At 64.2% G+C, this 54,392-nt stretch carries 57 protein-coding genes and 1 riboswitch (1 of these 58 running past the window's edge); of the genes, 24 read left to right on the top strand and 33 right to left on the bottom strand.

Features of this window, described 5'->3' with window-relative positions:
* The 7 genes from WA904_RS01545 to WA904_RS01515 form a co-directional block, all read right to left on the bottom strand.
* Positions 1–802, bottom strand: the 5' portion of a protein-coding gene (locus WA904_RS01545) for an ABC transporter permease (protein WP_425195363.1). It extends 248 nt beyond the left edge of the window; the window shows 802 of its 1,050 coding nt (coding positions 1–802); the start codon lies at positions 800–802; its stop codon lies beyond the left edge, outside the window.
* Entirely contained in the window at positions 795–2,321 is a 1,527-nt protein-coding gene (locus WA904_RS01540; protein WP_425195362.1) for a sugar ABC transporter ATP-binding protein, read from the bottom strand. Before WA904_RS01540 ends, WA904_RS01545 begins: the two co-directional genes overlap by 8 nt.
* Before the next feature lie 55 nt (positions 2,322–2,376).
* On the bottom strand, positions 2,377–3,594 hold the full coding sequence (mmsB, locus tag WA904_RS01535; RefSeq protein WP_425195361.1) for a multiple monosaccharide ABC transporter permease: 1,218 nt from the start codon (positions 3,592–3,594) through the stop codon (positions 2,377–2,379).
* A 4-nt stretch (positions 3,595–3,598) separates the two neighbouring features.
* Entirely contained in the window at positions 3,599–5,104 is a 1,506-nt protein-coding gene (mmsA, locus tag WA904_RS01530; RefSeq protein WP_425195375.1) for a multiple monosaccharide ABC transporter ATP-binding protein, read from the bottom strand.
* 105 nt (positions 5,105–5,209) lie between these two features.
* Positions 5,210–6,280, bottom strand: coding sequence for a multiple monosaccharide ABC transporter substrate-binding protein (gene chvE, locus WA904_RS01525; protein ID WP_425195360.1), 1,071 nt, complete (start codon positions 6,278–6,280; stop codon positions 5,210–5,212).
* 65 nt (positions 6,281–6,345) lie between these two features.
* Entirely contained in the window at positions 6,346–7,311 is a 966-nt protein-coding gene (locus WA904_RS01520) for an ABC transporter substrate-binding protein (protein ID WP_425195359.1), read from the bottom strand.
* Positions 7,312–7,365: 54 nt separating this feature from the next.
* On the bottom strand, positions 7,366–8,817 hold the full coding sequence (locus WA904_RS01515; protein ID WP_425195358.1) for an aldehyde dehydrogenase family protein: 1,452 nt from the start codon (positions 8,815–8,817) through the stop codon (positions 7,366–7,368).
* A 106-nt stretch (positions 8,818–8,923) separates the two neighbouring features.
* Here WA904_RS01515 and WA904_RS01510 point away from each other — a divergent pair, with 106 nt between their 5' ends.
* Entirely contained in the window at positions 8,924–9,883 is a 960-nt protein-coding gene (locus WA904_RS01510) for a LysR family transcriptional regulator (RefSeq protein WP_425195357.1), read from the top strand.
* Positions 9,884–9,885: 2 nt separating this feature from the next.
* Here the strand turns inward: WA904_RS01510 and WA904_RS01505 are convergent, their stop codons facing one another.
* Positions 9,886–10,698 (bottom strand): SDR family NAD(P)-dependent oxidoreductase, encoded by an 813-nt coding sequence (locus WA904_RS01505; protein ID WP_425195356.1) that lies wholly within the window; start codon positions 10,696–10,698, stop codon positions 9,886–9,888.
* 133 nt (positions 10,699–10,831) lie between these two features.
* Between WA904_RS01505 and WA904_RS01500 the strand changes: the two genes are divergently transcribed.
* On the top strand, positions 10,832–11,773 hold the full coding sequence (locus WA904_RS01500; RefSeq protein ID WP_425195355.1) for an SMP-30/gluconolactonase/LRE family protein: 942 nt from the start codon (positions 10,832–10,834) through the stop codon (positions 11,771–11,773).
* Positions 11,774–11,825: 52 nt separating this feature from the next.
* Positions 11,826–12,752 carry an aldose 1-epimerase gene (locus WA904_RS01495; protein ID WP_425195354.1) on the top strand — a complete coding sequence of 309 codons (927 nt, stop codon included), beginning with the start codon at positions 11,826–11,828 and terminating at the stop codon, positions 12,750–12,752.
* A 37-nt stretch (positions 12,753–12,789) separates the two neighbouring features.
* Here WA904_RS01495 and WA904_RS01490 read toward each other — a convergent pair whose 3' ends face one another.
* Positions 12,790–13,518, bottom strand: a complete 729-nt coding sequence (locus tag WA904_RS01490) for an IclR family transcriptional regulator (protein ID WP_425195353.1) — start codon at positions 13,516–13,518, stop codon at positions 12,790–12,792.
* Between the two features lie 100 nt (positions 13,519–13,618).
* On the opposite strand from WA904_RS01490, the gene WA904_RS01485 reads away from it, so the two are divergent.
* From WA904_RS01485 to WA904_RS01470, 4 genes are all read left to right on the top strand, one after another.
* Positions 13,619–14,560, top strand: a complete 942-nt coding sequence (locus WA904_RS01485) for a hydroxymethylglutaryl-CoA lyase (RefSeq protein ID WP_425195352.1) — start codon at positions 13,619–13,621, stop codon at positions 14,558–14,560.
* A 67-nt stretch (positions 14,561–14,627) separates the two neighbouring features.
* Complete coding sequence (locus WA904_RS01480; RefSeq protein WP_425195374.1) at positions 14,628–15,764, top strand: CaiB/BaiF CoA transferase family protein; 1,137 nt, start codon at positions 14,628–14,630, stop codon at positions 15,762–15,764.
* Positions 15,765–15,813: 49 nt separating this feature from the next.
* A complete protein-coding gene (locus tag WA904_RS01475; protein WP_425195351.1) occupies positions 15,814–16,851 on the top strand; it encodes a LysR family transcriptional regulator in 1,038 nt (345 codons plus the stop codon).
* A 13-nt stretch (positions 16,852–16,864) separates the two neighbouring features.
* Positions 16,865–17,314, top strand: coding sequence for a DUF2214 family protein (locus tag WA904_RS01470; protein ID WP_425195350.1), 450 nt, complete (start codon positions 16,865–16,867; stop codon positions 17,312–17,314).
* A 25-nt stretch (positions 17,315–17,339) separates the two neighbouring features.
* On the opposite strand, the gene WA904_RS01465 is transcribed toward WA904_RS01470, so the two are convergent.
* Positions 17,340–17,975, bottom strand: a complete 636-nt coding sequence (locus WA904_RS01465; protein ID WP_425195349.1) for a LysE/ArgO family amino acid transporter — start codon at positions 17,973–17,975, stop codon at positions 17,340–17,342.
* A 115-nt stretch (positions 17,976–18,090) separates the two neighbouring features.
* Between WA904_RS01465 and WA904_RS01460 the strand changes: the two genes are divergently transcribed.
* On the top strand, positions 18,091–19,017 hold the full coding sequence (locus WA904_RS01460) for an HTH-type transcriptional regulator ArgP (RefSeq protein ID WP_425195348.1): 927 nt from the start codon (positions 18,091–18,093) through the stop codon (positions 19,015–19,017).
* On the opposite strand, the gene WA904_RS01455 is transcribed toward WA904_RS01460, so the two are convergent.
* On the bottom strand, positions 19,008–20,315 hold the full coding sequence (locus WA904_RS01455) for a D-amino acid dehydrogenase (RefSeq protein WP_425195347.1): 1,308 nt from the start codon (positions 20,313–20,315) through the stop codon (positions 19,008–19,010). The two genes, WA904_RS01460 and WA904_RS01455, sit on opposite strands and share 10 nt — an antisense overlap.
* Before the next feature lie 216 nt (positions 20,316–20,531).
* Positions 20,532–20,624: riboswitch (glycine riboswitch) on the bottom strand.
* Between the two features lie 93 nt (positions 20,625–20,717).
* A complete protein-coding gene (locus tag WA904_RS01450) occupies positions 20,718–21,014 on the bottom strand; it encodes a PsiF family protein (protein ID WP_425195346.1) in 297 nt (98 codons plus the stop codon).
* Positions 21,015–21,129: 115 nt separating this feature from the next.
* On the opposite strand from WA904_RS01450, the gene argS reads away from it, so the two are divergent.
* The 9 genes from argS (at position 21,130) to WA904_RS01405 (ending at position 30,322) form a co-directional block, all read left to right on the top strand.
* Positions 21,130–22,806, top strand: coding sequence for an arginine--tRNA ligase (gene argS, locus WA904_RS01445; protein ID WP_425195345.1), 1,677 nt, complete (start codon positions 21,130–21,132; stop codon positions 22,804–22,806).
* Positions 22,807–22,853: 47 nt separating this feature from the next.
* Positions 22,854–23,486: an SPOR domain-containing protein gene (locus WA904_RS01440; RefSeq protein ID WP_425195344.1), complete on the top strand. Its 633-nt coding sequence runs from the start codon at positions 22,854–22,856 to the stop codon at positions 23,484–23,486.
* Positions 23,487–23,563: 77 nt separating this feature from the next.
* Positions 23,564–24,217: a thiol:disulfide interchange protein DsbA/DsbL gene (locus WA904_RS01435; protein WP_425195343.1), complete on the top strand. Its 654-nt coding sequence runs from the start codon at positions 23,564–23,566 to the stop codon at positions 24,215–24,217.
* 304 nt (positions 24,218–24,521) lie between these two features.
* Positions 24,522–25,148 (top strand): lipopolysaccharide transport periplasmic protein LptA, encoded by a 627-nt coding sequence (gene lptA, locus WA904_RS01430; RefSeq protein WP_425195342.1) that lies wholly within the window; start codon positions 24,522–24,524, stop codon positions 25,146–25,148.
* 10 nt (positions 25,149–25,158) lie between these two features.
* Positions 25,159–25,926, top strand: coding sequence for an LPS export ABC transporter ATP-binding protein (gene lptB / locus WA904_RS01425; protein ID WP_425195341.1), 768 nt, complete (start codon positions 25,159–25,161; stop codon positions 25,924–25,926).
* 141 nt (positions 25,927–26,067) lie between these two features.
* Positions 26,068–27,603, top strand: a complete 1,536-nt coding sequence (locus WA904_RS01420) for an RNA polymerase factor sigma-54 (protein WP_425195340.1) — start codon at positions 26,068–26,070, stop codon at positions 27,601–27,603.
* The gene (locus WA904_RS01415) at positions 27,600–29,000 is read left to right on the top strand and encodes a THUMP domain-containing class I SAM-dependent RNA methyltransferase (protein WP_425195339.1); all 1,401 of its coding nucleotides are present in this window, start codon (positions 27,600–27,602) and stop codon (positions 28,998–29,000) included. Before WA904_RS01420 ends, WA904_RS01415 begins: the two co-directional genes overlap by 4 nt.
* A 5-nt stretch (positions 29,001–29,005) precedes the next feature.
* On the top strand, positions 29,006–29,446 hold the full coding sequence (locus WA904_RS01410; RefSeq protein WP_425195338.1) for a putative toxin-antitoxin system toxin component, PIN family: 441 nt from the start codon (positions 29,006–29,008) through the stop codon (positions 29,444–29,446).
* A 48-nt stretch (positions 29,447–29,494) separates the two neighbouring features.
* Positions 29,495–30,322 (top strand): UPF0149 family protein, encoded by an 828-nt coding sequence (locus tag WA904_RS01405; protein WP_425195337.1) that lies wholly within the window; start codon positions 29,495–29,497, stop codon positions 30,320–30,322.
* Positions 30,323–30,358: 36 nt separating this feature from the next.
* Here WA904_RS01405 and WA904_RS01400 read toward each other — a convergent pair whose 3' ends face one another.
* The 9 genes from WA904_RS01400 to WA904_RS01360 form a co-directional block, all read right to left on the bottom strand.
* The gene (locus WA904_RS01400) at positions 30,359–30,748 is read right to left on the bottom strand and encodes a hypothetical protein (protein ID WP_425195336.1); all 390 of its coding nucleotides are present in this window, start codon (positions 30,746–30,748) and stop codon (positions 30,359–30,361) included.
* A 221-nt stretch (positions 30,749–30,969) separates the two neighbouring features.
* Complete coding sequence (locus WA904_RS01395) at positions 30,970–31,440, bottom strand: hypothetical protein (protein ID WP_425195335.1); 471 nt, start codon at positions 31,438–31,440, stop codon at positions 30,970–30,972.
* A gap of 308 nt (positions 31,441–31,748) precedes the next feature.
* The gene (locus WA904_RS01390) at positions 31,749–32,153 is read right to left on the bottom strand and encodes a GFA family protein (RefSeq protein ID WP_425195334.1); all 405 of its coding nucleotides are present in this window, start codon (positions 32,151–32,153) and stop codon (positions 31,749–31,751) included.
* Between the two features lie 229 nt (positions 32,154–32,382).
* The gene (locus WA904_RS01385) at positions 32,383–32,844 is read right to left on the bottom strand and encodes an N-acetyltransferase family protein (RefSeq protein ID WP_425195333.1); all 462 of its coding nucleotides are present in this window, start codon (positions 32,842–32,844) and stop codon (positions 32,383–32,385) included.
* Positions 32,841–33,863: an esterase/lipase family protein gene (locus WA904_RS01380; RefSeq protein ID WP_425195332.1), complete on the bottom strand. Its 1,023-nt coding sequence runs from the start codon at positions 33,861–33,863 to the stop codon at positions 32,841–32,843. Before WA904_RS01380 ends, WA904_RS01385 begins: the two co-directional genes overlap by 4 nt.
* A gap of 70 nt (positions 33,864–33,933) precedes the next feature.
* Entirely contained in the window at positions 33,934–34,653 is a 720-nt protein-coding gene (locus WA904_RS01375; protein ID WP_425195331.1) for a penicillin-insensitive murein endopeptidase, read from the bottom strand.
* Positions 34,650–35,126, bottom strand: a complete 477-nt coding sequence (locus WA904_RS01370; RefSeq protein ID WP_425195330.1) for an OsmC family protein — start codon at positions 35,124–35,126, stop codon at positions 34,650–34,652. The genes WA904_RS01375 and WA904_RS01370 overlap by 4 nt, the downstream gene beginning before the upstream one ends.
* On the bottom strand, positions 35,123–36,040 hold the full coding sequence (locus WA904_RS01365) for an alpha/beta fold hydrolase (RefSeq protein ID WP_425195329.1): 918 nt from the start codon (positions 36,038–36,040) through the stop codon (positions 35,123–35,125). Before WA904_RS01365 ends, WA904_RS01370 begins: the two co-directional genes overlap by 4 nt.
* A gap of 2 nt (positions 36,041–36,042) precedes the next feature.
* The gene (locus tag WA904_RS01360; protein ID WP_425195328.1) at positions 36,043–36,543 is read right to left on the bottom strand and encodes a nuclear transport factor 2 family protein; all 501 of its coding nucleotides are present in this window, start codon (positions 36,541–36,543) and stop codon (positions 36,043–36,045) included.
* 204 nt (positions 36,544–36,747) lie between these two features.
* Between WA904_RS01360 and WA904_RS01355 the strand changes: the two genes are divergently transcribed.
* Positions 36,748–37,731 (top strand): LLM class flavin-dependent oxidoreductase, encoded by a 984-nt coding sequence (locus tag WA904_RS01355; protein WP_425195327.1) that lies wholly within the window; start codon positions 36,748–36,750, stop codon positions 37,729–37,731.
* A gap of 134 nt (positions 37,732–37,865) precedes the next feature.
* Here WA904_RS01355 and WA904_RS01350 read toward each other — a convergent pair whose 3' ends face one another.
* Positions 37,866–38,300 carry an FKBP-type peptidyl-prolyl cis-trans isomerase gene (locus WA904_RS01350; RefSeq protein ID WP_425195326.1) on the bottom strand — a complete coding sequence of 145 codons (435 nt, stop codon included), beginning with the start codon at positions 38,298–38,300 and terminating at the stop codon, positions 37,866–37,868.
* A gap of 289 nt (positions 38,301–38,589) precedes the next feature.
* The gene (locus WA904_RS01345) at positions 38,590–39,408 is read right to left on the bottom strand and encodes a hypothetical protein (protein WP_425195325.1); all 819 of its coding nucleotides are present in this window, start codon (positions 39,406–39,408) and stop codon (positions 38,590–38,592) included.
* A 208-nt stretch (positions 39,409–39,616) separates the two neighbouring features.
* On the opposite strand from WA904_RS01345, the gene arsA reads away from it, so the two are divergent.
* A complete protein-coding gene (arsA, locus tag WA904_RS01340) occupies positions 39,617–41,428 on the top strand; it encodes an arsenical pump-driving ATPase (RefSeq protein WP_425195324.1) in 1,812 nt (603 codons plus the stop codon).
* Here the strand turns inward: arsA and sugE are convergent.
* From sugE to WA904_RS01325, 3 genes are all read right to left on the bottom strand, one after another.
* Positions 41,412–41,732 carry a quaternary ammonium compound efflux SMR transporter SugE gene (sugE, locus tag WA904_RS01335; protein WP_425195323.1) on the bottom strand — a complete coding sequence of 107 codons (321 nt, stop codon included), beginning with the start codon at positions 41,730–41,732 and terminating at the stop codon, positions 41,412–41,414. The two genes, arsA and sugE, sit on opposite strands and share 17 nt — an antisense overlap.
* Before the next feature lie 179 nt (positions 41,733–41,911).
* Positions 41,912–42,478, bottom strand: a complete 567-nt coding sequence (locus WA904_RS01330; RefSeq protein WP_425195322.1) for a hypothetical protein — start codon at positions 42,476–42,478, stop codon at positions 41,912–41,914.
* Positions 42,479–42,579: 101 nt separating this feature from the next.
* Positions 42,580–43,464 (bottom strand): LysR family transcriptional regulator, encoded by an 885-nt coding sequence (locus tag WA904_RS01325; protein ID WP_425195321.1) that lies wholly within the window; start codon positions 43,462–43,464, stop codon positions 42,580–42,582.
* A 94-nt stretch (positions 43,465–43,558) separates the two neighbouring features.
* Here WA904_RS01325 and WA904_RS01320 point away from each other — a divergent pair, with 94 nt between their 5' ends.
* Together WA904_RS01320 and WA904_RS01315 are read left to right on the top strand one after the other, a co-directional pair.
* On the top strand, positions 43,559–44,599 hold the full coding sequence (locus tag WA904_RS01320) for an epimerase (RefSeq protein ID WP_425195320.1): 1,041 nt from the start codon (positions 43,559–43,561) through the stop codon (positions 44,597–44,599).
* Positions 44,596–45,768, top strand: coding sequence for an Acg family FMN-binding oxidoreductase (locus WA904_RS01315; RefSeq protein ID WP_425195319.1), 1,173 nt, complete (start codon positions 44,596–44,598; stop codon positions 45,766–45,768). The genes WA904_RS01320 and WA904_RS01315 overlap by 4 nt, the downstream gene beginning before the upstream one ends.
* 9 nt (positions 45,769–45,777) lie before the next feature.
* Here the strand turns inward: WA904_RS01315 and WA904_RS01310 are convergent, their stop codons facing one another.
* The 4 genes from WA904_RS01310 to WA904_RS01295 form a co-directional block, all read right to left on the bottom strand.
* Complete coding sequence (locus tag WA904_RS01310) at positions 45,778–46,293, bottom strand: CinA family protein (protein ID WP_425195318.1); 516 nt, start codon at positions 46,291–46,293, stop codon at positions 45,778–45,780.
* The gene (locus tag WA904_RS01305; protein ID WP_425195317.1) at positions 46,290–46,835 is read right to left on the bottom strand and encodes a phosphatidylglycerophosphatase A family protein; all 546 of its coding nucleotides are present in this window, start codon (positions 46,833–46,835) and stop codon (positions 46,290–46,292) included. Before WA904_RS01305 ends, WA904_RS01310 begins: the two co-directional genes overlap by 4 nt.
* A 73-nt stretch (positions 46,836–46,908) precedes the next feature.
* The gene (locus WA904_RS01300) at positions 46,909–47,787 is read right to left on the bottom strand and encodes an alpha/beta fold hydrolase (protein ID WP_425195316.1); all 879 of its coding nucleotides are present in this window, start codon (positions 47,785–47,787) and stop codon (positions 46,909–46,911) included.
* Between the two features lie 8 nt (positions 47,788–47,795).
* The gene (locus tag WA904_RS01295; RefSeq protein WP_425195315.1) at positions 47,796–48,725 is read right to left on the bottom strand and encodes a LysR substrate-binding domain-containing protein; all 930 of its coding nucleotides are present in this window, start codon (positions 48,723–48,725) and stop codon (positions 47,796–47,798) included.
* Positions 48,726–48,856: 131 nt separating this feature from the next.
* Here WA904_RS01295 and WA904_RS01290 point away from each other — a divergent pair, with 131 nt between their 5' ends.
* On the top strand, positions 48,857–49,036 hold the full coding sequence (locus tag WA904_RS01290) for a hypothetical protein (protein WP_425195314.1): 180 nt from the start codon (positions 48,857–48,859) through the stop codon (positions 49,034–49,036).
* A 1-nt stretch (position 49,037) separates the two neighbouring features.
* The gene (locus WA904_RS01285; RefSeq protein WP_425195313.1) at positions 49,038–49,445 is read left to right on the top strand and encodes a 4-oxalocrotonate tautomerase; all 408 of its coding nucleotides are present in this window, start codon (positions 49,038–49,040) and stop codon (positions 49,443–49,445) included.
* A gap of 40 nt (positions 49,446–49,485) precedes the next feature.
* On the opposite strand, the gene WA904_RS01280 is transcribed toward WA904_RS01285, so the two are convergent.
* Positions 49,486–51,162 (bottom strand): FAD-dependent oxidoreductase, encoded by a 1,677-nt coding sequence (locus WA904_RS01280; protein ID WP_425195312.1) that lies wholly within the window; start codon positions 51,160–51,162, stop codon positions 49,486–49,488.
* 2 nt (positions 51,163–51,164) lie between these two features.
* The gene (locus WA904_RS01275; protein ID WP_425195311.1) at positions 51,165–52,145 is read right to left on the bottom strand and encodes a Bug family tripartite tricarboxylate transporter substrate binding protein; all 981 of its coding nucleotides are present in this window, start codon (positions 52,143–52,145) and stop codon (positions 51,165–51,167) included.
* 119 nt (positions 52,146–52,264) lie between these two features.
* Between WA904_RS01275 and WA904_RS01270 the strand changes: the two genes are divergently transcribed.
* Positions 52,265–53,194 (top strand): LysR family transcriptional regulator, encoded by a 930-nt coding sequence (locus WA904_RS01270; protein ID WP_425195310.1) that lies wholly within the window; start codon positions 52,265–52,267, stop codon positions 53,192–53,194.
* On the opposite strand, the gene thiL is transcribed toward WA904_RS01270, so the two are convergent.
* Positions 53,182–54,156 carry a thiamine-phosphate kinase gene (thiL, locus tag WA904_RS01265; RefSeq protein WP_425195309.1) on the bottom strand — a complete coding sequence of 325 codons (975 nt, stop codon included), beginning with the start codon at positions 54,154–54,156 and terminating at the stop codon, positions 53,182–53,184. The genes WA904_RS01270 and thiL overlap by 13 nt on opposite strands.
* Positions 54,157–54,392: the final 236 nt, after the last annotated feature.

The following is a 54,392-nucleotide window of genomic DNA, read 5'->3' as shown; positions in this document are numbered from 1 at the left end:
TGGCGTCGAGCTCGAGCAGCTGGCCGGCATTGTTGCCGTCGGCGCTTTTGACGTTGGAGCTGATCAACAAACCAGCAATGCCGGCACACAGGCCGCAGAAGGCATAGGCGGCAATGATCAGTCGCCGGGCCTGTACGCCGGCCACGCGGGCCGCTGTCGGGTTGATGCCGACTGCCTGGACGAACAGACCCAGGGCCGTACGCGTCACAGCCAGATAAAGCGCAGCGAACACCGTTGCGGCAATGAACAGCGAGAACGGCAAGCCCAGGAGGTAGCCGCCGCCCAGGAAGAAGAAGGGGGCGTAGTAGATGGTAATGATCTGCCCATCGGTGATCAGCTGTGCGATACCGCGGCCCGCCACCATGAGGATCAGCGTGGCAATGATCGGTTGCATGCCAACCCTGGCGACCAGCAGGCCATTCCACAGTCCGCAAAGGAATGCGATACCCAGCGCCGCCAGAATCGCCAGAGGCATCGGGAAACGGCTCACGCTTCCCGACACCGAACCGCCTATCATCCAGGCGGCCACTGCGGCCGCAATGGCTACCACGGCGCCCACGGAAATATCGATGCCGCGCGTGGCAATCACCATCGTCATACCCAGCGACACCAGCACCAGCGGCGCTGCGCGGTTGAGAATGTCGATCAGGCTGCCGTAGAGGTGGCCGTTGCGCCACTCGATGTGCAAAAAGCTGGCGTTAAAAGCCGTGTTCACCACCAGCAACAGCACCAGTGTGAGCAGGGGCCAGGCCAGGCGGTGCCGCAGCAACGCAGCAAGGGGGGAGTGGGAAGCTTCAGACATGTTCAGAGGCAATCAGTTCATAGACGGTGTCTTCGCTGCTGCCCGCGGGCAGTTCGCCAACCTTGCGCCGGTCGCGCAGCACGACGATGCGGTGCGCCACCCGCACCACCTCGTTCATTTCGGAAGAGATGAAGACCACGGCCATGCCGGCCTGCGCCAATCGCAGGATCTGTTCCATGATTTCCTGCTTGGCAGCAACGTCGATGCCGCGCGTCGGTTCGTCGAGGATCAGCAGACGCGGTTCGGTTGCGAGCCAGCGCGCGATCATGGCTTTTTGCTGGTTGCCGCCCGACAGCAGGCCGATGGGCGTGTCCACACTCGCGGTCTTGATGCCCATCGCCTGGACAAAACGTTCAGCCAGTGCGGTCTGCTCGGCCCGTGAAAGAAAGCGTCGCATGCCCATGCGGGCCTGCAGGGCCAGCGCGATGTTTTCGCGCAGCGACAGCTCGGCCACGATGCCATCGGTCTTGCGCTCTTCCGGGCACAGTGCCAGGCCGTGGCGGATCGCATCGGCGGGGCTGGAAAAAGTGACCACCTGGCCGTCGATCCTGAGCGCGCCGCGATCGGGCGTCTCCAGGCCGAACAACAGTCGGGCCAGTTCCGTGCGCCCTGCACCCAGCAACCCGGCCAGGCCCACCACCTCGCCGGCACGTACACGCAGGTCCAGCGGCTGCAACTGGCCGGCCTGCCCCAGGCCTTCGGCTTGCAGCAGTGCCGGCAACGCGTCATCAAACGGCGGAGGTGCCGCGGCAGCTGCGGATTGCGCGGCCAGTTCCCGGCCGAGCATGGCCGCGATCAGTGCCTGGGGTCCCAGTTCGCTGGCCCGCCATTCGCCAACCCAGGTGCCGTTGCGCAGGACGGTGATGCGGTCCGACACGGCATAGACCTGGTTGAGAAAGTGGGTCACAAAAACGATGGCGAGTCCGCCGTCGCGCAAGCGGCGCAGCACCTCAAAGAGTTTCTGCACCTCGTCGTCGTCCAGGCTGGAGGTCGGCTCGTCGAGAATCAGCACTTTCGATTCGATGCTGATGGCGCGCGCTATCGCCACCAGTTGCTGCACGGCAACCGGGTAGCTGGACAGCAGGCGCGTGACGTCGATGTCCAGGCCGATGCGGCTGACCAGCTCGTGCGCGCGGCGGTTCAATGTGGCCCAGTCGATGCGGTAGCCCTGCGCCATGCCGTGCCGTGGATAGCGGCCTGCAAAAATGTTTTCTGCCACTGACAGGTTGGGGCAGAGATTGACTTCCTGGTAGACCGTGCTGATACCCAGCTTCTGCGCGGCCAGAGGCGAGCTGGGCCACACTGGCTGGCCGGCGAGCAGCATGTGTCCGCCGCTGGCTTCCAGCACGCCGGTGAGCACCTTGATCAGCGTGGATTTGCCCGCACCGTTTTGCCCCATCAACGCATGTATTTCACCAGGGTACAGGCGCAAGCGCACGTCGTGCAGTGCCGGGATGCCGGCAAACTGCTTGTGGATACCCGTGAGTTCGAGCACGGGCTGGGGACCGGCCTGGGTCATGGGGCAAGCTCCGCGCCATGCGCTGCGGTATTTGCCTTCGGAGTGGCCGGGCAGCTCATGCCTTGTTCTTGTTGTAGACGTCGACAAACACCGCGGCCAGCAGCACCACGCCCTTGATGACCTGCTGGTAATCGATGCCGACGCCGAGGATGGACATGCCGTTGTTCATCACACCCATCACGAAGGCGCCTATCACTGCCCCCATGACCTTGCCCACACCGCCCGAGGCTGAAGCCCCGCCGATGAAGCAGGCGGCGATCACGTCCAGCTCGAAACCCAGGCCGGCTTTGGGTGTGGCCGTGTTCAGGCGTGCGGCGAACACCAGGCCCGCCAGCGCTGCCAGCACGCCCATGTTGACGAAGGTGTAAAAGGCCAGACGCTCGGTTTTGATGCCCGACAGCTTGGCGGCCTTTTCGTTGCCGCCCAGGGCATAGACCCGCCGGCCTATGGTCGTGCGGCTGGTGACGAAGTCGAACAGGAAGATCAGCAGCGCCATCACGATCAGCACGTTGGGCAGGCCTTTGTACGAAGCCAGCAGGTAACTGAAATAAACCAGCAATGCGGCAAACACAGCTGTCTTCGTGAAGAAGATGACCGCAGGTTCGGCCTGGATGCCGTGCTTGAGCTGGTTCGCCCGACCGCGCAGGCCTGCCACTGCCAGCAGGCCCGCCACAGCCACGCCCAGCAGCAGGGAAGTCATGCGCAGGCCTTCCGCGTTCAGCAGGTCGGGCATGAAGCCGGAGCTGAGCATCTGGAAGGAGTCGGGGAAGGGGCCCACCGACTGTCCCTGCAGCAGCGCCAGCGCCAGCCCCTTGAACACCAGCATGCCCGCGAGGGTGACAATGAAGGAGGGAATGCGGAAGAAGGCGATGAACCAGCCCTGGGTGGCGCCTATCAGTGCGCCGCAGGCAAGGCACAACAGCGAGGCGGGCACAAAATGCCACTCGTACTGCACCATCAGAACGGCTGCCAGGGCGCCTATGAAGCCGCACACCGATCCCACCGACAGGTCGATGTGCCCCGCCACAATGACCATCAGCATGCCCAGCGCCATGATGACGATGTAGCTGTTCTGCAGCACGAGATTGGTGAGGTTGAGGGGCTGCATCAGCGTGCCCTCGGTCATGTACTGGAAAAAGGCCATGATGGCCACCAGCGTGATCAGCATGCCGTACTCGCGGAAGTTGTGCTTCAGGTAGTCGAGCGGCGATTTGTCGCCGTTTGAAACTGCCTCGGCAGGCTGGGTGGTGGCGTCGGGGTGTTTGTTGTTCATCTTCTCAGCTCGCTTTCACGATCGCTCGCATGATCTTTTCCTGGGAGGCTTCCGCAGTCGGCATTTCGGCGATGAACCGGCCCTCGTTCATCACGTAGATGCGATCCGACATGCCCAGCAACTCGGGCATTTCCGAGGAAATGAAGACCACACATTTCCCCTCGGCCGCGAGCTGGGCGATAAGGGTGTAGATCTCGTACTTGGCTCCCACGTCGATGCCGCGCGTGGGTTCATCGAGGATGAGAACCTCGGGGTTGGTGAAAAGCCATTTGCTGAGCACCACTTTCTGCTGGTTACCGCCCGAGAGGTTGACGGCTTTTTGCCCGACGCCCGAGCAGCGGATGCGAAGTTTGTCCCGGTAACGCTGCGCGACCTGGTATTCACGGCCACTGTTGATCACGGCCGCGGTTGAAACACCGTCGAGATTGGCCAGCGACACATTGAACTGGATGTCTTCCCCGAGTACTAGGCCATTGCCCTTGCGATCCTCGGTGACATAGGCCAGGCCATGGCGAACGGCTTTCTCCACTGTGCTCACGTCGATGGCTTTGCCATACAGCAGCACCTGGCCGTTGATCCGGTGTCCCCATGAGCGGCCAAAAATACTCATCGCCAGCTCGGTGCGCCCGGCGCCCATCAACCCGGCGATGCCGACGATCTCGCCGCGGCGCACCTGGAGGTTGACGCCCTTGATGAACTGCCTGTCGGTGTGCAGCGGGTGGTGGACATTCCAGTCGCGCACTTCAAACACGGTCTCGCCGATTTGCGGCTGGCGTGGGGGGTAGCGATCAGCCATTTCCCTGCCCACCATGCCGCGAATCACGCGGTCTTCGCTGACGGTGTCGGCGCGGCAGTCGAGTGTTTCCACCGTGCTGCCGTCGCGCAGGATGGTGATGGCGTCCGCCACGCGCGAAATCTCGTTGAGCTTGTGCGAAATCAGGATGCAGGTGATGCCCTGGCCCTTGAGCTCGAGCAGCAGGTCCAGCAGCGCCTGGCTGTCGGTTTCGTTGAGGCTGGCCGTGGGTTCGTCGAGGATGAGCAGCTTCACCTGCCGGGACAGCGCCTTGGCGATTTCCACCAGCTGCTGCTTGCCCACGCCGATGTCGGTGATCAACGTGGCTGGCGACTCCTTGAGGCCCACTTTTTTCAGCAGGGCCTGCGTCTTGCTGTGGGCGGCCATCCAGTCGATCACGCCGTGTTTTGCGGTTTCCTTGCCCAGAAAGATGTTTTCCGCAATCGACAGCAAAGGCACCAGTGCCAGCTCCTGGTGGATGATGATGACGCCCAGCTGCTCGCTGTCATGGATGCCCATGAAGCGGCGCTCCTGTCCGTCGTAGACAATCTCGCCACTGTAGGAGCCGTGCGGATGGACGCCCGAAAGCACTTTCATCAAGGTCGATTTGCCGGCGCCGTTTTCGCCGACGAGGGCGTGGATTTCACCGGCGCGAACGCGCAGGTTGACTTTGTCCAGCGCGACCACCCCCGGAAAGGTTTTGCGGATGTCGCGCATCTCGAGAATCGTTTCCAATGCCTGTCCTTTGGTGCAAAAGTGGTTCGCACCTTTGAGCGCAGACGGTCCCGTGCCTCGCGGCGCGGGACCGTCTGCTTCAACGGGTTACTTGATCTGCGACTCTTTGTAGTAACCGCTGCCTATCAGTACCTTGTTCCAGTTGGAAGCATCCACTGCCACCGGCTTGAGCAGGTAGGAGGGCACCACCTTCACGCCGTTGTTGTAGGTCTTGGTGTCATTGATCTCGGGTTGCTTGCCGGAGAGCGTGGCGTCCACCATGTTGGCCGTCACCTTGGCCAGCTCGCGCGTGTCCTTGAACACGGTGGAGTACTGCTCGCCCTTCAGGATGGATTTGACCGAGGGGATTTCCGCGTCCTGGCCGCTGACCACCGGGCAGGGTTGCTGCGCCGTGCAGTAACCCACACCTTTGAGGGAGGACAGGATGCCGATGGACAGGCCGTCGTACGGTGACAGCACTGCGTGGATCTTGTCTTTACCGTAATAGGCCGACAGCAGGTTGTCCATGCGCGCCTGCGCCACCGAACCGTCCCAGCGCAAGGTGCCCACCTTGTTCATGCCCATCTGCTTGCTGCGCACCACCAGTTTTCCGCTGTCGATGTAGGGCTTGAGCACACTCATGGCGCCGTCGTAGAAGAAAAAGGCGTTGTTGTCGTCGGGCGATCCGCCGAAGAGCTCGATGTTGAAGGGCCCCTTGCCCTGCTTCAGCCCCAGCTTGTCGACAATGGACGTGGCCTGCAGCACGCCGACCTGGAAGTTGTCGAAAGTGGCGTAGTAGTCCACGTTTTTCGAACCCTTGATCAGCCGGTCGTAAGCGATGACCTTGACGCCCTTGTCGGCCGCGTTCTGCAACGCCTTGGACAGCGTGGTGCCGTCGATGGAGGCGATCACCAGCACTTTCACGCCCTTGGTGATCATGTTCTCTATCTGGGCCAGCTGGTTCGGGATGTCGTCGTCAGCGTACTGCAGATCGGTCTTGTAGCCGCGTTCCTTGAGCACCTTGACCATGTTGTCGCCGTCGGCGATCCAGCGGGCCGAGGACTTGGTCGGCATCGAAATGCCGATGCTGCCCTTGTCTTGCGCCCAGGCCGCTGGCGCGATGCCGACAGTGCTCAGGACGAGGCCGGCCAGCGCGGCTTGAAGAAATGTACGCTTCATGAAGTTGTCTCCTTGGAATGTTGGGGGGTGCGCCCCAGTATCAGGCGCACCGTCGGGAATGCAGATCAGTACTTACGCTTGGGGAATTCCTTGGCGGCTACTTCCATCGGAAAAATGCCTTCTTCGGTAACGATACGTTTCTGAACCGGTTTGCCGGCCTTGATGTCCTTCACGGCTGACATCAGCTGCGGGCCCAGCAGTGGGCTGCATTCCACCGACACATTGAGCTTGCCGGCGATCATGGCTTCGAAGGCGCCCTTCACGGCGTCGATCGAGATGATGGTGATGTCCTTGGCCGGCTTCATGCCTGCTTCTTCAATGGCCTGGATCGCGCCTATGGCCATGTCGTCGTTGTGCGCGAAAAGTACATTGATCTTCTTGCCTTCGGCCTTGAGGAAGGCTTCCATCACTTCCTTGCCCTTGGCGCGGGTGAAGTCGCCGGTCTGCGAACGGATGATCTTGAATTTGGGGTCGGCCTTGATGATTTCTTCAAAACCCTTCTTGCGGTCGATGGCAGGTGCCGAGCCGACAGTGCCCTGCAGTTCCACGATGTTGACCTGGCCGCTCGTGCCTTTCATTTTTTCAACCAGCCAGCGGCCTGCCTTGCGGCCTTCTTCCACAAAGTCGGAACCCATGAAGGAGACATACAGCGAGGTGTCCTTGGTGTTCACCGCGCGGTCGGTCAGCACGACGGGGATCTTGGCGGCCTTGGCTTCACGCAGCACGGTTTCCCAGCCCGACTCGACCACCGGCGAGAACGCGATCACATCCACTTTCTGCGCAATGAAGGAGCGGATCGCCTTGATCTGGTTCTCCTGTTTCTGCTGGGCATCGGAGAACTTGAGCTCGATACCGGCCTCCTTGGCTGCCGATTTGATCGACTCGGTGTTGGCGGTACGCCATTCGCTTTCTGCACCGACCTGGCTGAAGCCCAGCACAATGGGTTTCTGGGCCAGGACCGAGGCCGGCAGCAGTCCGGCAAGGGGGGCGCAGGCAAGTGCGGCAGCGAGGGTGCGACGGTTCAGCTTCATATTGTCTCCTTGGTTGAAATAAAAACTAACAGCTCTCTGGTGATCTTCAGTGACTCAGGCTAGCACGTAGCCGGTCTTGACAGTGGTATAAAACTCCGCGGCATAGCGACCCTGTTCACGCGAGCCATAACTTGACCCTTTGCGTCCGCCAAACGGCACGTGGAAATCGACGCCGGCGGTGGGCAGGTTGACCATGGTCATGCCGACCTCGGCGTGACGCCTGAAATGCGTGGCGTGTTTGAGCGAGGTGGTGCAAATGCCCGCGCACAGGCCGAACGGCGTGTCGTTGGCCAAAGCCAGCGCGTGTTCATAGTCGTCGGCGCGCAATACGCAGGCGATGGGCCCGAAAATTTCTTCGCGCGCGACGCGGTGTTCCGGCCGGGCCAGGAACAGCGCGGGGCTCATGTAGTGCCCGGGTGTCGGGCGTTCCAGCAACTCGCCGCCCCAGACATGCTCGGCACCTTCGTTACGCGCGATGTCCAGATAGGACTGATTCTGTTCAAGCTGGCCGCGGTCAACCACCGGCCCGATATCGATGCCGCGCTCCAGCGCGTGGCCGACCTTGAGCCCTGCCAGACGGTTGCGCAACCGGGCAACAAATGCGTCATGCACCGGCTCTTCAACAATCAGGCGGCTCGATGCCGTGCAGCGCTGGCCGGTGGAGAAGTAGGAGCCTTGCACCGCGCATTCGATGGCCTGGTCGAGATCGGCGTCAGCCAGAACCACCAGTGGATTTTTGCCGCCCATTTCCAGTTGCACCTTGGCGCGGCGTGCGGCGGCGGACTGGAGAATGCGCTCGCCGGTGGCCATGGAACCGGTGAAGCTCAAGGCATTCACCAGGGGATGGTCCACCAGCGTTTGCCCGACTTCGCGGCCGCTGCCCATGACCAGATTGAAGACACCGGCCGGGAGCCCACAGCGGCTGATGATTTCTGCCAGCGCCCAACCGCAGGTGGGCACCAGCTCGGCAGGCTTGAAGACCACGGTATTGCCATAGGCCAGTGCGGGTGCAATTTTCCAGGCCGGTATGGCAAAAGGGAAATTCCATGGCGCAATGATTCCCACCACGCCGACGGGTTCCCGGGTGACGTCGACCTGGATGCCCGGCCGGACCGAGGCCATGGTCTCCCCGGGAATGCGCAGCGCTTCACCCGCGAAGAATTTGAAGATCTGCCCGGCGCGCGCCACCTCGCCAATGCCTTCCGGCAGCGTTTTCCCTTCTTCCCTTGCCAGCAGCATGCCCAGCTCGTCCTTGCGCGCCAGGATTTCATTGCCTATCTGGTCGAGGACGTCGGCGCGACGCTGCGGGGTGCTGTGGCTCCAGTGCGGCAGGGCATCGGCTGCGGCGCGGATCGCCAGTTCGGTCTGGTTGCGGTCGGCCCGTGCGTACTCGGCCACCACTTCCCGGGTATCCGAAGGGTTTTCGCTGGTCCCGGTGGTGGTACCGGTTTCCCAACGGCCATTGATGTAGTGCCGGGCACTTTGCTGCATCTCGCCAAACTTCATGAAAGCCTCTTTTTCATATCGGCCTGCAGTCTAGGATTGATTTTGATATCAATCCAATCGTTTTTTTGACAAAATGCATATCAATCCATGCATTCTGGAAAACCCGATGAGCACTTACAACCACTGGTTCATACGCGCACGGCTCAAAACCCGGCAATTGCTGCTGCTGGTTGCCCTGGCTGAGGAGGGCAATATCCATCGCGCCGCGCAGGTGCTCAGCATGACGCAGCCCGCCGCCTCCAAGCTGCTCAAGGATCTGGAAGACGTTCTGGAAGTACCACTGTTCGAGCGCCTGCCCAGGGGCATGCGGCCGACCTGGTACGGCGAAACCATGATCCGGCACGCACGGATGGCGCTGGCCAGCCTGAACCAGGCGCACGACGAGCTCACCGCGCTCAAGACCGGTCACTTCGGGCAGGTCGGCATAGGCGCGATCACTTCGCCCGGGCTGGCCCTGCTGCCGCCGGCGGTCGCCCTCGTCAAGCAGGAACATCCGAGCCTGCGTATTTCACTGGACATCGAAACCAGCCCGGTGCTGCTGGAGCGGCTGGAGCAGGGCAAGCTCGACATCCTCGTGGCGCGCCTGTTTGCCGAGCACGACAAGACGAACCTGCGCTACGAACCCCTGACCGAGGAACCGGTGTGCGCCGTGGCGCGGCCGGGGCACCCGCTGCTGGGCATGACGGGCCTGACCCTGCGCGACGTGGTGGCGGCCGGCTGGATTGTGCCGCCTGCGGGCAGTGTGCTGAGGCACCGGTTCGAGCTGATGTTCCAGGAAGACGGGCTCGCACCGCCCATCAACGTGATCGAGTCATCGGCACTGCTTTTCATCACGCGTATGCTGCAGCAAAGCGACATGGTGGCGGTGCTTGCGGCCGATGTGGCGCGGTATTACGCGGCGCATGGCATTGTTTCGGTGTTGCCGCTGGCCATGCCTTGCCACATGGACGCTTTTGGCATCATCACCCGCACCGACCGGCTGCCATCGCCCGCCGCCAAGGTCATGATGAAGGCGCTGAAAACCGCGAGCCTGACGCTTTACGGTCGCAAGCTGGAACTGGACTAAGGTCAGACCCAGCCGGCGTCCACCTTGAATTCCTGCGCGGTGCACATGGCGGCATCGTCGGAAGCGAGGAACAGCACCATGCGCGCGATGTCATGGGGCAGCAGCTTGTCGGGCAGACACTGGTTGCGCTGGATTTCCTTCTCGCCCTCGGCATCCAGCCAGAGCTTGATCTGCCGCTCGGTCATGACCCAGCCCGGCGACACGGTGTTGATGCGGATGCGGTCCTGGCCCAGCGTTTTCGCAAGTCCGCGCGTCAGGCCGTTCACCGAGGATTTGGCAACGGCGTAACAAGGGTAGCCGGCGCCCTTGCCTTGCCAGCCGGTCGAGCCCAGGTTGATGATGGACCCCGCGCCCAGCCGCTGCATGCCCGGCACCACCGACTGGATGGCGAAAAAGGCAGGCCGTTCATTGATCGCCATGCGCTCGTCGTAATAAGCCGGCGTGACCGACTCCAGGCTGTGCCGGTCGTCGCTGGCAACGTTGTTGACCAGTACCGAGAAGTCTCCCAGCGCCCCGGCCGCCTCGGTGATGGCTGCCTGCAGCGCGGCCACGTCCCGTACGTCGCAGACACGCCACCAGGGTGGCTCCTGCCCTGCCTGCACCAATTGCTGCACCAGCGCCTCACTGGCTTCCTTCGCGACATCAACAAAAGCCACACGGGCACCCTGCTGGGCGAAAGCAGCCACGATGGCAGCCCCTATGCCGCTTCCTCCGCCGGTGACAAAAACCGGGCGCTTGTTCAGGCTGGGAAATTGGGACAAGGTACCGCTTGCGGGCGCTGTGCGCGTGATGGGTGAGTTCGAATTGTTTAACATTGCAATTTATGTATCAATAAATATAAAAATAATAAGTTTCCAACATCACTATGCATTGATATGATCCACCGCGTCAAGAGGCCCCTTCGAACGGAACGGCGCATACGCACAGACCCGCAACTTGGAGACATGAGTGAGTCCGATTCCAGACAGCGCTGCAGGCACGGATCGACAGCCCCTGAGCACGCCGGTGCTGGGTACGGTTGAATGTGTCCATCCTGCCGGGGCGCGCCTGGGTGAGGGCGTGTTGTGGTCGCCGCGTGAACAAGCCCTCTATTGGGTGGACATTCTTGGGTGCCGCCTGCACCGTTACCACCCGGCCAGCGTCACGCGCACCACCTGGTCTTTTTCGGAAGAAATTTCCGCGCTGGCCGAACGGGCCCACGCGCCCGGCCTGATCGTGACCATGCGCCGCGGCTTCGCGCTGTTTGACCCCGCGGCCGACGGCGAACCGCACTATCTGCACCAGCCGGAGCCGGCGCTGCCGGGCAACCGTTTCAACGACGGCAAGTGTGATGCGCAAGGCCGCTTCTGGGGCGGGACCATGGACTTTGACTGCGTGGCGCCCACCGGTGCGCTTTACCGGTACGACCCGGACGGCCGCTGCACCCGTCACGACGAAGGTTTTGCCGTGACCAATGGTCCGACCTGGTCTGCCGATGGCCGTACCCTGTATTTCAACGACACGGTCAATGGCCGCATCCACGCGTATGACTTCGACAGCGCGGCGGGAACGCTTTCAAACAAGCGGCTTTGGCTGGCCTTTGCAGCCGGCGACGGTGTGCCCGACGGCATGACCACGGACGCCGCCGGCCGGCTGTGGATAGCCCACTGGGGCGGCGCCTGCATCAGCTGCCATGATCCCGTGAGCGCGCAGGAACTCTGCCGCGTGCCGTTGCCAACAAGCCATGTGACCAACTGCGCCTTTGGCGGGCCGGACTTGCGTACCCTCTTTATCACCACTGCCCGCAGCGGGCTCACGCCTGAACAACTTGCTGCCGAACCGCTGGCCGGTGGCCTGTTTGCCGCTGCCGTCGACAGCCCGGGGCTGCCTGCCGGCCTGTTCGGCGGCTGATCGCCGTGTTGCCCGCTGCACCCCAGATTGTTTTGTCCATGAAAGTTTTTCCATGACCGAATCCGCCCATCCTGTGGTCTGGCTGCGCCACGCCGGCCATCACCTGGGCCTGGTTCCCTCGCTGGGCGGCAGCGTGGCCGCCTGGCAACTCGACCGCCCGCAGGGCCGCCTCGACCTCTGGCGGCCATGGGACGGCAAGACAAGCGATCTTTACCAGACAGCCTCGTTTGCCATGGTGCCGTGGTCCAACCGCATCAGCGGCGGCGGCTTCACGCATGAGGGGCAGTTCCACGCCATGCGCCCGAACCGCGCCGGCGAGCCCTATCCCATCCACGGCGACGGCTGGCTGCAGCCCTGGCAGATTTCGCAGCCGGCCGCCGACACACTGGTGATGACGCTGACATCGCATCGCTTTGACGGCAACCCGTATGACTATGAAGCCATGCAGACTTTCCGGCTGGTGGAGGGCGGGCTGGACCAGCAAGTGCATGTGCGCCACCTCGGAGCAGAGCCGCTGCCTTACGGCCTGGGCGTGCACCCCTGGTTTCCCCGCACGCCGGCCACGCGGATCACTGCGCCGGTGCGGGGTCTCTGGCTCTGCGGCGACGACCCGCTGCCGGTTGCGCACACGACCCGTTTCCCGACGGGCTGGAACCTGAACGAGGGCGCGCCGGCCAACGGCCCGCTCATCGACAACGGCTACACCGGCTGGGGCGGCCAGGCCAGCATTGCCTGGCCCGAGCTGGGCCTGGAGCTCACGGCCCGCATGCCGGACTTCGAGCAGGACGGCGGCGCCGCGCAGCACTTCTGTCTGATCTACCGGCCCCCGCAGGGACCGGCTTTCTGTTTTGAGCCCATCACGCAACCTATCGACGCCTTTCATATGCCTGGCCAGCCCGGACTGCGTGTGCTCGGCCGGGGTGAACAGTTCTCGCTCAACATCCAGTGGCGTGTCGCGCCGCTCGCGACAGCAGCCTGAACTCCGGTACGCCCGCAGGCAGGGCTGCGGGCGATTTTCAAACCTGACCTGCCAGACGTCGTGCGGCTTCGAGCACGGGCTTGACATGGCGTTCGGTGTAGCGGTTGGCCGGCATGGTCAGCGTCAGCGCCCCGGCCAGCGTACCGTCGGCCTTGAATACCGGTGCCGAAATGCCGGCCACTTCGGCCAAGCGGTCGCCGACGGCCGTGTAGTACCCTTGCTCCCGGATTTTTGCGTAAAGTTGACGGTCTTTTTGGCTTCCAGCCCTTATTCCACAGGCGCCAAACGCTATCAAAATACGAGCGCCTGTGCCGCGGTCGGCCGGCAGCACATCGCCCGCACGGATGTGGTCGCGGATGGGATGGGGCGAGTCCACCCGGTACAGGCACAGGCGGGCTTCTCCCTGGCGAACATGGTAGGCCGCGCTTTCACCTGTGGCGGCGACCAGCTCGCGCAGCACAGGCAGCACCACCTGATCCAGCGAAAAAGAGGCGGCATACACGCCATGCAGACGGGCGACTTCGGCGCCGAGGGCATAACGTCCGTCGCCGAGTTTTTGTACCAGCCGCGCGTGTTCCAGCGAAGCCAGCAACCGGAGCGCCGTGCTTTTATACAGTTGCGTGCGCTGTGCCAGCTCGACCAGGCCCAGCACGCTGTCGCCCGACCTGAACGCCGACAGCAGCGTGAGTGCACGGTCCACGGCGGCGGCACCGCCCGGAGCGGCGTGGGCATCGGCAATGGATTCGGTGCGGGCTTTGCGCGGCATGGCTGCTCTCCAGTTCGGAGCCTTGCTTGACAGAGGCAAGACCTTCAGTCAGCATTCCAATAGAAAGAATACAGTTCTATCTTACAGAACAGTGAACATCATGCAAGCTCCCCTTCAAAACCATGTGCTGATCAGCGAGGTCGGCCCGCGCGACGGCCTTCAAAGCGTCTCGCGCACCATGGCCACCGACTACAAGCTGCGCTGGATCACGGCCCTGTACGACGCCGGCCTGCGCGAGATTGAGGTCTGCTCGTTTGTGCCGGCCAAACACCTTCCGCAGATGGCCGATGGCGCCAAGGTGGTGGAACATGCCTTGAGCTTGCCGGGCCTCACGGTGATGGCGCTGGTGCCGAACCGCCGCGGGGCGCAAAGCGCGCTGAAGGCCGGTGTGCACAAGCTGACGGTGCCGGTGTCGGCCAGCGCCGCCCATTCGCTGGCCAATGTGCGCAAGACGCGCGATGAAATGGTTGAGGAAATACGCGCCATTGCCGCGCTGCGCAGCGAACTGGCACCCCAGGTCCAACTCGAAGTCGGTATCTCAACTGCTTTCGGCTGCACGCTGCAAGGAGATGTGCCCGAGGACGACGTGATCCGCCTGGCCGCGCAGTGTGTGGCCGCCGGTGCGGACGAATCCGGCTTGTCGGACACGGTCGGTTATGCCAACCCCACGCAGGTGCGCCGCCTCTTCAGAAGGCTGCGTGCCGAGATTGGCGACAGGGCCGGTGCCGCGCACATGCACAACACGCGTGGCCTGGGTCTGGCCAATTGCCTGGCCGCCTGGGACGAAGGTGTGCGCACGTTTGATTCGTCCCTGGGCGGGCTGGGGGGCTGCCCCTATGCGCCGGGCGCCTCCGGCAACGTGGTGACGGAAGACCTGGTCTTCATGTTCGAGGCCATGGGGCTGTGCACCGGCGTTGACATCGGCAAGCTGCTTGCTGCGCGCGTGCCGCTCAGGGCAGGGCTGCCGGGTGAGCCGATCTATGGCATGACACCCGAGGCCTGCCTGCCCAAAGGTTTTGTGCAGGGAGTCGCCTGTGTCTGAGGCCACCGCTTCCGCCGGACAGAAAACCCTGCCCTTTGCGGGCATCCGTGTCGTCGAATTCACCCACATGGTCATGGGCCCGACCTGCGGCATGGTGCTGGCCGACCTGGGGGCCGAGGTGATCAAGGTCGAGCCTCTGGCCGGCGACAACACGCGCAGGCTGCTGGGCTCCGGCGCCGGTTTCTTCCCGATGTTCAACCGCAACAAGAAAAGCATCGCGCTGGACCTGCAGCAACCCGAAGGCCGCGAGGCGGCGTTGCGCCTGATCGCCACCGCCGACATCGTCAGCGAAAACTTCAAGCCCGGCACCATGAAAAAGCTGGGGCTGGATTACGCCAGCCTCTCCAAACTGAACGAGCGGCTGATCTATGTGAGCCACAAGGGGTTTCTGCCTGGCCCCTACGACCACCGCACCGCCCTCGATGAAGTGGTGCAGATGATGGGTGGCCTGGCCTACATGACGGGCCGGCCCGGCGATCCGCTGCGTGCCGGCGCCAGCGTGAACGACATCATGGGCGGCATGTTCGGTGCCATCGGTGCCATGGCCGCACTGGCCGCGCGCGAAAAAACCGGCAAGGGCCAAGAGGTGCAGGCCGCACTGTTTGAAAACAATGTGTTCCTCGTGGCCCAGCACATGATGCAGTTCGCCGTGACGGGCCAGCCGGCTGCGCCCATGCCGGGGCGCATCTCGGCCTGGGGCATCTACGACGTGTTCACCGTTCGGGACGGCGCGCAGGTTTTTCTGGCCGTGGTCAGTGACACCCAGTGGCAGCTGTTTTGCGATGCTTTCGGTTTGGCCGACCTGCGGGCCGACCACCGGCTGGACAGCAACAACGACCGCGTCCGTGCGCGCAGCTGGCTGTTGCCGCTGTTGCGCGAACGGCTGGCACCGCGAACGGCGGCGGAGCTCAGCGCATTGTTCGAGCTGCACGGCTTGCCGTTTGCGCCCATCACCCGGCCCGAAGACCTGTTTGACGACCCGCACCTGCAGCAGACGGGCGGGCTGGCGCCTCTGACACTGCCGGATGGCCGCGCAACCCAGGTGCCACTGTTGCCGCTGACCCTGGCTGGCGAGCGTCCCGGTGTCCGCCTGAACCCGCCCGCGCTCGGTGAGCACAGCCGCAGCCTGCTGGCCAGCCTGGGTTACAGCGAGGCGGAAGTGGCCGCGCTGGTCGCGGGTGCTGTAGTGGCCGTGGCGCAATAAAAGACCTTTGAGCACCCATTGCCACCTTTCATGCGCATAATCGCGGGCCATGGACAAACTCAAGCAGATGGAATCCTTCGTCTCAGTGGCCACGCGCGGCAGCCTGACTGCCGCCGCCAATGCCGAGGGTGTGGCGCCTGCCATCATGGGGCGCCGGCTGGATGCGCTGGAGGAGCGGCTGGGCGTCAAGTTGCTGGTGCGCACCACGCGCCGCATCACGCTGACGCACGAAGGCAGTGCTTTCCTTGAGGACTGCCAGCGCCTGCTGATTGATGTTGCCAATGCCGAGGCCAGCGTCTCGGCCGGCGGCGTCAAGGCCAGTGGGCACCTGCGCATCACGGCGCCTGCCGGCTTCGGGCGCCGCCATGTGGCACCGCTGGTGCCGCGTTTTCGCGAGCTGCATGCCGATGTCACGATCTCGTTGAACCTCAGCGATCGCGTGGTCGATCTGGCGGGTGAGGGTTTTGACTGCGCGGTGCGTGTGGGTGACATGCCCGACTCGTCGCTGGTCAGTGTGCGCATGGCCGACAACCGCCGCCTCTGCGTGGCCACGCCCGGCTATTTGAAGCGTCACGGCACGCCGCAGCATCCCACCGACCTGGCGAAGTTCGACTGCCTGACCCTGTCCAGCGACGCATCGCAAACCCGCGGATGGGCGTTTCGCGTTCCGCGCAACGCCCAGGGGCGGCAACCTGAAGGCGCCCATGCGGGCACCGGCGTTCCGCGCAACGCCCAGGGGCCACAACGTGAAGGCGTCCTGACGGACGCGGCAGGTGGCGGCGACTTCGATGTCATCCACCTCAAACCCGGCGGCCCGCTCGATTGCTCGGACGGCCAGGTTCTGCACGACTGGTGCATGGAAGGTTATGGCATTGCCTGGCGCAGTACCTGGGAGGTCGAGGCCGAAATTGCCGAAGGCAAGCTGGTCGCGCTGCTGCAGGACTTCGATGCGCCGCCGAATGGCATCTACGCTGTGTTCCCCCAGCGCAAGCACCTGCCGTTGCGGGTGCGCCTGTGGATAGACTTCCTCAAGCACAATTACGGCCAGCCCGAGTTCTGGGCCAGCCTGCGCGCCCCGCGCCACTGAAAAGGACCATCGCATGACACTGGAAGCCCTGCTCGCCTATGCCCATATCCTGGCCATCCTGACCATGGTGGTGTTTCTTGCCAGCGAGGCGGCCCTGTGCCGTTCTGAATGGCTGAACGCAGCGGTGGTCGAGCGCCTGCGCAAGATCGACCTGATTTACGGCATCGCAGCCGTTGCCGTTCTCCTGACCGGTTTGCTGCGCGTCTTCCTTGGCGCCAAGGGCGCGAGCTGGTATGCCACCAACCCGCTGTTTTATGTCAAGCTGGCGCTGTTTGTGGCGATCGGGTTGCTGTCCATCAAGCCCACGCTGATGTTCGCCCGTTGGCGGCGGGAGCTGCGTGCAAGCGGCGCCTTGCCCGATGCGGCGTCGGTCCAGAAAGCACGCAGGCTGGTCATGGTGCAGGCGCACATCCTGCCTTTTATCCCGCTGGCCGCGGTGTTCCTGGCGCGCGGTTTTGGCTAGGGCTCGCTCTTACGGTGAAGACAGCCTAGAGCAGGCCTTGCAACAGCCAGAAAGCGGTGCCCCACATCATCAGGGCCACCAGCAGGTCCAGCACCCGCCAGATCAGCGGTGAATCAAGCCGGCGTCCCATGCACCAGAGTGCTGCCCCCAGGCTGGTGAACCACAGCAAAGAGCCGGTTGCCGCACCCAGGCCGAACACCGCATTGTCTGGCTGCGCATAAGCCAGGGAAGCCGTGCCGATCAGCACCGCGGTGTCCAGCCAGGCATGCGGATTCAGCCAGGACAGGGCCAGCGCCAGGCCGACCGCCTCGCGCCGCGTGGCATGCACCGCTGGTGGATTTGCTCCGTCTGCCGCAGCGCGTGTCGTTGGCTTGATGAATCGCTTCATCGCGTGAGCGCCATATAAAAGCAGTACCACCGCGCCGGCGCCGGTCATGGCGCGCAACAGCCAGCCGGTTTGGCCACCCAGTTGTGCCAGCCCGGCCACGCCGATGGTGATCAGCACCACGTCAGTGGCTGTGCAGATGGCAATGGTCAACCAGAGGTGCTGACGCGACAGCCCCGCGCGGATGACATGCGCGTTCTGCGGGCCAATGGCCATGATGAGCGAGAGGCTCAAGACCATGCCGGCAAAAAAGGCGGAAGCGGTGAGGGATGCCATAAGTAATGGGGTGCAGTCAGTCGACAGGAAAACACCCAGTTTTCTGCAGAGAGTCGTTCGTTTAAAGGAAATTAACTAAAATTGACTTTGCTCAATTAAAAATTAACCTCTTCATATGCTTGATGCCCGCCAGCTCGACGCTCTTGCCGCCGTGATCGAACACGGCAGTTTTGGCGCTGCGGCGAAGTCACTCAGTCTGACCCTGGCCGCAGTGTCGCTGCGCATCAAGTCACTGGAAGAGGCCATGGGCCAGCGTTTGCTGGTTCGCGGCAAAGCGGTGCGTGCCACGCCGGCGGGCCAGTCCTTGCTGGCGCATGTGCGCCAGGTGCGTTTGATGGAGGCGGACTTGCTGGGTGCGCTGGATGGGCGCCAAGGAGGCGGCACAACAGGCAAGGCTGCCCAATGGCGCAGCTTGAGTGTGGCGGTGAACGCCGATTCGCTGACCAGCTGGTTTTTGCCGGGAGCGGCCATGGCCTTGCAAAAACACCATCTGCTGCTGGACATCGTGATTGATGACCAGGACCACACCCATGACGCCCTTCAAAGCGGTGACGTGACGGGGTGTGTCACCACCCTGGCAGAGCCCATGCGTGGGTGCGTGGCCGAACCTTTGGGCGCGATGCGTTACCACTGCGTGGCCGCGCCGGCCTTGATCGCACAATGGAAAGCCGGCGCCTCCCGGGGCGCCTTGTCAGCCCATCAGCTGCTCGAAAATCCTGCGGTGATCTTCAACCGCAAGGATGCGCTGCAGGATACGTTTCTCGCACAGCATTTCGGGCTGCGCGTTGCTGGCTACCCGCGCCATTTCGTGCCCGCGGTCGATGCTTTTGAACTGGCGCTGGAGTTGGGCATGGGCTGGGGCATGGTGCCCGAACTGCTGCTGGCCGCACGCGGCCATCGCCCGCCGCTGGCCGAGGTGCTGCCCGGCCGGTGGGTGGATGTCGCCTTGTACTGGCAACACTGGGCGCGGGAGCCGGTGCTTGCACAGCGGCTGACGCGGGCCGTGAAAGACGCTGCCCGCGCCCGCTTGCGTCAGGCCTGAGCTGCTGCCGGCTTGCGCCACCAGATCTTTTTGCCCTCCCGCGAGAGACCGGTGAACGCAAAGTCCACTTCCGGCACGCGTCCGCTCACGATGTCGGTAATCGCCGCGCCCGAGCCGCAGGCGTGTGTCCAGCCCAGCGTGCCGTGCCCCGTGTTCAGGAACAGTTTGCGGGTGGCCGAGGCGCCGATGTAGGGCACGTTGGACGGTGTGGCCGGCCGCAGACCGGTCCAATACTGCGCGTTTTGCCCGTCCGTCATTTCCGGGAACAGCTCGCGTACGCGCCGCACAATGGCCTCGCAACGTACCAGGTTCAGATCGGTGTTGTAGCCGCCCAGCTCGGCCGTGCCGGCAATCCGCAGCCGGTTGCCCAGGCGCGAAAACACCAGCTTGTACTCGTCATCGGTCAGCGAGACATTGAATGAAGCCGCCTCATTGATCACTGGCAGCGTGACCGAGTAGCCCTTGGCCGGGTAGATGCGCAGGGTCTGGCCCAGCAAGCGCGCCCACTGCGGGCTGTAGGCACCCAGGCACATCACGTAGGCGTCGGACTGGACCTCGCTGACGATGCCGTCGGCATTGGCGATCTGCACGCCCGCCAGCGCACCGCCCTCCTGGCGCGCACCGACGATGCGGGTGTTGTACAGAAACTCGACCCCGGCCGATGCGCACAAGGCCGCCAGCCTGGCGGTGAACTGGTGGGCATCACCCGACTCGTCGCTGGCCGTCATGCTGCCGCCCACCAGCTTGTCGCGGCTGGCGGCCAGCGCCGGTTCGATGGCGATGCATTCCTCCGGCGTTTTCATGTCGAGCTCGCAACCGTACTCGCGCATCAGTGCGGCCGGTGCCTGCGCATCGGCATACTCTTTTTCACTGGTGTAGAAGTGCAGGATGCCTTCGGTCTTCTGCTGGTAATCGATGCCGGTGGCGGCGCGCAGGTTCTGCAGCGTGGCGCGGCTGTACAGGCCCAGGTTCACGATCTGCCTGATGTTGTGGCGCGTGCGGCCCGGCGTGCACTGGCGCAGGAAGTCCAGGCCCCAGAGCCACTGGTTCAGGTCGGGGCGCAGGCGAAACAGCAGCGGCGCGTCTTCGCGCATCAGCCATTTCAATACTTTCAGCGGTGCACCCGGGTTGGCCCAGGGCTCGGCATGGCTGACGGAGATCTGTCCGCCGTTGGCAAAGCTGGTTTCCAGCCCTGCGCCGGGCTGGCGATCGATGACGGTGACTTCGTGGCCGGCCTGGTGCAAAAACCAGGCGGAGGTGATACCGGTGACGCCGGCACCCAAAACGGTGACTTTCATGAAAACCCCAAGGAAAAAAGGTTGCAAGCCCTCATTGGGTATGCGCGAGCAGCTATGAAATAGATAGCATTTCAAGGCGGCAGCGTACACCCGTCAAGGGTGCCGCTCCCACTGTCCTTGGTACCTGAGAGATTCAACCCGCAGTGCATTTGGCGCTGGCGGGCTTTGCTCCTTCGGTGGTTGCCGCATTGCGCGGCAACTCTCTCCAGATTCGGCGTGTTTCATTCAATACGGGGGCCTGAGCGATCATGGGAGATTGCGCCTTCGGCGGCTTGCGCCTGGGCGCAAACACTCTCTTGAATGAGGCTCCATTGTGGCATGCCGCAATTTATGAAGGGCGTGCCGCAAAACAAAACCCCGGCAGCGGGGCTGCCGGGGTTGGACGTGATGGGGGAGCGAAACTTACTTGCTCAGGCACTCTTTCATGAAGGCCTTGCGCTCGTCGCCTTTTTTGCCTTTGGCTTCCACATTACAGGTCTTCATTTTGGTTTGCTGCGTGGGCGCTTCGGCCTTGGCGCTCAGGCACTGCTTCATGAAAGCCTTGCGCTCGTCGCCCTTTTTGCCTTCAGCCTCCTTGTTGCAGGTGCCCATCTTGGTCTGCTGGGCGGTTTTGGCGGGTTCGCCGGCGGCGTGAGCCACCGCGGACAGGCCTGTTGACAGGACGAAAGAGACAGCGATCAGGGACAACAGTTTTTTCATGGTGGCTCCAATATTGGGAAAACGGGTTGGATTGAATCCCGGCTGGAATTCCAGTACATAACGCGTGTTGCGACAGACCGGATGACCGTCCCGGCGCAAACCGTAAAATCAACGCATGCTCCTAGTCAAACAAGAATTGCTCGCGGTCCTGGCCGCAGAGCTGGAAAAGCTTTCACCCGGCGCCGGGGCCAAGGCCGCTTTTGAATCGCCCAAGGTGGCGGCCCATGGCGACTTTGCGTCCACCGCGGCCATGCAGCTGGCCAAGCCCCTCAAGCTCAACCCGCGCCAGGTGGCCGAAGGCCTGCGCGATGCGCTGCTGGCCGCGCCGACCTACCGGCAGTGGGTCGATGCCATCGAGATCGCCGGGCCAGGCTTCATCAATTTCCGGCTCAAGCCCGCGGCCAAGCAGGCCACAGTGCGCGAGATACTCACGGCCGCCGGGCAATACGGCGTCAAGCCGGCAGACCAGGCGCGCCGCATGATTGTCGAGTTCGTCTCGGCAAACCCGACCGGCCCTTTGCATGTGGGCCATGGCCGCCAGGCTGCGCTGGGCGACGCGATCTGCAACCTTTTCGCCACCCAGGGCTGGAATGTCTACCGCGAGTTCTATTACAACGACGCCGGCGTGCAGATTCACACCCTGGCCACCAGCACGCAGGCCCGCGCCAAGGGGTTGAAGCCCGGTGACGCGCTCTGGCCGGAGCCCGCCTACAACGGTGACTACATCGAGGACATTGCGCGCGACTTCATCGCCAAAAAAACCGTCAAATCCGACGACCGCGAGTTCACTGCCTCGGGCGACATCGAGGACCTGGCCGCGATCCGCCAGTTTGCCGTGGCCTACCTGCGCCACGAGCAGGACCTGGACCTGAAAGCTTTTTCCGTCGGTTTCGACAATTACTACCTCGAGTCCAGCCTGTACAGCTCGGGCCGGGTTGAATCGACGGTGGCCAGGCTGAAAGCTGCTGGCAAAACCTATGAGCAGGATGGCGCGCTCTGGCTGAAGTCCACCGACTACGGGGACGACAAAGACCGCGTGATGAAAAAAAGCGACGGCACGTACACCTACTTCGTGCCCGACGTCGCCTACCACCTCGCCAAGTGGGAGCGCGGGTTCACCAAAGCCATCAACATCCAGGGCATGGACCACCACGGCACGATTGCCCGGGTGCGCGCCGGCCTGCAGGCCGCGGCCGCCGGCATTCCCGAGGGCTACCCCGACTACGTGCTGCACACCATGGTGCGCGTGATGCGCAACGGCGAAGAAGTCAAAATTTCCAAGCGTGCCGGCAGCTATGTCACCTTGCGCGACCTGATCGAGTGGACCAGCAAGGATGCGGTGCGCTTTTTCCTGCTCAGCCGCAAGCCCGACACCGAGTATGTGTTTGACATTGACCTGGCCCTTGCCAAGAACAATGAAAATCCAGTGTACTACGTGCAGTACGCCCACGCCCGCATCTGTTCCGTGCTGGCGGCCTGGGGCGGCGACACGGCCACGCTCAAGGGTGCGGACCTCTCGGCCCTCAGCAGCCCACAAGCCCAGGCGCTGATGCTGCTGATGGCCAAATACCCGGACATGCTGGCCAACGCCGCCACCGGTTTTGCACCGCACGACGTGGCTTTTTACCTGCGCGAACTGGCCGCCTGCTACCACAGCTATTACGACGCCGAGCGCATTCTGGTCGAGGACGATGTGGTCAAGCTGGCGCGCCTCGCGCTCGTCGCTGCCACGGCGCAGGTGTTGCACAATGGCCTGGCTGTGCTGGGCGTTGACGCCCCGCACAAGATGTAAGGAACGACGAGACCATGGCGCGCAATTTTTCTATCACCAGGCAAGGCATGAACACACAAAGAGGCGGAACGCTCCTGGGGCTCATCATCGGCGCGCTGATCGGCCTGGCTGCGGCCTTGGCCGTGGCCGTCTATGTCACGAAGGTGCCGATTCCTTTCATGAACAAGAGCCAGCCGCGTAGCCCCGACCATGACGCGGCCGAGGCCAAGAAAAACCGCGACTGGGATCCGAATGCCCCCTTGCAGGGGAAAAATCCCGCCAAACCGGCTGCCGTCACCGGTACGCCTTTGCCTGCCGCCACGCCCCAGAAGCCAGTGACCGATCCGGCCACCCCGGTCGCCAAACCAGCGAATCCCGCGGCAGACCCGATTGGCGACCTGGCCAAAGCCCGGCTTGCCGCCCCGGCGGCGGCGCCGGTAGCCATTGCCCCGTCGGGCGCCGAGCCGTTCAATTATTTTGTGCAGGTCGGCGCGTTCCGCACGCCGGAAGACGCCGAACAGCAGCGCGCCAAGATTTCCCTGATGGGCATGGAAGCCAAGGTGACCGAGCGCGAGCAATCGGGCCGCACCGTGTACCGTGTGCGCCTGGGGCCATTCGATAAAAAGGACGAGGCCGAGAAGGCCAAGGAGCGCCTCGATGCCAGCGGTGTGGAAACCGCCCTGGTTCGGGTTCAGCGATAACCATGCCTTGCGGCGGCCGGGACTGAACTTTCTGGCGCCAAGGTGTCAAACCTTGCGCACTAACGGAGAAATGATTGATGCAACGACGTGAATTTTCGATGTCCGCCGCTTCGGTGGCGGCCGCCGCTTCCCTGGGTGTGTTGGCCACTTCGGCGCAGGCCCAAGGCCTGGCGCCCAAGGCCGGCAGCGACTACATCGTGCTCGACAAGCGGGCGCCGGTCGAGGCCCCGGCCGGCAAGGTGGAAGTGGTGGAATTTTTCTGGTACAGCTGCCCGCACTGCAACCGTTTTGAGCCGGCACTGGACGAGTGGATCAAAAAAGCACCGAAAGACGTGGTGATTCGCCGCGTGCCGATTGCCTTCCGTCCCGACTTCGAGCCCCAGCAGCGCCTTTTCTATGTGCTCGAGGCCATGAATAAGGTGGGAGAACTCCACAAAAAGGTGTTTTACGCCATCCATGTGGAAAAACAGCTGCTTAATACGGCCGAACTGATCGTCGCCTGGGTTGAAAAGCAGGGCATCGACAAGGCGAAATTCCTCGAGATTTATAACTCGTTTTCCGTGGCAACCAAAGCCCGCAAGGCCACGCAGCTGCAGGACGCCTACCGGATTGACGGCGTTCCGGCGCTCGGCGTCGCCGGGCGCTATTTCACCTCGGGTTCGATGGCGCAGACCATGGAACGTGCCCTGCTGGTCACGGACTACCTCATTGCCCAGGCAAGAAAAGGTTAGCCCCCACGCTTGTCGCTTCGCGTACTGCGCTGCCCCCCGAGGGGGCGCTGCGCCTGCGGGCCGGCTAAGCCGGACCCGCGGCCCCTGCTGGTGGAGAAGACGCTGCCTCACGGTTGTTTCGACCCATCCCCATCCCGTTCGGTCTGAGCCTGGCCTGTCCTGAGCTTGGCGGAGGACGAAGGATGCCCCTCGTGGCCGTCGAACCCCGCCCCGAATGGGCGGTTTTTTATGGGCGGGGCCAATTCGCCGGGGATGCGTCGCTACAATGAGGCAACACAACAAAAGCAGCAAGATTCGTGCCTTTATGAAAATCCCCGCTTGTTTATTGACGCTTGCGCTGGCGCTGGCGGTTTTCCCGGCTTCGGCTGAAAAGGCCGACCGCGACAAACCCATGAACGCCGAGGCCGACGCCCTGCGTTATGACGACCTGAACCAGACCAGCGTTTTCACCGGCAACGTCGTCATCACCAAGGGCACCATCATCATCCGGGGCGCCAGGGTCGATGTGAAACAGGATGCCGAGGGTTACCAGACCGCGATCGTGATTGCGGCGCCCGACAAGCTGGCTTTTTACCGCAAGAAACGCGACCTCGTGGACGAATACATCGAAGGGGAAGGCGAAAGAATCGAGTACGACAGCCGCGCCGACACCGTCAAATTCATCCGGCGCGCGGTCTTGCGCCGTTATGTCGGCGCCACGCTGGCCGACGAAACCACCGGCGAGCTGATCGTTTACGACAACCCGACCGATGTGTTCACCGTTGACAGCGGCCCGCAAAGCAAGACAGCCGCCAACCCGACCGGGCGCATTCGCGCCTTGCTTGCTCCGCGCAACAAGGCGTCGGCGCCGGGCACACCTGCAGCAGCGCCGTCGGCCGGTCCCTCCCCCAATTTACGGCCCAGCACCACGCTGGGCAATGACAAGAAGTAAGCAAGCCCCCATGGAAGTGTCCCCGGAAACCGCTCCCGTCAGCCGCCTGGTTGCCACCGGCTTGCAAAAATCGTACGGAAGCCGCCAGGTCGTCAGGGACGTGTCCCTCACCGTGCAAAAAGGCGAAGTGGTCGGTTTGCTCGGCCCGAACGGTGCCGGCAAAACGACTTCGTTTTACATGATCGTCGGGCTGGTGCGCGCCGATGCCGGCGAGATCACCATCGACGGCCTGTCCGTCGAGCACATGCCGATTCACAAGCGTTCGCGCCTGGGCTTGAGTTACCTGCCGCAGGAAGCCTCGATTTTCCGCAAGCTGACCGTTGAACAAAACGTGCGCGCCGTGCTGGAGCTGCAGACCGACGAAGCCGGCAAGCCGCTGAGCGCGGCCATGATCAATGAGCGTCTGGACAGCCTGCTGCAGGACCTGCGCGTTGACCATCTGCGCGATTCCCCGGCGCCGGCGCTGTCCGGCGGCGAGCGCCGCCGCGTGGAAATTGCACGCGCGCTGGCCACACAGCCGCGGTTCATCCTGCTCGACGAGCCCTTCGCCGGCATCGACCCGATTGCGGTGATCGAGATCCAGCGCATCATCGGCTTCCTCAAATCGCGCGGCATCGGTGTGCTCATCACCGACCACAACGTGCGCGAAACCCTGGGCATCTGCGACCACGCCTGCATCATCAGCGACGGCCATGTGCTGGCGGCCGGGACGCCTTCTGAAATCGTGAACAACGCCGACGTGCGCCGGGTCTACCTCGGTGAGCACTTCAAGATGTGATGGCTCCCCTCCGTTGTCGCTCACTGCGTGTAGCTCCCTCCCCCCCGCAGGGGGCGGCGCCTGCGCCCCGGCTGAGCCGGTTGCGCGGCCCCCGCTTGCCTGAGATGCTCCAACCCGCTTTCGCGCGCGCTTAGGCATGTCATGAAACAGGGGTTGTCCCTTCGGGTTTCACAGCATCTGGCGCTCACGCCGCAGTTGCAGCAATCCATCCGCCTGCTGCAGCTTTCCACGCTGGAGCTGAGCCAGGAGGTCGAGCAGATGCTCGACGAAAACCCGTTTCTCGAGCTGGCTGAAGAGGCGGCGCCGCGTGAGGATTTCGGCCTGGGCCAGGTCGACACGCCGGTCAGCCTGGAAACCCGGGAGTTCGAGTCCACTACAGAATCCATAGCAGTCAGCGCAGACGATACGGGGGCTACAGGCCAAAATGATGCCGAGCCCAGCAGCGAGGCCAAGCTGGAGGAAAGCTGGGAGGGCGACGGCAGTGTGGATACCGCGCCCGATGACAACGAGTGGGGCGGCGACGCCGCGCCGCGCAAGAACAACAACGACGACAGCGATGTCGATGCCACCGAACTGGCGCGCAGCCAGGAGTCGCTGCAGGACCACCTGCACCGCCAGGCCCTGTCGCTGCGCCTCTCGCCCGAAGGCAAGGCCGCGCTGCACTTCCTGATCGAATCGCTCAATGACGACGGCTACCTGGAAGACAGCCTGGCCTCGCTGGCGGCCGGCCTGGCGGGGGACGACCTCGAACAGCTGGAGCAGCTCGAACATGAGTTCGCCGTGGCGCTCAAGCTGTTGCACCACATGGAGCCCGCCGGCGTCGGCGCGCGTAACCTGGCCGAATGTCTGGGCCTGCAGCTGCTGGACTGCAAGGACTGCGACGAAACCCGCGCCGCCATGGCCATGTGCAAGCAGCCCATGGAACTTCTGGCCAAGCGCGACTTCAAACGCCTGGCCCAGCTCTGCGGCTTTTCCGAGAATGTGATCAAGGGTGCGATAACGCTGATCGGCCGGCTCGACCCCAAACCGGGCCGGCGTTTTGTCAATGTCGAGCGCAACCTGGTCGTGCCCGACGTGCTGGTCGTCAAGTCTGGCCGCGGCTTCAAGGTCTCGCTCAACAGCGACGTGATGCCGCGCCTGCGCGTGCATGACATTTACGCCAACGCCCTGAAGCAGAACAAGGGCCAGGGCGGCCAGGCCCTGCAGCAGCGGCTGCAGGAAGCGCGCTGGTTCATCAAGAATATCCAGCAACGCTTTGACACCATCCTGCGCGTCAGCAGCGCGATTGTCGAACGGCAGAAAAACTTCTTCACGCACGGTGAACTGGCGATGCGGCCGCTGGTGCTGCGCGAGATCGCCGACGAGCTGGGCCTGCATGAATCAACGATTTCGCGCGTGACCACCGCCAAATACATGAGCACGCCCTTCGGCACTTTCGAGCTCAAGTATTTCTTCGGCTCGGCGCTGGGCACCGAAACCGGTGGCAATGCCTCCAGCACCGCGGTGCGCGCGCTGATCAAGCAGTTTGTCGCCTCCGAAAGCCTGAAAAAGCCGCTCAGCGACAACCAGATTTCCGAGATGCTCAAGGAGCAGGGCATCGAATGCGCACGCCGCACCGTCGCCAAATACCGCGAAGCCCTGCGCATTGCGCCGGCGAACCTCAGAAAATCCTTATGAACCAGCTCCAGTTATTTTTGCCCTGCGCCGCGGGCGTGGAGGAACTGCTCGCCGCCGAAGTCAAGCGCATCACCGGTACCCAGGGCAAAGCCTGGCGCGCCGGCGTGCAGGTAACCGGCTCCTGGCGCGACGCGCTGCAGCTCAACCTGCACAGCCGCCTGGCCCAGCGCGTGCTGATCGAGCTGCAGCACAACAGCTACCGCAGCGAGCAGGACCTGTACAACGCCGCCGCCGGTGTGGCGTGGGAGATCTGGTTCACGCCCAAGCAGACCTTCAAGGTCGAGATCACCGCGCAGCACAGCCCGCTGACCAGCCTGAACTTCGCCGCGCTCAAGATCAAGGATGCGATCGCCGACCGCTTCCGCGACAAATACGATGTGCGCCCCGACGTCGACACGCGCTGGCCCGACGTGCGCGTCTACGCGCACCTGACCACCGACACGGTCACGCTGTACATCGACACCTCGGGCGAGCCGCTGTTCAAGCGCGGCTGGCGCGAGGACAAGGGCGACGCACCGCTGAAGGAAACGCTGGCTGCCGCCATGCTGGCCGCCAGCGGCTGGAGCGGCGAGAACGGGCTATGCAAACAGGGCGTGCCGCTGTACGACCCCTGCTGCGGCTCGGGCACCATCGTCATTGAGGCGGCGCAGGTTGCCTGCAACATTGCCGCAGGCATGGGCCGGCGTTTTGCCTTTGAAAAGTTTGTGCCCTTCCAGGCCCACGTCTGGGAAGGCCTGCAGGACCAGGCCGAGCAGGCCATCACGCCGCCGACGGCGCCGGTCTTCGGCAGTGATGTCTCCTTCCGCATGGTTGACTTCGCCGAGCGCAATGCCGAACGCGCCGGCGTTTCGCATGCCGTGCAGCTGCGCGGCGGCGACGCGTTGCAGCGCATGCCGCCCGCGCCTTCGGGCGTGATGCTGGTGAACCCGCCCTATGGCGAGCGCATCGATGTGGCCGGTGTGGCCGGTATCCCCGCCGTGCAGGGCCGCGACCAGCGCCGCCAGCAAGGCGGCCAAGCGCAACATGACCACCGCAACCAGCCGATCGACGAGTTTGGCCAGCCTTTGAGCCGTGACGCCGGCGACACCCGTGAAGAGCCCGCCTTCGAAACATCGCGTGACCGCTCGGCCAACCCGGGCCGCGAGCAGGCGCTGACGGACAGCGGCGAGCAGGCCTCGGACTTCTTTCCCCAGCTGGCCAGCCACTGGAAGAAAAACTACGCCGGCTGGACCGCACACGTGCTCACGCCCGACATGAAGCTGCCGCAAAAGATGCGGCTCAAGGAATCGCGCCGCGTGCCGATGTGGAACGGCCCCATCGAATGCCGCCTGTTCCGCTTTGACATGGTGGCCGGTTCGGCGCGCGAGAAAAAACCGGCCGCCACACCCGGAACCTGAGTGTGATGGAAACACAAGCGTGCGCCGGCGACTGTGTGGTGCTGGATACCAACATCGTGCTGGACCTGTTTGTTTTTGGTGACCTGGCGGTTCAGGCGCTCAAAAGCGCTGTGGTCGCCGGGCAGCTGCAGTGGCTGGCCACCGATGCCATGCGTGTCGAGCTGGTGCGCGTGCTGGACTATCCGCAGGTCGCCAAACGGATGGCACGCGACGGCCTCGCCGGTGCGCAAGTGCTGCTCGCCTTCGACACCCATGCTCGCACCGTGCCCGCCGGCGGCAAGGCGCCGGTCACCTGCAGCGACGCCGACGACCAGATCTTCATCGACCTGGCCGTGGCCCACAAGGCCTGGCTCCTGAGCAAGGACCAGGCCGTCCTTTCCATGAAAAAAAGGTTGTTGGCCCTTGATGTACGGGCACAACCAGCTATCAATAAAGTAGCATCCTGACGGACTGCGGCAGCACCCGCTTCACGGCCCCACCTCCACGGACCTCCCATGACAGACCTCACTTCAAACCCCGATGCCCTGTTCCCCGGCGCGCTGAGCCCCGAGGAGTTTGAAACGCTGGACAACATCCTCGACGACCTGCGCAGCCGCGAGGAAGAAACACCGCAGTGGGAATTCTGCGAAGGCTTCATGGCCGCGCTGGCCTGCACGCGGCGCGAGATCCCGCCCGATGAATACCTCGCCGTGCTGCTGGATTTCGAAGGCGCCGAAGACGAAGCTGCCGCAAAGCAGCTGTTTGCCGGCGACGGGCAGCGCGCGCAATTCATGGACTTGTGGGAACGCCGTTACAAGGACATCTGCCGCGCGCTCGATGAAGACGTGAAAAGCCTGCAGGACGAACGCGCCTTCTACCCGCAGGTCGGCGACATGCGCGGCATGCTGGCCCGGCTGCCCGAGGAAGAGCGCAAGGACATCGACATGGCCAGCGTGCCCTCGTTTGCCCAAGTCTGGGCGCTCGGCTTCATGTACGCGGTCGAGTCCTGGCCTGACGAATGGGCGCTCTCACGCCAGGAAGCCAAGGACAAGCAGGCCGTGGAGGCGCTCGACACAGCGCTGGGCGCCATCATCGAGCTGACCGACGACGACCCGGGCCCGATGGAAGTCCCCATGTTGGACGAAGACGCAGCGCCCAGTGCCAGCGAAGTGCGGCTTGAACAATTCGGTGAAGCGCTGTGGGCGGTGTACGACCTGCGCGGTTTCTGGCGCAGCTTTGGCGCGAAGGTGGCGACGGTGCACAAGGAGGCCGCGCCTGGGCGCAATGACTTATGCCCCTGCGGCAGCGGGAAGAAATACAAGAAGTGTCATGGAGCGGGGTGAGGCGCGGATCTCAAGCTTTGATGTGAGGGCGTGGCCCTAGCGCTGCTCGGGCCGCTGTCGCATCAAACGGGACTTCGCCGAAAACAGGAGCGCACGGGAATACAGCTTGTGAAAGCCAAGCAGGAGGCGAAAGGGCAAACCCAAGCCAGGTGATTGGGCGCCGCCCCTCGTGGCACGCGCTGGCACCACGGCGGACCCAAAGTACAAGCGCGTGCCTGCGGCGCTTTCACCTTGCACGGGAACGACCATCAGCCATGAACGCGTACGGCCCTGGAAGTCGCACATGAGCAACTGATCTTCACGCCGTTCCTCGACGCTCCACGCGGCAAACGAATCAAGTGCTCCTGAAGCGAGTTGACTCGCCTGCGCGTCCGTAGAAGGTTTCGAAACGAGCCATGCAAGCAGCAGCCTTTCAAGCTTGAACAAGGGCGTTGTGTAAAAAGCTTCGACGTACTCGGCATGGGAAACGTGTCGCACTACCACTGTGGTGTAGCAATCAGCGTACGCCCTCCGGCTTTGATATTTTTCGAGGAGCGCTCCGTGGGGGAGTTCACATCGGTGAATGGATGGCATGCGGTGAATGCGTGGGGTGCGAAGTCTGACGTCAAGGTCAGCGGGCCACGTAGTGGCTCCGATGGACTGAGAGGTTAGGCAGAGGCTCCAAAAAGAGCGGCAATACCAAACATAGTTCCAGTCCAGTAAAGCGACCAAAAAATAATTGTATCGAGCTCTTCATAGATTGTCGCCCCCGAAAATGAGCCTTGATGCCACCCTAAACGACCAAGAGTCCCCCAGGAAAGACAGCAAATTGAACCAATAGCATAAATGTGAGCCTCCCCAAAGCGAGGCGCGCCAGTAATCAAAATGGCGACACCAAGCGCGGACAGCACCCAGACAAGGGAGACAAACGTTTTCTTGCGAAGAAACCTCATTCGTACAAGTGTGGTTTCGCGAGTCTCTTTTTCTCTCTGAGAAAGCCGATCTGGAGGCAGCGAAGCAACACCTCGCTCAACTCGTAGGGAGCGGTCAAAATCAGATTTCTGAGCTTTCTTCAAGCAGCCTGGAATGCCGATCAAAGCAAGGCATGCATGTACAAAGGCAAAAGTGCTGTGGTTCATGCGGCGAGGAATTGCCTAACTTAATTTAAACCGCAAACCCTGCGGTATAACTTGGCGGCTGCGGTTTAACTTGGGCATCAAAATCTCCTGCAAATGGCATGGCTGTTGGGTTTTACCGCAATACGCTGCAAATTCATACAGGTATAAAAATTTGCGAAACACCGCAAACTGTCTTATTGAGCTTGCGATGCACAGAACAGGAAAATTTCTTTACGTTTTCGGCAGTTGGCCCAATGAATACGAGTGCCAGTAGCTATCCAATTTGTAGCAAACTACCTCGACCCGCGGCGCGCTCTGCGGGATACTGCCTACAGGTGTCGTGTTTCCGCGGGCTCCGTCCACCAACTGTCGTCCCGCCCATTGGCGAACTTGACGGGCGCTTGCAGGAGTTCCTCGGGTGTCGCATCGTCGAGCGTACCCACCTGGATGGAGACATAGTTCCCGCCGATCTGCTCGATGTATCCGCGGCCAAAGGGACGAACACCGCAGTGTTTGCAGAACAGATGATGCGCGCTGTGTGTTCCAAACTGGTAATCGCTCAGCTCGGACTCGCCGGAAAGCAGACGGAAATCAGCGGGCTTGATGGTGATACCCCAGTTCCTCGTTTTTGTACAGATGGAGCAATTGCACTTTCCCGTGCCAGTGCTCAAATCGATGTCTGCCTCGTAGCGTACAGCGCCGCAGTGGCAGCTACCGTGGTAAGTCTTCTTCATGCATGTGCTCCGTGATTAGAGGGACAAATTCTGGATGATGCCTGACGCAATTCAAATCGGAAATCCCTTTTGCTTTTTTAAACGTGCAGCTGGGTGGGCTGGCAATTGTTTTGGCTCTTTGCCCAATGAATACGGGCGCCAACGGCTATCTATTTTGTAGCAAATCGAAGTCGCTTACGAGGAACCCCGGCGTTTCCAGTCGGGCTGCGATGTTTCGCCGCCGCAGCTATCAAACCTCCTGCGAATAAACAATGAATCCCATGTGTTGGGCCACTTTGTCATAAAGAAGCCGGCCGGCTGAATTGGTGGTGTGTGTTTGCCAGTACACCCGTTTGATGCCCGCAGCTTTCGCGCGTTCGTACACGCCCTGGATCAACGCTCGCCCGACGCCCTGGCCGCGCGCGGAGGGGGCGGTGAACAGGTCCTGCAGGTAGCAGGTGAGCTCGATGCGGGTGGTGCTGCGGTGGTACAGGTAGTGCGTCAGCCCGAGCAACTGGCCATTGCTTTCGGCCACCAGTCCAAAGACGGGTTCGGCCGGGTCAAAAAAGCGCTGCCAGGTGGCCTGCGTGATTTCGGGGGCCAGCGCGGTTTCGTCCTTGCGGCCATAAAAAGCGTTGTAGCCGTCCCAGAGCGGGGTCCAGGCCTGGAAGTCGGTTTTTTCTATCGGACGGATGAGAAGAGGTGATGTCATTGTGGTCGGGTGGTGAGCTCAAGGTGTGAGCGGGTCTTCAAAGCATTCGCAGGGGCCGGGGTGTCGTCCTGGTAGACCCGCGAGAGCAGCTGGCTGAAGGCGTACTGGCGCGCTATGGGTGTAGCGCGGAGTATGCCTTCGTCCTGCAGGATTTTGATCAGTTTTGTCGGGGCCACGCGTTTGTCGCCCACGATCTCGACATGGCCCGCATCGACTTCCACCCGGCGCGCGCGTGCGTCGGCTTCGATCAGGGTATTGCGCTGCTCCGCCAGCGAGAAAATGTCGTCGCCTTCCGCGCAGCGCCCGCCCTCTTCGCGCCGGCAGGTGCCGCGCTCGTTGGTGTCTATCTTCAGGTAGTTGGCGACTTGCTGCGCCAGGGCGCCGGGCTCGCGGATGAAGGGTGAGGAGTAGGTGATGTCGGCCCACTTCGGGCCCGTCGCCAGGTAGCAGCTCAGCGGCACCATGCCCAGCGTGAGCGGGTAGAGCCAGGTCTTGCCGCAAGTCCTGGCAGACTCGATGCCGGCAAAGGGCCCGGAGATGGTCACCAGGCGCACATCAACAGCGCGGCCGGAGGGCACGGAGGACGGTTCTGTCATCGACCTGCGTGCGATCAGTGCGCCCTGGCTGTGGCCGATCACCGTGACTTGCGGGATGCTGGATTGCGCCGCGAGCTGGCTGACGGCATGCCTCAGTTCGTCAGCGCCTTCGGTGAGCCTGGCGCGGTCATCGTAGGTAAAGCAGGCCGACTGCTGGCCGTGAAAAGCCAGCACCTGGGCCAAGCCGCGAAACTGGCCGGAGGAGCCGAAGCAGCCGTGCACCAGGATGTGGACCGGCTGGCTGGCGTCAAGGTGCAAGGTGCGGTCCGGGTTGTCCGTGCAGGGCCCCAGGCCGGGAATATTGAGGCTGATATCGGGTGAAGACAGGCGTCCGGGCTCCAGGTCTCCGGCATGTATTCCATCGTATGAAGCGCAGCCGCCTAGCAGGCCCAGCAGGGCGAGGAGAGGGAGGGTGCGGTTCATGGAAAGTCCTGAAAAAGAAAGGCGCTTTGCTGAATCAAGGCTTGAAACGGGCGGAAGGCCGGGCGCCGCATCAAAGCGGCTTGCACGGAATGGCAAAGTCGACATGGATGTGGTTGTCATGACGCGCGCCGGGGTCGTCCCAGAAGTTGACCTTCCACCGGAGATACGAACCGTGCCGGGTGCCGAAAAGCTTGAGCTGCAGTTCGCGCACAAGAATGACCCGGTCAACGCCGTAGCCATTTTTCCTGGCGGTCTCGCTCAGCTGGAAGATGAGTTCAGCGAGCGCTTCAAAGTCGATGGTGACGGAGTGGTCGGCAGACTTTCCGTCGGCACCAAAGCGGGACTTGTAGCCAAAGCCGTTGTCGAGCCGGCTGGGAATCAGTACACGCTTGCCTTCCGCGTCTTTTGCGGGCACGAACAGGTCCACGGACGTGCCGCGCTGGTGGGTGTGGTGATTCGTGATCGGGCCTCCGTCGGCCAGCCCTGTCTCGCCGATCAGGAAGACCGAATCCGGAATGACTTCAGCGGTGGCCGCATAGGCCTGCTCCAGAATTTTCTTCACGGCCGAATGCACAAAGGTGCGGCGCGCCGCGCCGCTCCAGCCGATGACCTCGAAGTTGGGCCCCTTGGGCAGAACCTGCACCGACCCTTCGATGCGTCCCCTGTGGATCTCGCCATAACACTGGCTCTCCTGTGCTGTTGCCGATGGCGAAAAGGCGCAGGCCAGGACGGCGGCGCAGGTCGCCGCCCATGCGCCGGTGCGATGCAGGCTCCCGGCTGGGCCGCTCATGCCGACGCACCGTAAACCGGCTCGCAGCGCACCTCGGTTTTGACCGAGTTGGCGATGAAGCAGGCGTCGTGCGCCTCATGGTGCAGCCGGTCCAGTTCTCCACGCGTGGGCTGGCGTTCGCCGGAGAACTCCACATCGGGCCGCAGCGTCACGACGGTCATGGCCATCTTCCCGTCGGCATTCTTTTCCATGACACCTTCCGCCGCATCGAAGTAGCGGTCCACGCAGAACTTGCGTTTGGCCGCAATCGACAGGAACCACAACATGTGGCAGCTCGACAGCGAGGACACAAAAGCCTCTTCAGGGTCCAGCGCCGAGGCATCGGACATCGGCAGCGGCACCACGTGCGGCGAGGACGAACCCGGTACTTCCAGGCCGCCGTCAAAACGCAGCAGGTGCCGGCGGCTGTAGCGGTTGCCCGCAAAGTCGCCCTCGTTGCGCAGCCATAAAACTTCAGCGGTGTAGTGCGTCATGTTTCCTCGAAATATTGGGCCAGTGCATGCGCTGTTTCCAGCGGCAGCTCTTCAGGAATGAAATGCCCGGCCGGCAAGGCCTGGCCGCTGACAATGCCGGCGCACTGGGCCTGCCAAAGGGCCAGCGGTTCAAACAGTTTGTGCACCACACCCCGTTCGCCCCAGAGCACATGGGTGTCGCAGGCGATCTTGTCGCCGCGCGCCCGGCTTTCGCGGTCGTGCACCAGGTCGATGCCGGCGCTGGCGCGGTAGTCTTCGCAGGCGGCGTGAATGGCTTCGGGTGTGCAGAAGCAGCGCTCATACTCGATCAGCGCTTCGGGTTCGATGTAGCTCAGGCCGCGGCTGCCCCAGCCGCCCAGCTTGGCATGCAGGTAGGCCAGGGCGCAGCCGCCAATCATGGTTTCGGGCAGCGGATTGGGCTGGATCAGGTGGAACCAGTGGTAATAAGCCGTGGCAAAACGCATGTCGGTGGCGTTGTACATGTCCAGCGTGGGCGCGATGTCGATCAGGCACAGCTTGTCCACGCGGCCGGGGTGGTCCACGGCCAGGCGGTGCGCCACCCGCCCGCCGCGGTCGTGGCCGCACAGGTAGAAATTGCCGCGGCCCAGCGCATCCATCACGGCAAGCGCGTCCTGCGCCATGTTACGTTTGCTGTAGTTGCTGTGGTCGGGCAGGCCTGCCGCCTTGGACGAGTCGCCGTAACCGCGGAGGTCGGGCAGCACCAGGAAGAAGCGCGCCAGCAGGGCCTGCGCCACGCGGTGCCACATCACATGGCATTGCGGAAAGCCGTGCAGCAGGAGCAGGGTCGGGCCCGCGGCGTTGCCGCCGTAGCGCGCAAAAATGGAGGTGCCGTTGACTTCGAAGTCGCGTGCTTCAAAGCCTTCAAACCAGGTGTCGGGCAAGGTCGAGGCCATCCTCAGTGCCCTTTCTGTTGCCGGCCGGCCAGGTATTTCTGCAGGTTGGCCGCGGCGGTGGCGCACACCTTGCTGCGCAGGAAGGGCGTCCAGCCCAGCAGCAGGCCCGGCGTGCCCAGCGCCTGGCGCGACCAGGCCCAGAAGTCAAAGCGGTCACGGTGGGTGGCTATCAGGCCCTGCGGGGTGAAGCTGAAACGCCCATCGATGATGTTGTGCACCATGCGGCCAGTGGCGCTGAAGCGGTAATCGGCCTCCCAGTGCGCCTGGCCGCTGTCCGTGTCGGCGTGGATGCCGCTGTATTGCAGTTTCCACACATCGTGGCCTTTGGCCTTGGTGGCATCGCACAGCATGTGCCACATGCCGGTGACCTGCTCATGCCCGCGCAGCGAAAACACCTCGTCGTCGAAAGACGCATCGGCGGCATAACACTGGGCCATGGTGTCCGAATCCAGGCGCGCAAAGGCGCTGTAGAACTTCTCCAGGGTTTGCTCATTGGAGTGCATAAACACTTTCGAAAAAGGAAGGTCTGGGCCGGGGAAATCGTACACCGTCTGCCTGCACACGGAAACCTTCCTGGTGTCACGCAGGTTTCGAAGCCCCGGCCGGCACCGGGGCCAAAGCGGGGAGGCACTGCGCAGGGGCCGGTCATTCTCTAGACTGCGGGCTTGCGCATTGACAAAACGCCAATCTGACCCATCTAGCCATTCATGATCCCATTTTCCGTACTGGACCTCTCCCCCATCGTGGAGGGCGGCGATGCCGCGCAATCCCTGCGCAATACGCTGGACCTGGCGCAACACGCCGAACGCTGGGGTTACCAGCGCTACTGGCTGGCCGAGCACCACGGCATGGCCGGCATTGCCAGTGCCGCCACGGCGGTTGTCATGGCGCATGTGGCCGGCGGCACTTCACGCATCCGCGTCGGTGCGGGAGGCATCATGCTGCCCAACCATTCGCCGCTGGTGATTGCCGAGCAGTTCGGCACGCTCGAGTCGCTGTTTCCCGGCCGAATCGACCTGGGGCTGGGCCGGGCGCCAGGCTCGGACCAGGCGACCGCGCGTGCGCTGCGGCGCGACCTGAACGCCAACCCTGACGAGTTCCCGCAGGATGTGGTGGAGCTGATGAATTACTTCGAGCCGGTGTCCGAAGGCCAGCGTGTGCGCGCCGTGCCTGGCGCCGGGCTGAAGGTGCCGGTGTGGATTCTCGGTTCCAGCCTGTTCGGCGCGCAGCTGGCGGCCCAGCTCGGCCTGCCCTTCGCTTTTGCCTCGCACTTCGCGCCGGCGCAGATGATGCAGGCCATGGAGGTGTACCGCAGCCGCTTCCGTCCTTCGGAACAGCTGGCGCGCCCGTACGTGATGCTGGGCTTCAACGTGTTTGCGGCCGACAGCGACGAGCAGGCGCAACTGCTGTCGTCTTCCATGCAACAGGCTTTTGTCAATTTGCGCAGCGGCCGCCCCTCGCGCCTGCAGCCGCCTGTGGCCGGGTACGAGGAGCGGCTGACCCCGCCCGAGCGCGCCATCCTGGAACAGACACTGTCGTGCTCGGCCATAGGCGCGCCGGGCACGGTGCGTCGTGCGCTGGAAGCTTTTGTGGCCCGCACCGGCGCCGATGAACTGATGATCACCTCGCAAATCTTCGACCACAAGGCGCGCCTGCGCTCCTACGAGATCACGGCGGGCCTGCAGGGCTGAGGTTGCTCGGGGAGAGCGAGAGAACCGGAAGCCTCCCAATTCAAGCAGGGGCCGCGGATCTGGCTCTGCCAGTCCGCAGGCGTAGCGGCCCCCTCGGGGGGCAGGGAGTTACACGCAGTGAACGACCGTGGGGGCTATTTGATGGAGAGCAGCTCAATCTCGAACTGCAACGTGGCATTCGGCGGAATCACACCGCCCGCGCCGCGCGAGCCATAAGCAATCACCGCCGGGCAGGTCAGCTTGGCCTTGCCGCCCACCTTCATCTTCTGCACGCCTTCGGTCCAGCAGGCGATCACGCGGTTCAGCGGAAACTCCGTCGGCTCGTTGCGGGAGTAAGAGCTGTCGAACTCGCGGCCATCAGGAAAGCTACCGCGGTAATGCACCTTGACGGTATCGGTGGCCGCCGGGCTGGCGCCGCTGCCGTCCTTCAATGAGCGGTAAACCAGCCCACTGGCGGTGACAGACGCACCGGCCTCCTTCGCGGCCGCAGCTGCAGCCGCATCGGCTTGCGCCCAGGCGGCAGGCAACACGCAGAGGGACAAAACGCTGGCATAAAGAATGGATCGCACAAAAACTCCTTGGGTGATGTTCGGAAAAGCCGATTGACCTGATGCAGCCATGTTAGCGCGGCGCAGAGGCATGACACAGAGTAAGCGACCGTGAGGCCTCTTCAATCCAGCAGGGGCCGCGGATGGGGCTTAGCCAGTCCGCAGGCGCAGCGGCCCCCGAGGGGCTGGAGCCTGCGGCTCCAAATCTGCCTGCGCAGGTTTGGACAGGCGACAGAAGCGAAGCCTCTGGCGAGCGGCGGCCTGCAAGGCCTCGGGAGCTACGCGTAGCGAGCGACCGTGGGGGCCACACTCACCGCGGCGCATTGCGAAAAACCTCCCTGTTGTCATTCCACCAGGGGTCATCCACGCCCGCCAGCAGCTTGTCGAAAGCAAAGGCCTTCTGGCTGATGACCAGCCGCGCTGCGCAGCGCCGCAGCGCATGGTAGGACTCGTCGCTGGCATCCAGGGCCGGGCACCGGGCCTGGAGCTTCTGGTAATAGTAGGGTGGCCAGATGCCGGTGGCATTGACCTCCGGTCCCGACAGCCAATAGACGTTGTTGCCGCGTGTTGCCATCCAGCGCTGGTAGACCGGTGGGGGCAGGCCCTGCTTGAGCAGGTAGTGGCGCAACTGGTCCGCATGCATGTCATAGGGCGGGGGTGCGTCCTTGGGACCGGTGCTGGCGACGGGCGTGGGGGCGGGTTTCTGCAGGCCGATACGTCCGCTGGGCAACAGGCGCCAGGCACCCGACAGCCAGACAGTGGCGCAGACGCCGGCGCAGTCGGTGGTGGCCACCATGTGCGGATACAGCGTGGCCAGCGTGTCGGCCAGCTGCAGGGCTTCCGCGCTGTCACCGCCTGTGATGGCCAGCTCCACGCGGCCCAGCGCATGCCAGGCGTCGGCGGGCCTGCTTCGCATCAGTGTTATCAGCCGGGCCGTATCACCAGGCAGCAGTTCGCCGCTGATCGTCAGGCCGCGCGCCACGCCGGCCAGCGGGCCGTCCGGGAAGGGATTGTTGTAGCTGAACTCCAGCGCGTGGGCGCAGGGCGCGCACAGCAGGAGGAGCATCCACACGCGGCTCGCCGTACCGGGGCGGTGCCAAAGCGTCTGGAGCCAGCGAGGTATCAGCATTCAATCCTTGTCAAACCCGTCAGCCGCGCTGGGGGGTGCTTCTGGCCAAAAAACAAAACGACTTTACACGTCCCGCCCCGGCGGCGCTGCAGGGCAAGGCCTACTTTACAAAGCCTCGAAAAATGCTTCGCCATGAAACCCTGGCCACCGTCGGCCTGGTGTTGATCTGCGGCAAGCCGGCCCGGCGCCTCTGTGTCATTCTGTCGCCATGAACACAGTCGCCGCATCTGCTCCGGGTTTTCTTTCTGCCGCCACACGTTTTCTTTTCTTCACCGGCAAGGGCGGGGTGGGCAAGACCTCCTTGTCGGCGGCGGCGGCCATTGCACTGGCCGATGCGGGCCGGCGCGTGCTGCTGGTCAGCACCGATGCCGCTTCCAATCTCGACGAGATGCTGGGCGTGCCGCTGCGCAACCAGCCGGTGGACGTGCCCGGCGTGCCGGGTCTTGCCGTGCTCAACATCGACCCCGACGCTGCCGCCGAAGCTTACCGCCTGCGCGTGCTGGCGCAGCTCGGTGCCAATGCCGGCGAGGACGAACGTGCCACCGTGCGCGAGCAGCTGTCCGGCGCCTGCACCACCGAGATTGCCGCGTTCGACGAATTTGCCGCCTTGCTGGCCCAGGAGGGCGGCGGCTGGGACCACGTCATCTTCGACACCGCGCCCACCGGCCACACCTTGCGTCTGCTCAGTCTGCCCAAGGCCTGGAGCGGTTTCCTGGCCGGCAACGACCGCGGTGCCTCTTGCCTGGGTCCGCACTCGGGCCTGAAGATGCAGGAAACGCGCTTCAACGCCGCCCTGGCTGCGCTCAGCAATGCCGCCATCACCACCGTGGTGTTGGTGACGAGGCCTGACCCGCGCCCCATGCAGGAGGCCGCGCGCACCGCCGATGAGCTGCACGCCCTTGGGCTGTCCAACCAGCGCCTGGTGGTCAACGGCGTGTTTCGCGCCAGCCGGCCCGATGACGTGACGGCCCAGGCCCTCGAAACCCTGGGTCGCGACGCCATGGCCCACATGCCGCAGGCACTGGCGCGTCTGCCGCGCGACGAGGTGCCGCTGCGCGCCTTTGACACCGTGGGTCTGCCGGCGCTACGTGCGTTGCTGGGGGGCGGGCCGATGCCGACAGCCATGCCCGATGCCGCAACGGGCCTTGCCCCCTTGCCGGCCGAGCCGCTCTCCCGTCTGGCCGACGAGCTGGCCGCCATGGGCCACGGCCTGATCATGGTGATGGGCAAGGGCGGCGTCGGCAAAACCACCATTGCTGCCGCACTGGCCGTGGGCCTGGTGCAGCGCGGCCACAGCGTGCACCTGACCACCACCGACCCGGCCGCCCATGTGGCCGAAACGCTGAACGGCAGCCTGCCCAACTTGAAGGTCGGCCGCATCGACCCCAAAGCCGAGACCCAAGCCTACATAGACAAAATCATGGCCACACGCGGCAAGGCGCTCGACGAACAGGGCCAGGCGCTGCTGCTGGAAGACCTGCAGTCGCCCTGCACCGAAGAGGTGGCGGTGTTTCATGCTTTCAGCCGCGTCGTCAACGAGGCGCGCAGCGCCTTTGTGGTGCTGGACACCGCGCCCACCGGCCACTCGCTGCTGCTGATGGATGCCACCGGTGCCTACCACCGGCAGATGATGCAGCAGTACGAGGGCAGCACCAACGCCGCGCACATCATCACGCCGCTCATGCGCCTGCAGGACGCGTCCATGACCCACGTCATTTTGGTGACCCTGCCCGAGGTCACGCCGGTGAGTCAGGCTGCGGCGCTGCAGGACGATTTGCGCCGCGCAAAAATCGAGCCCTGGGCCTGGGTCATCAACAAAAGTGTGGCTGCTACCGGCACCACCGACCCGCTGCTGCAGGCCCGCTTGGCCGGAGAGCACCGCCAGACCACGCGTATTGCCGGCGGCCTGGCGCGCCGCACTTTTGTGCTGCCCTGGCTGGCTGAGCCGCCCGTCGGCGTACAAGCGCTGGGCGTGCTGGCCGCGCCCTCTGCATCAACGGCTGCTACACCGCGCTTGTGAGCTTCAGGCCCAGAATGCCCGCCACGATCAGGCTCACACAAGCCAGCCGCGCTGCCGTTGCCGGCTCGGCAAACAGCACGATGCCCAGGATGACAGTGCCCACGGCGCCGATACCTGTCCACACGGCATAAGCCGTGCCGACAGGAAGTGTGCGCATGGCCACGCCCAGCAGAACAATGCTGAGGGTCATGGCTGCCAGAGTAGCGGCGCTGGGCCAGAAGCGCGTAAAACCCTCGGTGTATTTCAGGCCGATGGCCCAGGCTACTTCAAACAGGCCGGCAATGAACAGCAGAACCCAAGGCATGACAACTCCTGTAGGTGCAGGCGCCCAGCGAGGCCTGCATTGACTCAGATGCTATGTAAATAATAGCTATTGGCGCCCGACTGGAAGAGGCGAAAGCCTGATTTGATCTGAAGTTCCGGGCTGCTGCCCACGTGGCGCAGCAACCACCCACGGTGCGCAGGGGTTTGGTGCGCGCCGTGTTATTCCATCAGGATCCTGGGGCGCGACAGTGGCAACGCCCCCACTTCCTTGACGATGCCCTGCGTATCGAACACCACCTGGAATTCTTCGGACTGGTTCAGCCAGTAGCGCCAGATCGGCGTGTCGAGGTTGGGCGTTTCGTCGCTGATGGGGTAACCGACGGACATCAGCACCTGCTCGCGGGTCATGCCGTTGAACAGCCGTCCGGTCTTGATGGCTTCGCGGGTGCGGGGATCGAAAGTGCTGATCCGGGTTTGAGGGTTGATGGCCACCACATAGCGCTTTGCAAAGGCGTCCAGCGGCAGGTTGCGGCTGTAGTCATTGCCCAGGGTCTGCGACGAACCGTCAATTTCCGCCATGACGCGGTGGCGCCCGTACCCTGTGACCTTGGCTGGTGTGCCGGGTGGCAGCATGCGCTTGCCCTTCTCGGCGTAGTTGATGTCGGTGATCCATTTGCCATCGGTGCGCAGGTTGCAGCAGAGAAAGCCTTCAGGCATGGCTTGAGCGAACAGCGCGCCTGGTGCGGCGGCCAGCAAGAGGGTGGACAGGACAAGGCGAACAGACATGGTTTTCTCCCGGTTTTGTGTTTGTTGTTGCCGGCCATCAAGCGCAGGGCCTGGCCGCGCCTGATTATGAATGCAAGGGTGCGCGTGCCGATGCACAAAACTCAAAATGCCTTCGGCACCGCCTGGCTCAGGAAGTCATACACCGCACGTATGCGCCGGCTGGTGCGGATCTCGCGGTGTACCGTCAGCCAGATCGGGATGGGCGGCACCTTGATCATGGGCAGCACGGCCACCACGTCCCGGTCGGTGGCCGCGAGGTAGTCGGCAACAAACCCGATGCCCAGGCCGGCGCGCACTGCCTCCCAGTAGGCAATCAGGTCGTCGCAGCGAAACGCAAAGGACTCGCGCGTCACCGGCAGGCCGAAGCCGGCCATGCCACGGACGATGGCCTCGTCGCGGTCGCTGCCGACAAGGTCGTGGTTCAGCAGGTCCTGCGGCTGTTTCGGTGTGCCGCGCCGGCGCAGGTAGTCGCGGTGCGCATAGGTGCTCAAAGTAATTTTTGCGATGCGCTTGACCACCAGGCTGGCCTGGTCGGGCTGCACCATACGCAGGGCAATGTCGGCTTCGCGCCGCAGCAGGTTGCTGACCGCGTTGCTGGCGACCAGCTCCACCTGGATGTCGGGCAGGGCCAGGCGCATCTGCGCCAGGATGGGCGGCAGCACAAAGCAGGCCACCGGCTGGCTGGCCGTGATGCGCACGGTGCCCGAGACGCCGCCCTCGGCGCCCGACACTTGGCGCGCCAGCTGGTTGGCGGCGCTGTCCATGGCGCGGGCCGCATCGGCCAGCTGCAGCGCGGTGGGTGTGGGCAGCAGGCCGCGGCCGGTGCGCTCGAACAGAAGCACGCCGAGCTGCGACTCGAGCTCGGCGATATGCCTGCCGATGGTGGGCTGGCTGGCATTCAGCACCCGCGCCGCGCCGAGCAGGCTGCCCTGGTCCAGCGCCGCCAGGAAAGAGCGCACCAGGCGCCAGTCGAAGTTGTTATTCATTTGTGAATATCTGATGTGAAGCGTTAGAGGATTGTCGAACAGCCTCGAAGTTTCCACAATCACTTCATCGATCACTTTTTTTCCAGGAGTTTTCATGACACAGCCTTCCACCGTCCTCATCCTTGGCGCCCGCGGGCGTTTTGGCATGGCAGCCACCCGGGCCTTTGCGCAGGCGGGCTGGCAGGTTTTGGCCCAACTGCGTCCAGGCGCCACCGGCCCGGCCATTCCCGGTGTGTTGTGGCTGGCCGCCGAGCCGGGCGACACCGCCGGCCTCGCTGCTGCTGCACAGGGCGCCGCGGTGGTGGTGCAGGGGCTCAGTCCGGTCTACACACACAAGGCCTGGCGCCGGGACCTGCCCGGCCTGACGCAGGCGGCCATCGACATCACCCGCGCATTGGGCGCCACGCTGATGCTGCCGGCCAGCGTGTACAACTTCGGCGAGACCATGCCGGCGCTGCTGCGCGAAGACACGGCGCAGGCGGCCAGCACTTTCAAGGGCCGCATGCGCATCGCCAGCGAAGCACAGGTGCGCGCAGCCACGCAGGACGGGCGCATGAAAGCCGTGGTGATACGCGGTGGCGATTTTTTCGGCAGCGGCACGGGCTCCTGGCTGGACGAAGTGATGGTCAAGGACATCAGGCGCGGCAAGCTCACCTACCCCGGGCCGATGAACGTGCCGACCGCCTGGGCCTACCTGCCCGACATGGCGCGCAGCTTTGTCGAGGTGGCCGGACGGCGGGACCACCTGCCGGCCTTCGAAATGTTTCACTTTGCCGGTGACCAGTTGACCGGCCAGGATTGGGCCGATGCGCTGGCCGAGATTGCCCGGGAGCAGGGCTGGGTGCCTGCCGGCGGCAAGCTGCGCGCGAGCTCGATGTCCTGGCTGCTGATGCGGGCTCTCGGGCTGGTGCTGCCGAACGTGGCGGCGCTGTGCGAGATGCGTTACCAGTGGCGCACGCCGCACGCCCTGGTCAACACCCGCATGGCTGTGCTGGCCGGTGCCGAGCCGCATACCCCGTTTCCCCAAGCGCTGCGCACGGCACTGGCAGAGCTGGGCCTGTTGACGCCGCGCAAAGAGAACGCCGTGAAAAAGAGTACGGTGACGATGCAAGCTTTTGAAAGGAGCGCCTCATGAACCCCGTCATGAACCGCCGGAACTTTGTACGCCTGGCTGGCGGCGGCGTGGTGCTGGGCGCCACCGCCGGCCTGGCCGGCTGTTCGGCCGACCTGCCACCGGAAGCCGTCGCTGCCTGGCGCGGCCCCGCCGTCGATACCGCCGATGTGCGGCACTGGATTCTCAGCTACGCCATCCTGGCGCCGCATTCGCACAACCTGCAGTCCTGGCTGGTGGACCTGCGCCAGCCGGACGAGATCACGCTGTACTGCGACCTCACACGCCTGCTGCCCGAGACCGACCCGCTGTCGCGCCAGATCATGATGAGCCAGGGCACCTTCCTGGAGCTGCTGGACCTGGCTGCGCGGCAGAAGGGCCTGCGTGCCGACATCGCGCTCTTCCCGCAGGGCGAATTCGGCCCGGCCGCGCTGGACAAGCGGCCTGTGGCGCGCATCCGCCTGAGCCCGGATGCAGCCGTGAAGCCGGACCCGCTGTTCGCCCACATCCTCACGCGGCACACCAACCGCGAAGCCTATGAAGCGCGCGAGCCCGCCCCGGCTGCTGTGCAGGCCATCGCCGCGAGCATCGCGCCGCATCCGGTGCGCACCGGTTTTGTCGGGGCAGCCCAGCCTGACCTGATGCAGAAGCATCGCGCCATCGCCATGGAGGCCTGGCGCGTCGAACTGGTGACGCCGCGCACCGTGCTGGAATCGTTCAAGGTGCTGCGCGTCGGCCCGCGCGAAATTGCCGAACACCGCGACGGCCTGAGCATCAACACGCCGATGGTGCGCGCGCTGACGGCACTCGGCCTGTTCGACCGCAGCAAGGCGCCGGGGCCGGATGACACGGCCACCACCGGGCAGATCAAGGACTTCAACGCGAAGATCGCGACCACACCGGCGTTTTTCTGGATGGTGACCGAAGGCAATGACCGCAAGACCCAGGTCAACGCCGGCCGGGCCTATGCCCGCGCACAGCTGGCCGCCACGGCGAACGGCCTGTCCATGCAGCCGCTGTCGCAGGCGCTGCAGGAATACCCCGAACAGGCCGGCCCCTATGCCGACATCCACGCTTTGCTGCAGGCGCCACCGCCGCGCTACACGGTGCAGATGTGGACACGGCTGGGTTATGCACCGGCAGTGGGGCCCGCTCCGCGGCGCGGTGTGGAGGCCCACCTGATCAAGACCTGAAGGACGGGCTTATGGCTCGCTGGCGAGCAGTTGCACCAGCCGCTGCAGCGCGTGCTGTACCGTGGCTGCGCGAACCGCCGCGCGGTCACCGCTGAAACGCTGCCTCTCGCTGCTGAGATGCCCATCGACCATGAAGCCGAACCACACGGTGCCGACCGGTTTGGCCCGGCTGCCGCCCGTGGGGCCGGCGACACCGGTCACCGCCACGGCGACACGGGCCTTGGAACGGGCGATGGCGCCGGCAGCCATGGCGCTTGCCACCTCTTCGCTGACGGCGCCGTGGGCGGCAATCAGCGCGGCGTCCACGCCCAGCATGTCGGTCTTGGCTTCGTTGGAGTAGGTGACAAAGCCGCGTTCGAACCAGTTGCTGGAGCCGGCCAGGTCGGTGCAGGCGGCGGAGATCAAGCCGCCGGTGCAGCTTTCGGCGGTGGCCAGCAGCCAGCCTTTTTTGAGCAGCAAATCGGCCACCTGCCCAACAAGGGTGGGCGCAGGCAGCTCATTATTCGATAGCGTTTTGGGTTTCACCAGAACCTCCAGGCGGCGATCACCAGCAGCGTGCAGAAGGCGGCCGCCAGGTCGTCCAGCAGGATGCCGAAGCCGCCGCGCCAGCCGAAGCCCTTGAACGTCCTGTCAGCCCAGGCCGTGGGACCGAACTTCACCGCGTCAAAAAAGCGGAACAGCACAAAGGCCGCCAGCTGGCCCCACCAGCCCGCCGGCATCACCAGCCAGAGGATGAGCCAGAAGGCCACCACCTCGTCCCAGACGATGCTGCCCGGGTCGGCAATGCGCATGTTTCTGGCGGTGACAGTGCAGGCCCACACGCCAAGCAGCAGGGACGCAGCAATCAGCAGCCCCATCTGCAGCGCCGTCAGCCAGGGCGCCATGACCACAAAGGCCAGCCAGGCCCAGAGCGTGCCTGCCGTTCCCGGCGCCACCGGGCTCAGGCCGGAGCCGAAACCCAGCGCGATGAGGTGAGCAGGGTGGGCCAGCATGAAGCGGGCTGTGGGCCGGTGCGGCGGCGTATCGGGTGCGTTCTGGAAAACGGGCGGTTCGTTCAAGAGAGTCATGGTTGTTGATAAAAATGACCATCAGCCCAATAAGCACGGGCGCGGGAAGCTATGTTTTTCATAGTGAAATTTCTCAGTCGCTTTCATTCAGGATAGCCAGCAGCACGGCATCGAAGGCCTGCGGCTGTTCGAACTGTACCCAATGCCCGGCGCCCTCTATCCACTGCAAGCCGCGGAAATCGGGCGCTGACTGTAGCGCCTGCGCCAGCACTCCCTGCCGTCCGCGGTAGAGCGCGTCTTCGCGGCCGTACAGGGCGTACACCGGGCAGCGCACGTTGGGCAATGTACGCGCCAGGATGTCGGTGTAGGCCAGGCGCCGGCCCTTCATGCGGTCACGCAGCGTGTTGTCGCTGTGCAGACGCAGCGCCAGGGCGGTGATGGCCTCGGGCCGGTGCAGCATCAGCGCGGCCAGGTTGTTGCGGTGCACCGCCTCGCTTTCGGCCGGGTCCGGCAGGTGCCGCCAGGCGGTGAGCGTGACGGTGTTTCGCGAAGCCACGCCCAGGCCGGGCGAACCCACGAGCACCAGGCGCGCCACCCGCGCGGGACGTTGCGCCGCCAGGAAACCGGCCACCATGCCGCCAAAGGAAAACGCCACCAGGTCGCAAGGGGCGTCGCCCAGCAGCAGCTGCAGGCCGGCTTCCACCGGTGCCGGCAGCGCATCGGCATCGTTCCCGGTGGCAGGCGGCGCCGAATCGCCAAAGCCCGGCAGGTCGGCGGCCAGCACCGGCCGGCCCGCGCGCACCAGTGCCTCGATGTTGCGCAGCCAGTGTGTCCAGCTGCCGCTGCCGCCGTGCAGCAGCACCACGGGCCGCTGAGGACTGGCTGCAGAAGCAGGTTCGGGCTGCCAGCGGTGCCAGACCATGCTGCCGCTGCCGCAGGGCGTTTCGAGCCGGGTGGCGCTCGCCAGCAGTTGCTGGACCTCGGCGGGCGGGGGCGGTGAATCGGAAAACATCAGGAGGTTTATACCTGCCGGGCGCGGCCGTGCTGAACACCTTCGGCATGGGCAAACCACGTGGTCCAGTGGTCGATGCAGGCCTTGATCTTGGGCAGGCGGTGCCGGTTGGTCAGCGTCACGGCGTAAATCGGGCTGGGTTGTTCATCCACAAAATCAGGCAGCACGGGTACCAGCAGGCCCTGGCGCACCAGCGGCTCGGCCACCACGGTGGCAAAACGCGAGATGCCCAGGCCCTGCAGCGCCAGCCGCGCGGTGATGCCGGTGCTGCCCGAGCGCCACTGGCCCTCGGCCACCACCACGGCAGGCTGACCGTCGACCACAAACGGCCAGCGGTTGAGCATGGTGACCACGCTGTTGGTGATCAGCCGGTGCTGGTGCAACTCATCCGGGTGCTTCGGTGTGCCATGGGCCTGCAGGTAGCCGGGCGTGGCGTACAGCCGGCGCCCCAGCGTGCCGAGCTGCCGCGCCACCACGGTGTCGGTCGGCGGCGTGCCGGTGCGGATGGCGATGTCGATGCCGTCATGGGCCATGTCCACCAGCCGGTCTTCAACCTGGAGCTCGACACACAGCTTGGGGTGGTGCTGCTGCAGGCTCTCGAAGCTGGGGATCAGCAGGTATTCGGCCACCACCGTGCTGGCGGCCACGCGCACCCAGCCGCTGGCCTGGCGCGACTGGCTCGCAAACTCGCCCTCGAGCTCGTCCAGCGTGCCGGTCAGGCGGCGGCAGTACTGCAGAAAGGTCTGGCCCTCGACCGTCGGCGTCAATCCGTGGGTGGACCGGTGGATCAGGCGGGCGCCGCAGGTTTTTTCGATGCGCGCCAGCGTGCGCGAGATCTGGCTGACCGGCACGTCGCGCTCCCGCGCCACGGCCGAGAGTGTGCCGAGTTCGGCCACCCGGGCGAAAAGGTGCATGTCGTCAAAGCTGAGGTCGCGCATGCTGCCATGGTAACCAGCCTGCGCGCTGCCTTTGCAGCGTTTGCAAAACCCAATTGCGCGGCGCACGGTTTCCCGCGGGCGGTGCCTTGCCTAAAGTTGCCAGCACCAGCACCGCTACGAAAGGACACACCATGTACAGCGAACTTCACCACGAAAACTACCAGCGCCTGCACGACGCTGCGAAGCTGCAGGCCCAAGCCTTGCGCCGGCAGGCGATCGACGCTTTCTGGTACCAGGCGGGGCGTGCCGCCGCGCATGCCTTCCACGCCCTGCGCCGTCCCACAGCGCTGCGCTTGCCCCGGGAGGCCTGAGATGCCGACCCTGAACCTGAAAGTGGCGCCGCTGCAAAACCCCGGTCGTTACCAGCAGCTCGCGCAGGAGCTGACTTTGCTCACCGGGCGATTGCTGGGTAAACGGCGCGAGGTGACCGCGGTCATGATCGAAGACCTGCCCGCGGCACGGTGGCACGTGGATGGCAAGGACGTGCAGCGGCCCACGGCGCTGCTGGAGATCAGCATCACCGCGGGCACCAACACCGCAGAAGAGAAAGCGGCTTTCATCAAGGCCGCCTTTGCCGAGCTGGAGCGCCAACTGGGTTGCGGCGGCCCGCTGGAAGAAGCCAGCTATGTGGTGGTGCGCGAGCTGCCGGCCACCGATTGGGGATATGGCGGGCAAACCCAGAAGGCACGGCAGGCGGCGCGACTGGCCGTGCCAGCATGAGCGAACAACCCGCGCGCGGCGGCGCGGGACTGCGGCAGGGTCAGGCGGCCAGACGCATGGCCTCGCGACCGGCCCCGCGCAACAGGTCCACCAGTGCGGCCGGATCGGCGGGGGGCTGATGACCGCGCCAGACGACATGCTGGTCAGCGCGGCACAGCACCAGGGCGTGCCGGTAGGCGTCGGGAATGTTGTGGGCGTCCACATCGAGCAGCGTCAGCGGCAGCCCGCGTGCCCGGGCCGCCAGCTGCAGTGCCGAGGCATCGACGGCCGCGTCAAAGCGCAGCAGGGTGTAGCCCGGCCCGAAGGCGTCGTACAGTGAACGTCCATCCGTCAGCCAGAAATGCGGCGCCCGGCAACCCGGCACGGTGGATGGCGTGAACGCACCCATGGTGTAGGCTGGCGGCGTTTCGCCGTCGTCCATCATGATGAGTGAGCCGCTGTAGAAGTAGCCAAAATTCAGCCCGGCGCAGCAGAACTGCTGGACATTGAGATCGTAGGCTTCCCGGCCGATCTCGGCGCGCAGGGCATCGCCCTCGGCGCCGGCCTGCTCGATGTTGGCAGGCACCGCGCGGCGGGCCTTGATCATTTTCTGCGCATGGTCCATCGCGAACTGGGACACCTGCGCGGTGATCGGCTGGCGCTCGGCCTCGTAGGCGTCGAGCATGGCCTCCTCGCCCCAGCCCTGCAGTCGCGCGGCGAGCAGCCAGGAGAGGTTGATTGCATCGGCGATGCCGGCATTCATGCCGTAGCCGGCATAAGGCACCCACAGATGCGCGGCATCGCCGGCGATGAACACACGGCGGTCGCGAAAGCGGTTGGCCACCAGGCGGCGGCCGACCCAGTCCTCCTTGCTGAGGATCTCGTAACGGAAATCGGGGCCGACGCCGAGGATGTCGCGGATGGACTGGTCGCGGTCCACCGAGTCGAACTCGGGTTCTTCGGCGTTCAGGTGGTTGTGAACCAGCCAGGTTTCGTGGCCATCAATGGCAAACATGGTGCCGCAGCGCCGCGGGTTCATCGAATAGTAGGACCAGGCGGGTTTGCCCGGGATCATGGCCGCCAGCTGCGGCGCGCGGATGTAGGTGGACTGCACGCGCTGGATCACGGCCGTGCCTTCGAGTCTGGCACCCATCTGCTTGCGTACGGAGGAGCTGCCGCCGTCGCAGCCCACCATGTAGCGGCAGCGGATGCTGCGCGAAGCGCCGCTGTCCAGGTCGGTCGCCACGGCGGTGACGCCAGCCGCGTCCTGCGCGAAGCTGTCGACCTGCGTGCGGTTGAGCAGGGTGACCTGCGGCAGCGCGGCGGTGTGCTCCAGCAGGATGGGTTCGAGGTAAATCTGGTTGATGCGGTGCGGCGGTTCGGGCGTGGGCCACCAGCCGTCCGGTCCGGCGGTGTCGGTGTAGCGGTCCCGCCGGCACGGAATCGGGATGCGCGTCAGTTCGATGCCGGTCACGCTGGTGCGGAACACCACGTCGTTGGGGTACTCCGGCGGCAGGCCGGCGTCGCGCAGCTTGTGGGCCACGCCAAGGCGGCGAAACTGCTCCATGGTGCGCGCGGCCACATGGTTGCATTTGACATTGGGCGGTTCGGCATAACGGCGGATCTCGGCGATCATCACAGAGACGCCGCGCGAGGCCAGGTCCATGGCCAGCGTCAGGCCCACCGGGCCGGCGCCGACGATCAGCACATCGGTATTCAGGTCTTCAGGCTGGGTCATGCTCAGTCCAGTTTGGTGCCGGAGGTCTTGATGACCTTGGCCCATTTCACGGTCTCCGACCTGATGTAGGCCTCGAACTCGGCGGCGGTGCTGGGGGCGGGCTCTACGCCGAGGTTGCGCATGCTGCTCTTGATCTCCGGGTCGTTGAGCGCCGCCGTGACCTCGACATTGAGCCGGGCAACGATGGGCGCCGGCGTGCCGGCCGGCGCGACCAGGCCGAACCAGCCAGTGGAGTCGTAGCCTGTGAGCCCGGCTTCGGACACTGTCGGCACATCCGGCAGCATGGACAGACGTTGCGGGCTGGTCACCGCATAGGCCACCAGCTTGCCGGCCTTGATGTGTTGCAGGGCCGACGGCAGATCCACCACGGCCAGGGGAATCTGGCCAGCCAGCACATCGAGTGCGGCCGGGCCGGAGCCGCGGTAGGGCACTTCCACAAACTGGGCCCCGGACATCTGGCCAAAAAGTTGTGCCGACAGGTGCATGGCCGTGCCATTGCCGCCGTGGCCGATGGAGAGCTTGCCGGGTGTCGCTTTCGCCAGTGCGATCAGCTCTCGCTGGGTTTTGGCGGCCACGGACGGATGGCCAATCAGCACAAACGGGATCGCGGCCAGCATGGTGACCGGTTTGAAATCCTTGATGGGGTCGAAAGGCATCTGCGCATACAGGCTGACGTTGGCCGAGAGACCACCTGCCGCACCGACACCCAGGGTGTAGCCGTCGGCCGGCGCACGCGCCACGGCGGTCAGGCCGATGTTGCCACCGGCGCCCGGCCGGTTGTCCACCACCACCTGCTGACCTAGTTTTTCATTGAGCCGGGGCACCAGCATGCGCACCACCACATCGGTGCTGCCGCCGGGCGGGAAGGTCACGACGATGCGGATGGGCTTGGTCGGGTAGTCGGGAGTTTGCGCCTGGCCAGCTCCGGCCAGGACGGTCATACCGGCGGTCAGCGCCAGCAGATTGCGCACTATGCGATTCATGGATGTCTCCTTGTTGTACGGGTGTCCGCCCCAGGGCAGACCTTGTCTCCGCCCACATTGGAGCCCAGATTGATTCATTCGTATAACGATAAATTTCGAATGATTTATGATTTTGATTCATGAATAACTCCTTCACACCCACGGTGCGCCAGTTGCGCGCCTTCGTGGCGGTTTACCGGCTGGGCAAACTCAGCGCCGCCGCAGAACAGCTGTTCGTGACGCAGTCGGCCATCAGCGTGCTGATCCGGCAGATGGAGCAGGGCCTGGGCGCGCGCCTGTTCGACCGCACCACCCGCTCCCTGCAACCGACACAGGCCGCCAGGAAAGCCCTGGTGGTGGCCGAGCGCATCCTGCGCGACGTCGAATCACTGGGCAGCAGCTTCCGCGATCTGGGCGGGCTGCGGCGCGGCCGCGTCTGTGTCGCGGTCACGCCCACGCTGGCGGCCTTTGTGATGCCGCCGGTGATCCGCCGTTTTGCCGCGCTGTACCCGGACATCCGTGTGGTGGTCGATGACTGCGCGCCCGACCAGTTCATGTCGCGCGTGATCGGGGAACATGTGGATTTCGGCATTGGCACGCCCGAGAAGATGCTGGCCGACGCCGACTTGCAGACGCTGGTGCCCGACCACCTGAGCCTGGTTTGCCGGCCCGATCACGTGCTGGCGCGGCAGAAGGCCGTGCGCTGGGCCGATCTGGCGGGCCATCCGGTGATCACGGTGCGGCCGGGTTACGGCATCCGTCCGATGATCGACGTGACTGCTGCCGGTGCCGGGGTTACGCTGAACGTGGTCAACGAGGTGTCGTTTCTCTCCACGGCCCTGTGGATGACCGCCGCCGGCCTGGGCGCGTCCATCATGCCTTCGGCTTTTGCCACGCACGGCGCCGAGCCGGGCCTGGTCATCAAGACTCTCACCGCGCCGCGCGTGTCGCGCGACATCTCGGTGGTTACCAAACGCGGGCGTTCACTTTCGGCGGCCAGCCAGGCCTTTGTCGATGTGATGCATGCCGTGTTGCGCAAGCCCGGGCGAGCGGGCGCTCAGGCAAAGTGATCGAAGGATGCATACCGGCCCGGTACGGCGTTGCCCGAGGCGTCGACCAGGCGCAGGCCGGGCGGGTGTTCGATGACACCGATCCGCGTCACCGCGGTCTGCGCCTGCAGCGCCGCGGCCTGCACCGCGGCCCGCGCCGACACCGGGGCGGTGAAGGCCAGCTCGTAGTCGTCACCACCGGCCAGAACGTAGCCCAGCATTTTTTCATAAGAAAAAAGCCTCTCAGCCCTTGCTATTTGTGCGCTGGTAGCAATCAAATTAATAGCAACAGAGGTGTCGATACGGACCCCCACGCCTGACGCCTTCAGGATGTGACCGAGGTCGCCCAGCAGACCATCGCTCACGTCGATTGCCGAGGTGGCGATACCGCGCAGCCCCTGGCCCAGCGCCACCCGCGGTGTCGGCTGCTCCAGCCGCGTGCGGGCCAGCGCCAGCAGTTCGTCCGGCAGGGGTGCGTGTTCGCGCAAGGCATCCAGCGCCAGCCGTGCTTCGCCCAGCGTGCCGCTGACATAGACATCGTCACCGACACACGCGCCAGAGCGCAGCAGCGCCTGGCCGCGCGGCACTTCACCGAACACCGTGATGCAGATGTTCAGCGGGCCCTGCGTCGTGTCGCCGCCGACCAGTTCGCAGTCATGGGCGTCGGCAAGCGCAAACAGGCCGCGCGAAAACGCAGCCAGCCAGGCCTCGTCGATCCGCGGCAGGGCGAGCGCCAGCGTGAAGGCCAGCGGCTGCGCACCGCAGGCTGCGAGGTCGCTGAGGTTCACAGCCAGGGCCTTGTGACCGAGGGTGAAAGGATCCACGTCGGGAAAGAAATGGCGGCCTTCGACCAGCATGTCGGTTGATACGGCCAGTTGCATGCCGTCCGCCGGCTGCAGCAACGCGCAGTCGTCACCAATGCCCAGCACGGCGCGTTTTGCGGGGCGTTTGAAATAACGTGCGATCAGGTCGAATTCACCCATGAGGGGAGCATAACGGGTGGCAGCGTTTGTTGTTGGAGTCTGGGACGATTGAGGTCTGCCTGCTGGCCGGGACTCCCCCCGGCGGGCGACTCACTTTCTCTTGCGTCGCTGTACGGACAGGAGACATACGAAACAGGTGTTCGGAGACATAGGAAACACTTCTTCAGCGCTATTGGCGCAAGGAGAAGTGCATGCCTTGGCAACCGAGAGACCTGATGGACACCAAACGCGAATTT

The organism is Polaromonas sp., from assembly GCF_049790275.1.
In the GTDB taxonomy this organism is placed as follows: domain Bacteria; phylum Pseudomonadota; class Gammaproteobacteria; order Burkholderiales; family Burkholderiaceae_C; genus Polaromonas.
This window is presented reverse-complemented; position numbering and strand designations above follow the sequence as displayed.

What these genes read in the sequence shown, in the direction of transcription:
- WA904_RS01540 (WP_425195362.1), bottom strand. Translation starts at nt 2,321, where the DNA reads ATGACCCAGGCCGGTCCCCAGCCCGTGCTCGAACTCACGGGTATCCAC.
- mmsB (WP_425195361.1), bottom strand. Translation starts at nt 3,594, where the DNA reads ATGAACAACAAACACCCCGACGCCACCACCCAGCCTGCCGAGGCAGTT.
- mmsA (WP_425195375.1), bottom strand. Translation starts at nt 5,104, where the DNA reads ATGCGCGACATCCGCAAAACCTTTCCGGGGGTGGTCGCGCTGGACAAA.
- chvE (WP_425195360.1), bottom strand. Translation starts at nt 6,280, where the DNA reads ATGAAGCGTACATTTCTTCAAGCCGCGCTGGCCGGCCTCGTCCTGAGC.
- WA904_RS01520 (WP_425195359.1), bottom strand. Translation starts at nt 7,311, where the DNA reads ATGAAGCTGAACCGTCGCACCCTCGCTGCCGCACTTGCCTGCGCCCCC.
- WA904_RS01515 (WP_425195358.1), bottom strand. Translation starts at nt 8,817, where the DNA reads ATGAAGTTTGGCGAGATGCAGCAAAGTGCCCGGCACTACATCAATGGC.
- WA904_RS01510 (WP_425195357.1), top strand. Translation starts at nt 8,924, where the DNA reads ATGAGCACTTACAACCACTGGTTCATACGCGCACGGCTCAAAACCCGG.
- WA904_RS01505 (WP_425195356.1), bottom strand. Translation starts at nt 10,698, where the DNA reads ATGTTAAACAATTCGAACTCACCCATCACGCGCACAGCGCCCGCAAGC.
- WA904_RS01495 (WP_425195354.1), top strand. Translation starts at nt 11,826, where the DNA reads ATGACCGAATCCGCCCATCCTGTGGTCTGGCTGCGCCACGCCGGCCAT.
- WA904_RS01490 (WP_425195353.1), bottom strand. Translation starts at nt 13,518, where the DNA reads ATGCCGCGCAAAGCCCGCACCGAATCCATTGCCGATGCCCACGCCGCT.
- WA904_RS01485 (WP_425195352.1), top strand. Translation starts at nt 13,619, where the DNA reads ATGCAAGCTCCCCTTCAAAACCATGTGCTGATCAGCGAGGTCGGCCCG.
- WA904_RS01480 (WP_425195374.1), top strand. Translation starts at nt 14,628, where the DNA reads ATGGTCATGGGCCCGACCTGCGGCATGGTGCTGGCCGACCTGGGGGCC.
- WA904_RS01475 (WP_425195351.1), top strand. Translation starts at nt 15,814, where the DNA reads ATGGACAAACTCAAGCAGATGGAATCCTTCGTCTCAGTGGCCACGCGC.
- WA904_RS01470 (WP_425195350.1), top strand. Translation starts at nt 16,865, where the DNA reads ATGACACTGGAAGCCCTGCTCGCCTATGCCCATATCCTGGCCATCCTG.
- WA904_RS01465 (WP_425195349.1), bottom strand. Translation starts at nt 17,975, where the DNA reads ATGGCATCCCTCACCGCTTCCGCCTTTTTTGCCGGCATGGTCTTGAGC.
- WA904_RS01460 (WP_425195348.1), top strand. Translation starts at nt 18,091, where the DNA reads ATGCTTGATGCCCGCCAGCTCGACGCTCTTGCCGCCGTGATCGAACAC.
- WA904_RS01455 (WP_425195347.1), bottom strand. Translation starts at nt 20,315, where the DNA reads ATGAAAGTCACCGTTTTGGGTGCCGGCGTCACCGGTATCACCTCCGCC.
- WA904_RS01450 (WP_425195346.1), bottom strand. Translation starts at nt 21,014, where the DNA reads ATGAAAAAACTGTTGTCCCTGATCGCTGTCTCTTTCGTCCTGTCAACA.
- argS (WP_425195345.1), top strand. Translation starts at nt 21,130, where the DNA reads ATGCTCCTAGTCAAACAAGAATTGCTCGCGGTCCTGGCCGCAGAGCTG.
- WA904_RS01440 (WP_425195344.1), top strand. Translation starts at nt 22,854, where the DNA reads ATGAACACACAAAGAGGCGGAACGCTCCTGGGGCTCATCATCGGCGCG.
- WA904_RS01435 (WP_425195343.1), top strand. Translation starts at nt 23,564, where the DNA reads ATGCAACGACGTGAATTTTCGATGTCCGCCGCTTCGGTGGCGGCCGCC.
- lptA (WP_425195342.1), top strand. Translation starts at nt 24,522, where the DNA reads ATGAAAATCCCCGCTTGTTTATTGACGCTTGCGCTGGCGCTGGCGGTT.
- lptB (WP_425195341.1), top strand. Translation starts at nt 25,159, where the DNA reads ATGGAAGTGTCCCCGGAAACCGCTCCCGTCAGCCGCCTGGTTGCCACC.
- WA904_RS01420 (WP_425195340.1), top strand. Translation starts at nt 26,068, where the DNA reads ATGAAACAGGGGTTGTCCCTTCGGGTTTCACAGCATCTGGCGCTCACG.
- WA904_RS01415 (WP_425195339.1), top strand. Translation starts at nt 27,600, where the DNA reads ATGAACCAGCTCCAGTTATTTTTGCCCTGCGCCGCGGGCGTGGAGGAA.
- WA904_RS01410 (WP_425195338.1), top strand. Translation starts at nt 29,006, where the DNA reads ATGGAAACACAAGCGTGCGCCGGCGACTGTGTGGTGCTGGATACCAAC.
- WA904_RS01405 (WP_425195337.1), top strand. Translation starts at nt 29,495, where the DNA reads ATGACAGACCTCACTTCAAACCCCGATGCCCTGTTCCCCGGCGCGCTG.
- WA904_RS01395 (WP_425195335.1), bottom strand. Translation starts at nt 31,440, where the DNA reads ATGAACCACAGCACTTTTGCCTTTGTACATGCATGCCTTGCTTTGATC.
- WA904_RS01390 (WP_425195334.1), bottom strand. Translation starts at nt 32,153, where the DNA reads ATGAAGAAGACTTACCACGGTAGCTGCCACTGCGGCGCTGTACGCTAC.
- WA904_RS01385 (WP_425195333.1), bottom strand. Translation starts at nt 32,844, where the DNA reads ATGACATCACCTCTTCTCATCCGTCCGATAGAAAAAACCGACTTCCAG.
- WA904_RS01380 (WP_425195332.1), bottom strand. Translation starts at nt 33,863, where the DNA reads ATGAACCGCACCCTCCCTCTCCTCGCCCTGCTGGGCCTGCTAGGCGGC.
- WA904_RS01375 (WP_425195331.1), bottom strand. Translation starts at nt 34,653, where the DNA reads ATGAGCGGCCCAGCCGGGAGCCTGCATCGCACCGGCGCATGGGCGGCG.
- WA904_RS01370 (WP_425195330.1), bottom strand. Translation starts at nt 35,126, where the DNA reads ATGACGCACTACACCGCTGAAGTTTTATGGCTGCGCAACGAGGGCGAC.
- WA904_RS01365 (WP_425195329.1), bottom strand. Translation starts at nt 36,040, where the DNA reads ATGGCCTCGACCTTGCCCGACACCTGGTTTGAAGGCTTTGAAGCACGC.
- WA904_RS01360 (WP_425195328.1), bottom strand. Translation starts at nt 36,543, where the DNA reads ATGCACTCCAATGAGCAAACCCTGGAGAAGTTCTACAGCGCCTTTGCG.
- WA904_RS01355 (WP_425195327.1), top strand. Translation starts at nt 36,748, where the DNA reads ATGATCCCATTTTCCGTACTGGACCTCTCCCCCATCGTGGAGGGCGGC.
- WA904_RS01345 (WP_425195325.1), bottom strand. Translation starts at nt 39,408, where the DNA reads ATGCTGATACCTCGCTGGCTCCAGACGCTTTGGCACCGCCCCGGTACG.
- arsA (WP_425195324.1), top strand. Translation starts at nt 39,617, where the DNA reads ATGAACACAGTCGCCGCATCTGCTCCGGGTTTTCTTTCTGCCGCCACA.
- sugE (WP_425195323.1), bottom strand. Translation starts at nt 41,732, where the DNA reads ATGCCTTGGGTTCTGCTGTTCATTGCCGGCCTGTTTGAAGTAGCCTGG.
- WA904_RS01330 (WP_425195322.1), bottom strand. Translation starts at nt 42,478, where the DNA reads ATGTCTGTTCGCCTTGTCCTGTCCACCCTCTTGCTGGCCGCCGCACCA.
- WA904_RS01325 (WP_425195321.1), bottom strand. Translation starts at nt 43,464, where the DNA reads ATGAATAACAACTTCGACTGGCGCCTGGTGCGCTCTTTCCTGGCGGCG.
- WA904_RS01320 (WP_425195320.1), top strand. Translation starts at nt 43,559, where the DNA reads ATGACACAGCCTTCCACCGTCCTCATCCTTGGCGCCCGCGGGCGTTTT.
- WA904_RS01315 (WP_425195319.1), top strand. Translation starts at nt 44,596, where the DNA reads ATGAACCCCGTCATGAACCGCCGGAACTTTGTACGCCTGGCTGGCGGC.
- WA904_RS01305 (WP_425195317.1), bottom strand. Translation starts at nt 46,835, where the DNA reads ATGACTCTCTTGAACGAACCGCCCGTTTTCCAGAACGCACCCGATACG.
- WA904_RS01300 (WP_425195316.1), bottom strand. Translation starts at nt 47,787, where the DNA reads ATGTTTTCCGATTCACCGCCCCCGCCCGCCGAGGTCCAGCAACTGCTG.
- WA904_RS01295 (WP_425195315.1), bottom strand. Translation starts at nt 48,725, where the DNA reads ATGCGCGACCTCAGCTTTGACGACATGCACCTTTTCGCCCGGGTGGCC.
- WA904_RS01290 (WP_425195314.1), top strand. Translation starts at nt 48,857, where the DNA reads ATGTACAGCGAACTTCACCACGAAAACTACCAGCGCCTGCACGACGCT.
- WA904_RS01285 (WP_425195313.1), top strand. Translation starts at nt 49,038, where the DNA reads ATGCCGACCCTGAACCTGAAAGTGGCGCCGCTGCAAAACCCCGGTCGT.
- WA904_RS01280 (WP_425195312.1), bottom strand. Translation starts at nt 51,162, where the DNA reads ATGACCCAGCCTGAAGACCTGAATACCGATGTGCTGATCGTCGGCGCC.
- WA904_RS01275 (WP_425195311.1), bottom strand. Translation starts at nt 52,145, where the DNA reads ATGAATCGCATAGTGCGCAATCTGCTGGCGCTGACCGCCGGTATGACC.
- WA904_RS01270 (WP_425195310.1), top strand. Translation starts at nt 52,265, where the DNA reads ATGAATAACTCCTTCACACCCACGGTGCGCCAGTTGCGCGCCTTCGTG.
- thiL (WP_425195309.1), bottom strand. Translation starts at nt 54,156, where the DNA reads ATGGGTGAATTCGACCTGATCGCACGTTATTTCAAACGCCCCGCAAAA.